Annotated in this window: 46 protein-coding genes (1 of these 46 running past the window's edge); 29 read left to right on the top strand and 17 right to left on the bottom strand. The window is 73.1% G+C overall.

The genetic code is table 11. From position 1 onward, the window contains the following. Positions 1 to 1,299, top strand: partial view of a UDP-N-acetylglucosamine 1-carboxyvinyltransferase gene (gene murA / locus ACLQ2W_RS09805; protein WP_425786152.1) — the 3' portion only. It extends 132 nt beyond the left edge of the window; 1,299 of the gene's 1,431 nt are visible here — the last part of the coding sequence; its start codon lies off the left edge, out of view; its stop codon occupies positions 1,297 to 1,299. 66 nt (positions 1,300 to 1,365) lie between these two features. Continuing rightward, positions 1,366 to 2,214, top strand: coding sequence for a 3-hydroxyacyl-CoA dehydrogenase family protein (locus tag ACLQ2W_RS09800; protein ID WP_425786151.1), 849 nt, complete (start codon positions 1,366 to 1,368; stop codon positions 2,212 to 2,214). 41 nt (positions 2,215 to 2,255) lie between these two features. Here the strand turns inward: ACLQ2W_RS09800 and ACLQ2W_RS09795 are convergent, their stop codons facing one another. The 3 genes from ACLQ2W_RS09795 to ACLQ2W_RS09785 all read right to left on the bottom strand — a co-directional run bounded on the left by ACLQ2W_RS09795 (position 2,256) and on the right by ACLQ2W_RS09785 (position 4,835). Further along, complete coding sequence (locus ACLQ2W_RS09795) at positions 2,256 to 3,065, bottom strand: alpha/beta hydrolase (RefSeq protein ID WP_425786150.1); 810 nt, start codon at positions 3,063 to 3,065, stop codon at positions 2,256 to 2,258. Positions 3,066 to 3,144: 79 nt separating this feature from the next. After that, the gene (locus tag ACLQ2W_RS09790; RefSeq protein ID WP_425786149.1) at positions 3,145 to 3,990 is read right to left on the bottom strand and encodes an ABC transporter permease; all 846 of its coding nucleotides are present in this window, start codon (positions 3,988 to 3,990) and stop codon (positions 3,145 to 3,147) included. Continuing rightward, complete coding sequence (locus tag ACLQ2W_RS09785) at positions 3,990 to 4,835, bottom strand: ABC transporter ATP-binding protein (protein ID WP_425786148.1); 846 nt, start codon at positions 4,833 to 4,835, stop codon at positions 3,990 to 3,992. The genes ACLQ2W_RS09790 and ACLQ2W_RS09785 overlap by 1 nt, the downstream gene beginning before the upstream one ends. Positions 4,836 to 4,920: 85 nt before the next feature. Here ACLQ2W_RS09785 and ACLQ2W_RS09780 point away from each other — a divergent pair, with 85 nt between their 5' ends. From ACLQ2W_RS09780 to ACLQ2W_RS09760, 5 genes are all read left to right on the top strand, one after another. Then, entirely contained in the window at positions 4,921 to 5,445 is a 525-nt protein-coding gene (locus ACLQ2W_RS09780) for a PadR family transcriptional regulator (RefSeq protein ID WP_281937576.1), read from the top strand. Next, on the top strand, positions 5,442 to 6,122 hold the full coding sequence (locus tag ACLQ2W_RS09775) for an ABC transporter ATP-binding protein (protein WP_405090978.1): 681 nt from the start codon (positions 5,442 to 5,444) through the stop codon (positions 6,120 to 6,122). Before ACLQ2W_RS09780 ends, ACLQ2W_RS09775 begins: the two co-directional genes overlap by 4 nt. Further along, a complete protein-coding gene (locus tag ACLQ2W_RS09770; protein WP_425786147.1) occupies positions 6,119 to 8,272 on the top strand; it encodes an FtsX-like permease family protein in 2,154 nt (717 codons plus the stop codon). The genes ACLQ2W_RS09775 and ACLQ2W_RS09770 overlap by 4 nt, the downstream gene beginning before the upstream one ends. A 112-nt stretch (positions 8,273 to 8,384) precedes the next feature. Then, positions 8,385 to 10,379, top strand: a complete 1,995-nt coding sequence (locus ACLQ2W_RS09765; RefSeq protein ID WP_425786146.1) for a protein meaA — start codon at positions 8,385 to 8,387, stop codon at positions 10,377 to 10,379. 119 nt (positions 10,380 to 10,498) lie between these two features. Then, complete coding sequence (locus ACLQ2W_RS09760) at positions 10,499 to 10,795, top strand: DUF1540 domain-containing protein (RefSeq protein ID WP_281937569.1); 297 nt, start codon at positions 10,499 to 10,501, stop codon at positions 10,793 to 10,795. Positions 10,796 to 10,880: 85 nt separating this feature from the next. On the opposite strand, the gene ACLQ2W_RS09755 is transcribed toward ACLQ2W_RS09760, so the two are convergent. Further along, the gene (locus ACLQ2W_RS09755) at positions 10,881 to 11,498 is read right to left on the bottom strand and encodes a DUF4126 domain-containing protein (protein ID WP_281937567.1); all 618 of its coding nucleotides are present in this window, start codon (positions 11,496 to 11,498) and stop codon (positions 10,881 to 10,883) included. A 71-nt stretch (positions 11,499 to 11,569) separates the two neighbouring features. Between ACLQ2W_RS09755 and nucS the strand changes: the two genes are divergently transcribed. Then, positions 11,570 to 12,229: an endonuclease NucS gene (gene nucS, locus ACLQ2W_RS09750; RefSeq protein WP_281937565.1), complete on the top strand. Its 660-nt coding sequence runs from the start codon at positions 11,570 to 11,572 to the stop codon at positions 12,227 to 12,229. A 50-nt stretch (positions 12,230 to 12,279) separates the two neighbouring features. On the opposite strand, the gene ACLQ2W_RS09745 is transcribed toward nucS, so the two are convergent. Then, the gene (locus ACLQ2W_RS09745; protein WP_425786145.1) at positions 12,280 to 13,782 is read right to left on the bottom strand and encodes an aldehyde dehydrogenase family protein; all 1,503 of its coding nucleotides are present in this window, start codon (positions 13,780 to 13,782) and stop codon (positions 12,280 to 12,282) included. Between the two features lie 240 nt (positions 13,783 to 14,022). Here ACLQ2W_RS09745 and ACLQ2W_RS09740 point away from each other — a divergent pair, with 240 nt between their 5' ends. The 7 genes from ACLQ2W_RS09740 (at position 14,023) to ACLQ2W_RS09710 (ending at position 20,521) form a co-directional block, all read left to right on the top strand. Further along, positions 14,023 to 14,472: an FHA domain-containing protein gene (locus ACLQ2W_RS09740; protein ID WP_425786144.1), complete on the top strand. Its 450-nt coding sequence runs from the start codon at positions 14,023 to 14,025 to the stop codon at positions 14,470 to 14,472. 181 nt (positions 14,473 to 14,653) lie between these two features. Further along, positions 14,654 to 15,718, top strand: a complete 1,065-nt coding sequence (locus ACLQ2W_RS09735; RefSeq protein WP_425786143.1) for an alpha/beta fold hydrolase — start codon at positions 14,654 to 14,656, stop codon at positions 15,716 to 15,718. Between the two features lie 136 nt (positions 15,719 to 15,854). Continuing rightward, positions 15,855 to 17,645, top strand: a complete 1,791-nt coding sequence (locus tag ACLQ2W_RS09730) for a 3-hydroxyacyl-CoA dehydrogenase family protein (RefSeq protein WP_425786142.1) — start codon at positions 15,855 to 15,857, stop codon at positions 17,643 to 17,645. A 40-nt stretch (positions 17,646 to 17,685) separates the two neighbouring features. Then, entirely contained in the window at positions 17,686 to 18,180 is a 495-nt protein-coding gene (locus tag ACLQ2W_RS09725) for a SigE family RNA polymerase sigma factor (protein ID WP_425786141.1), read from the top strand. Further along, on the top strand, positions 18,177 to 19,232 hold the full coding sequence (locus ACLQ2W_RS09720) for a hypothetical protein (RefSeq protein ID WP_425786140.1): 1,056 nt from the start codon (positions 18,177 to 18,179) through the stop codon (positions 19,230 to 19,232). Before ACLQ2W_RS09725 ends, ACLQ2W_RS09720 begins: the two co-directional genes overlap by 4 nt. A gap of 80 nt (positions 19,233 to 19,312) precedes the next feature. Further along, positions 19,313 to 19,645 carry a hypothetical protein gene (locus tag ACLQ2W_RS09715; RefSeq protein ID WP_425786472.1) on the top strand — a complete coding sequence of 111 codons (333 nt, stop codon included), beginning with the start codon at positions 19,313 to 19,315 and terminating at the stop codon, positions 19,643 to 19,645. 66 nt (positions 19,646 to 19,711) lie between these two features. Then, on the top strand, positions 19,712 to 20,521 hold the full coding sequence (locus tag ACLQ2W_RS09710; RefSeq protein ID WP_107157024.1) for an alpha/beta hydrolase: 810 nt from the start codon (positions 19,712 to 19,714) through the stop codon (positions 20,519 to 20,521). 155 nt (positions 20,522 to 20,676) lie between these two features. Here the strand turns inward: ACLQ2W_RS09710 and ACLQ2W_RS09705 are convergent, their stop codons facing one another. The 4 genes from ACLQ2W_RS09705 to mce all read right to left on the bottom strand — a co-directional run bounded on the left by ACLQ2W_RS09705 (position 20,677) and on the right by mce (position 26,530). Further along, positions 20,677 to 22,710 (bottom strand): hypothetical protein, encoded by a 2,034-nt coding sequence (locus ACLQ2W_RS09705; protein ID WP_425786139.1) that lies wholly within the window; start codon positions 22,708 to 22,710, stop codon positions 20,677 to 20,679. A 171-nt stretch (positions 22,711 to 22,881) separates the two neighbouring features. Beyond that, on the bottom strand, positions 22,882 to 24,138 hold the full coding sequence (locus ACLQ2W_RS09700; protein WP_405090966.1) for a DivIVA domain-containing protein: 1,257 nt from the start codon (positions 24,136 to 24,138) through the stop codon (positions 22,882 to 22,884). Between the two features lie 275 nt (positions 24,139 to 24,413). After that, positions 24,414 to 25,769 carry a crotonyl-CoA carboxylase/reductase gene (gene ccrA, locus ACLQ2W_RS09695; RefSeq protein ID WP_357303415.1) on the bottom strand — a complete coding sequence of 452 codons (1,356 nt, stop codon included), beginning with the start codon at positions 25,767 to 25,769 and terminating at the stop codon, positions 24,414 to 24,416. Between the two features lie 296 nt (positions 25,770 to 26,065). Further along, entirely contained in the window at positions 26,066 to 26,530 is a 465-nt protein-coding gene (gene mce / locus ACLQ2W_RS09690) for a methylmalonyl-CoA epimerase (RefSeq protein ID WP_107157028.1), read from the bottom strand. A gap of 60 nt (positions 26,531 to 26,590) precedes the next feature. Between mce and ACLQ2W_RS09685 the strand changes: the two genes are divergently transcribed. The 6 genes from ACLQ2W_RS09685 to ACLQ2W_RS09660 all read left to right on the top strand — a co-directional run bounded on the left by ACLQ2W_RS09685 (position 26,591) and on the right by ACLQ2W_RS09660 (position 33,604). Beyond that, the gene (locus tag ACLQ2W_RS09685; protein ID WP_405090965.1) at positions 26,591 to 27,790 is read left to right on the top strand and encodes an acetyl-CoA C-acetyltransferase; all 1,200 of its coding nucleotides are present in this window, start codon (positions 26,591 to 26,593) and stop codon (positions 27,788 to 27,790) included. Next, on the top strand, positions 27,787 to 28,779 hold the full coding sequence (meaB, locus tag ACLQ2W_RS09680) for a methylmalonyl Co-A mutase-associated GTPase MeaB (RefSeq protein ID WP_107157030.1): 993 nt from the start codon (positions 27,787 to 27,789) through the stop codon (positions 28,777 to 28,779). Before ACLQ2W_RS09685 ends, meaB begins: the two co-directional genes overlap by 4 nt. A gap of 175 nt (positions 28,780 to 28,954) precedes the next feature. Beyond that, entirely contained in the window at positions 28,955 to 29,368 is a 414-nt protein-coding gene (locus ACLQ2W_RS09675) for an Asp23/Gls24 family envelope stress response protein (RefSeq protein WP_425786138.1), read from the top strand. A 208-nt stretch (positions 29,369 to 29,576) separates the two neighbouring features. Then, positions 29,577 to 31,265, top strand: coding sequence for an acyl-CoA mutase large subunit family protein (locus ACLQ2W_RS09670; protein ID WP_425786137.1), 1,689 nt, complete (start codon positions 29,577 to 29,579; stop codon positions 31,263 to 31,265). Positions 31,266 to 31,400: 135 nt separating this feature from the next. Continuing rightward, positions 31,401 to 32,318, top strand: a complete 918-nt coding sequence (locus ACLQ2W_RS09665; protein ID WP_425786136.1) for a tetratricopeptide repeat protein — start codon at positions 31,401 to 31,403, stop codon at positions 32,316 to 32,318. A gap of 65 nt (positions 32,319 to 32,383) precedes the next feature. Continuing rightward, positions 32,384 to 33,604 carry an arginase family protein gene (locus ACLQ2W_RS09660; RefSeq protein ID WP_425786135.1) on the top strand — a complete coding sequence of 407 codons (1,221 nt, stop codon included), beginning with the start codon at positions 32,384 to 32,386 and terminating at the stop codon, positions 33,602 to 33,604. A 42-nt stretch (positions 33,605 to 33,646) separates the two neighbouring features. Here ACLQ2W_RS09660 and ACLQ2W_RS09655 read toward each other — a convergent pair whose 3' ends face one another. Continuing rightward, the gene (locus ACLQ2W_RS09655; protein ID WP_425786134.1) at positions 33,647 to 35,608 is read right to left on the bottom strand and encodes a penicillin-binding transpeptidase domain-containing protein; all 1,962 of its coding nucleotides are present in this window, start codon (positions 35,606 to 35,608) and stop codon (positions 33,647 to 33,649) included. Positions 35,609 to 35,895: 287 nt separating this feature from the next. On the opposite strand from ACLQ2W_RS09655, the gene ACLQ2W_RS09650 reads away from it, so the two are divergent. Beyond that, positions 35,896 to 40,956: an NAD-glutamate dehydrogenase gene (locus ACLQ2W_RS09650; protein ID WP_425786133.1), complete on the top strand. Its 5,061-nt coding sequence runs from the start codon at positions 35,896 to 35,898 to the stop codon at positions 40,954 to 40,956. 75 nt (positions 40,957 to 41,031) lie between these two features. Here ACLQ2W_RS09650 and ACLQ2W_RS09645 read toward each other — a convergent pair whose 3' ends face one another. Continuing rightward, positions 41,032 to 41,877: a class F sortase gene (locus ACLQ2W_RS09645; protein ID WP_425786471.1), complete on the bottom strand. Its 846-nt coding sequence runs from the start codon at positions 41,875 to 41,877 to the stop codon at positions 41,032 to 41,034. Positions 41,878 to 41,956: 79 nt separating this feature from the next. Then, positions 41,957 to 43,225 carry a hypothetical protein gene (locus ACLQ2W_RS09640; RefSeq protein WP_425786132.1) on the bottom strand — a complete coding sequence of 423 codons (1,269 nt, stop codon included), beginning with the start codon at positions 43,223 to 43,225 and terminating at the stop codon, positions 41,957 to 41,959. 603 nt (positions 43,226 to 43,828) lie between these two features. Between ACLQ2W_RS09640 and ACLQ2W_RS09635 the strand changes: the two genes are divergently transcribed. After that, the gene (locus ACLQ2W_RS09635; RefSeq protein WP_425786131.1) at positions 43,829 to 45,631 is read left to right on the top strand and encodes a glycoside hydrolase family 6 protein; all 1,803 of its coding nucleotides are present in this window, start codon (positions 43,829 to 43,831) and stop codon (positions 45,629 to 45,631) included. Positions 45,632 to 45,741: 110 nt separating this feature from the next. On the opposite strand, the gene ACLQ2W_RS09630 is transcribed toward ACLQ2W_RS09635, so the two are convergent. The 5 genes from ACLQ2W_RS09630 to ACLQ2W_RS09610 all read right to left on the bottom strand — a co-directional run bounded on the left by ACLQ2W_RS09630 (position 45,742) and on the right by ACLQ2W_RS09610 (position 50,189). Then, on the bottom strand, positions 45,742 to 46,125 hold the full coding sequence (locus ACLQ2W_RS09630) for a hypothetical protein (protein ID WP_425786130.1): 384 nt from the start codon (positions 46,123 to 46,125) through the stop codon (positions 45,742 to 45,744). Between the two features lie 88 nt (positions 46,126 to 46,213). Next, the gene (locus ACLQ2W_RS09625; protein WP_425786129.1) at positions 46,214 to 46,534 is read right to left on the bottom strand and encodes a hypothetical protein; all 321 of its coding nucleotides are present in this window, start codon (positions 46,532 to 46,534) and stop codon (positions 46,214 to 46,216) included. A gap of 16 nt (positions 46,535 to 46,550) precedes the next feature. Next, complete coding sequence (locus ACLQ2W_RS09620; protein ID WP_425786128.1) at positions 46,551 to 48,206, bottom strand: sodium:solute symporter family protein; 1,656 nt, start codon at positions 48,204 to 48,206, stop codon at positions 46,551 to 46,553. Positions 48,207 to 48,347: 141 nt separating this feature from the next. Further along, a complete protein-coding gene (locus tag ACLQ2W_RS09615; protein ID WP_425786127.1) occupies positions 48,348 to 49,571 on the bottom strand; it encodes a hypothetical protein in 1,224 nt (407 codons plus the stop codon). A 12-nt stretch (positions 49,572 to 49,583) separates the two neighbouring features. Then, a complete protein-coding gene (locus ACLQ2W_RS09610; RefSeq protein ID WP_425786126.1) occupies positions 49,584 to 50,189 on the bottom strand; it encodes a hypothetical protein in 606 nt (201 codons plus the stop codon). A 302-nt stretch (positions 50,190 to 50,491) separates the two neighbouring features. On the opposite strand from ACLQ2W_RS09610, the gene ACLQ2W_RS09605 reads away from it, so the two are divergent. The 6 genes from ACLQ2W_RS09605 (at position 50,492) to ACLQ2W_RS09580 (ending at position 57,309) form a co-directional block, all read left to right on the top strand. Beyond that, complete coding sequence (locus ACLQ2W_RS09605; protein WP_425786125.1) at positions 50,492 to 52,861, top strand: nitrate- and nitrite sensing domain-containing protein; 2,370 nt, start codon at positions 50,492 to 50,494, stop codon at positions 52,859 to 52,861. Further along, positions 52,861 to 53,283, top strand: a complete 423-nt coding sequence (locus tag ACLQ2W_RS09600) for a roadblock/LC7 domain-containing protein (RefSeq protein ID WP_425786124.1) — start codon at positions 52,861 to 52,863, stop codon at positions 53,281 to 53,283. The genes ACLQ2W_RS09605 and ACLQ2W_RS09600 overlap by 1 nt, the downstream gene beginning before the upstream one ends. Continuing rightward, positions 53,273 to 53,662 (top strand): DUF742 domain-containing protein, encoded by a 390-nt coding sequence (locus tag ACLQ2W_RS09595; protein ID WP_281937511.1) that lies wholly within the window; start codon positions 53,273 to 53,275, stop codon positions 53,660 to 53,662. Before ACLQ2W_RS09600 ends, ACLQ2W_RS09595 begins: the two co-directional genes overlap by 11 nt. Continuing rightward, positions 53,643 to 54,245 carry a GTP-binding protein gene (locus ACLQ2W_RS09590; protein ID WP_405090947.1) on the top strand — a complete coding sequence of 201 codons (603 nt, stop codon included), beginning with the start codon at positions 53,643 to 53,645 and terminating at the stop codon, positions 54,243 to 54,245. Before ACLQ2W_RS09595 ends, ACLQ2W_RS09590 begins: the two co-directional genes overlap by 20 nt. Positions 54,246 to 54,342: 97 nt before the next feature. Continuing rightward, positions 54,343 to 55,377, top strand: a complete 1,035-nt coding sequence (locus ACLQ2W_RS09585) for a lactonase family protein (protein WP_425786123.1) — start codon at positions 54,343 to 54,345, stop codon at positions 55,375 to 55,377. A gap of 177 nt (positions 55,378 to 55,554) precedes the next feature. Continuing rightward, positions 55,555 to 57,309 carry a VWA domain-containing protein gene (locus ACLQ2W_RS09580; protein ID WP_405090945.1) on the top strand — a complete coding sequence of 585 codons (1,755 nt, stop codon included), beginning with the start codon at positions 55,555 to 55,557 and terminating at the stop codon, positions 57,307 to 57,309. Positions 57,310 to 57,401: the final 92 nt, after the last annotated feature.

The raw sequence follows: 57,401 nt of genomic DNA, 5'->3' as shown, positions 1-57,401 counted from the left end.
CGGCTGGCCGGCACCGTGCACGTGGTGGGCGCGAAGAACTCGGCGTTGAAGCTGATGGCCGCCGCGCTGCTCGCGCCCGGCCGCAGCGTGATCACCAACGTGCCCCGGATCACCGACATCGCGATCATGGGTGAGGTGCTGCGCCGGCTCGGCTGCGGCGTACGCTTCGGCCCCGACGACCCGGTCGACCCGATGGTCGCCGGCGGCGGCAAGGAGCGGTCCCGCTCGGTCGTCATCGACGTGCCGGAGCGGCCGGGCGCGGAGGCCGACTACGACCTGGTCCGCCGGCTGCGCGCGTCGATCTGCGTGCTCGGCCCGCTGCTGGCGCGGCGCGGGCACGTCCGGGTGGCCCACCCCGGCGGCGACGCGATCGGCTCGCGCGGCCTGGACATGCACATCGCCGGGTTGGCCCGGATGGGCGCGGACATCTCCGGTGAGCACGGCTTCGTCATCGCCGAGGCGCCCGACGGGCTGCACGGCGCGGACATCGTGCTGGACTTCCCGAGCGTGGGTGCCACCGAGAACCTGGTGATGGCGGCGGTGCTGGCCCGGGGCACCACGACGATCGACAACGCGGCCCGGGAGCCGGAGATCGTCGACATCTGCACCATGCTGAACCGGATGGGCGCCCGGATCTCCGGCGCCGGTTCCTCGACGGTGCAGATCGTCGGCGTGCCCGACCTGCGCCCGGTGCGGCACGCCACGGTGGGGGACCGGATCGTGGCCGGCACCTGGGCGTTCGCCGCCGCGATGACCCGCGGCGACGTCACCGTGACCGGCCTCGACCCGGCCTACCTGGAGGTCGCGCTGGACAAGCTGGTCTCGGCCGGCGGCCTGGTGGAGACACGCGGCGACGCGTTCCGGGTCCGGATGGACGACCGGCCGGCGGCGGTGGACGTGGTCACGCTGCCCTACCCGGGCTTCGCCACCGACCTGCTGCCGATGGCGATCGGGCTGGCCGCGGTGAGCCACGGCGGCTCCCTGATCACGGAAAACATCTTCGACGGCCGGTTCATGTTCGCCAACGAGATGATGCGGCTCGGCGCGGAGATCCGCACCGACGGTCACCACGCCCTGGTCTGCGGCCGGGAGCGGCTCTCCGGCGCCCCGGTTCGGGCCACCGACATCCGGGCCGGTGCCGGCCTGATCATCGCCGGGCTGTGCGCGGACGGGCTTACCGAGGTCTCGCACGTGCACCACGTCGACCGGGGCTACCCGGACTTCGTGGCGGACCTGCGGGCGCTCGGCGTCGAGGTGGAGCGGGGCACCGCGCCGGAGGAGCCGGACCTGGCCATCTGACGGTCCTTATCCCTCGTTAAGTAGGGTTCTCCCAGACGTTGTAGGAAACGGGCGAGGGAGAAGCAGATGGCGGGTCGACTCGCGGTCGTCGGTGCCGGGCTGATGGGCTCGGGCATCGCCCAGGTGGCGGCGCAGGCGGGCTGGCAGGTGACGCTGCGCGACGTCGACGACGCGGCCACGAAGCGGGGCGTCGACGGCATCCGGAAGTCGCTGGCGAAGTTCGCCGAGAAGGGCAAGATCGAGGCGTCCGACGTCGAGGCGACGCTGGCCCGGATCACCCCGACCACCGAGCTGGAGGCGGCGGCCGACGCGGACATCGTGGTCGAGGCGGTCTTCGAGAAGATCGAGATCAAGCACGAGGTGTTCCGCGCGCTGGACAAGATCTGCAAGGCGGACGCGGTGCTGGCCACCAACACCTCGGCCATCCCGGTCACCCAGATCGCCACCGCCACGCAGCGTCCGGAGTCGGTGGTCGGCACCCACTTCTTCTCGCCGGTGCCGATGATGAAGCTCTGCGAGCTGGTCCGGGGCTACAAGACCGCCGACGCGACCATGGACACCGCCCGGTCGTTCGCCGAGGAGATCGGCAAGACCGTCGTGGTGGTCAACCGGGACATCGCCGGTTTCGTCACCACCCGGCTGGTCTGCGCGCTGGCGATGGAGGCGGTCAGGCTGGTGGAGTCCGGCGTGATCTCCGCCGAGGATCTGGACACCGCCTGCAAGCTGGGCTTCGGGCACGCCATGGGCCCGCTGGCCACGATCGACCTGACCGGCGTGGACGTGCTGCTCAACGCCACCCGCAACATCTACACCGACACGGCGGACGAGAAGTTCTTCCCGCCGGAGCTGCTCCAGCGCATGGCCACCGCCGGTGACCTGGGCCGCAAGTCCGGCCAGGGTTTCTACCCGTACTGAGTCGTGCGGACCGCCCCCGGCCCGTGACGGTCGGGGGCGGCTCACGGCCGGGGCGGGGTGAGCGCGGCGCCGAGCAGCGCGAACGCGTCCGGGATGACGGTGCCCCAGTAGCCGAAGTTGTGCCGCCCGTCGGCCCAGGACGCGCGTACCGGGCGTTCGGGCAGCACCCGGGCCAGTGCGCGGACGTCCTTCAGGAAGTTGTCCTGCCGGCCGCACCAGAGCCCGACCGGTGTGCCACGCAACCTCTCCACGCCGGTGAAGACCGCGTCGCCGCGGCTGACCGCCGGCGAGAAGGCCGCGACCATCCGCGCCCAGTCCGGGTACGTCTCGGCGAGCAGCAGCGCCCCGAAGCCCCCCATCGACCAGCCCCAGACGGCCAGCCGGCTGCTGTCGAAGCCGCGCCGGGCGCACCAGGCGGGCACCTCCTCGCGCACCATCCGCTGCGGGTCGTCGCGGCCCGAGGGGCGCCAGGAGAGTCGGCCGCCGGTGGCGCCGGCGAGCGCGAACGGCGGGGCGCCGCGGCGTACCGCGTCGGTGAGGAAACGGGCCAGCCCGAACCGGCCGTAGTCGCGCGGGGTGGCCGAGGCGCCGTGCAGGACCAGGCAGACGGGCAGGCCGCGGCCGTCGCCGTAGCCGTCCGGGACGGCGGTCCAGAAGTCCACCTCCCGGCCGCGCGCGGCGGAGGCGATGCGGATCAGCCGTTCGTCGCCGGCGGAGGCGTCCGGCACGGCGGGTCCGGGCCCGGGGCGGGGCTCGGCGAGCTGCCGGGCGGCGAGCCCGCCGACCAGCCCGACGCCGGCGATCCCGCCCCCGGCGGTGAGGAGTGCCCGCCGGCTCAACGTGCGTGCCATGCCGGCGAGTGTGCCACCTCGTGTTAGGCGGGGCCCCTTCCTATACGCCAGGCGTTAAGAAGGGGCCCCTCCTTACACCTCAGCCGTCGCGGCGGGTGGTCCAGCGGAACGTGGTCAGGCAGAGGACCAGGCCGATCACGCACCACGCGCCGAGCACCAGCGCGACCGTGCCCAGCTCGAACGAGCCGCCCGGCTCCTGGGCGCCGAAGCTGTCCGGGAGGAAGACCGAACGCAGGCCCTGGCACATCCACTTCAGCGGGAAGATCGCCGCGACCTGCTGCATCCAGGTGGGCAGGCTGGTGAAGACGAAGAACACGCCGGAGATGAACTGGAGGACCAGCGCGACCGGGGTGACCACGGCCGAGCCGCTGCGGGCGGTACGGGCCAGCGACGAGATGGCGATGCCGCAGAGCGTGCAGGCGGTGACACCGAGCACGGCGACCCAGCCGAACGTGAGCCACTTGGCGGCGGTCTGCGGCAGGTCCAGGTCGAACAACGCCACCGAGACGGCGAGCAGCAGCGCGGTCTCGGCGACACCGATCACCACCACCATGATCACCTTGCCGGCGAACCAGACCCACTTCGGCATCGGCGTGCCCCGGTAGCGCTTGAGCACGCCCCGGTCCCGCTCGATCGGGATCCAGATGCCGAGGTTCTGGAAGCTCACCGTCATCAGGCCGGTCGCGATCATGCCGGTGATGAAGTACTGCGTGTAGCTGACGCCCGGGGCGATCTCGTCGCTGAAGATCGCCGCGAAGATCAGGATCATGATGATCGGGAAGCCCATCGTGAACACGACGGACTCCCGGCTGCGCAGGAACTGGGTGATCTCCAGCCGGCCCTGGCGCAGCGCCAGCGCACCCGCGCCGGTCCGCCGGGCCGGTGCGGCGGCGACCGGGGCCGTCGGCTTCGTCGTGGTGGTCATCAGTGTCCGATCATCCGCAGGTAGACGTCTTCCAGGGTCGGCCGGGTCACGGTGAGGCCGGGCACCTCGCCGCCGAAGCGCGCGGCCAGGTCGTACACCAGCGCCGTCGGCGTCGCGGTCTGCGCCGACCCGGGCGTCCCGTCCGGGTTACGCCAGGAGACGGTCGCCAGCGACTCCTGGCGGTTGCCCAGCATGTTCGGCGGCGCGACCTCCACCACCCGGCCGGCCGCGATCACGCCGACCCGGTCGGCGAGCGCCTCGGCCTCGTCCAGGTAGTGGGTGGTGAGCACGATGGTGGTGCCGGCGGCGGCCAGGTCCCGGATCAGGTCCCAGAACTCGCGCCGGGCCTCCGGGTCGAAACCGGTGGTCGGCTCGTCGAGGAAGAGCAGCTCGGGGCGGCCGATGATGCCCAGCGCCACGTCCAGGCGGCGCTTCTGGCCGCCGGAGAGCGTGTGCGTGCGCGCCTTCGCCTTGGCGCCCAGCCCGACGCGTTCGACCACCTTGGCCGGGTCGTCGGCGTCCGGGTAGAAGCCGGAGAAGTGCCGGACCACCTCACCCACGGTCAGCTCGTCGAACTCGCCGGTCCCCTGGAGCACGATCCCGACCCGGGCGCGCCAGTCGGCGTCGGCGTGGGCCGGGTCGACCCCGAGCACCCGCACCTCGCCGGCGTCGCGGTGCCGGTAGCCCTCCAGGATCTCGACAGTGGTGGTCTTGCCCGCGCCGTTCGGGCCGAGCAGGGCGAACACCTCGCCCCGGTGGACGTCCAGGTCCACCCCGGCCACCGCGACGTTGTCGCCGTACGTCTTGCGCAGTCCCCGTACGGAGATCGCGAGCTGCTGGTCCATGACTCAAGTGTGCGTCCTGCGGCCCCCGGCCCGGTCCCGGGGTGAGCTATGTACGCGAGGTATACACTCGGTGTAGTATCGCCGCATGACCGTTCCCCTGACCCTGCTCGGCCTGCTCGAACGCGAACCGAGCCATGGCTACGACCTGAAACGCGACTACGACACGTTCTTCGGACGCGGCAAACCGCTGCCGTACGGGCAGGTCTACTCGACGCTGAGCCGGCTGGCCCGGGACGGCAAGGTGATGGTCAGCGACGTCGCCCCCGGTGCCGGGCCGGACCGCAAGCGCTACGTCATCACCGACCGGGGCGCCACCGAGGTGGAGCACTGGCTGACCGAGCCGGTGGAACCGGAACCCCACCTGCAGACCGTGCTGTTCGCCAAGGTCGTGCTCGCGCTGATGCTTGATCGTCCGGCCGAGGCGTACCTGGACACCCAGCGCGCCGCCCACCTGCACCGGATGCGCGAGCTGACCGAGGTCAAGCGGAACGGTGGGCTGGTCGACGTGATGCTCGCCGACCATGGCCTCTACCACCTGGAGGCGGACCTGCGATGGATCGAGGCGACCGGCGCCCGACTCGACGCGCTGCGGAAGGAGGTCCGGCGATGACCGTGACGATCGAGGCGCGCGACGTCACGTTCGCGTTCGGCGAGACCCCCGCCCTGCGCGGCGCGAGCCTGGCCGTGGAGGCCGGTGAGGTCGTCGCCGTGATGGGGCCCAGCGGCTCCGGCAAGTCGACGCTGCTGCACTGCCTGGCCGGCATCCTGCCGCCCGACTCCGGCGAGGTTCACTTCGACGGCAACCGGATCGACACGCTCGGCGAGGCCGACCGGAGCGCGCTGCGCCGGGACCGCTTCGGGTTCGTCTTCCAGTTCGGCCAGCTCGTCCCCGAACTGACCGCCGCGGAGAACGTCGCGTTGCCGCTGCTGCTCGGCGGGGTCCGCCGCGCGCCGGCGCTGCGGGCCGCGCACGGCTGGTTCGACCGGCTCGGGCTGGCCGGCCTGGAGCACCGCCGCTCCGGTGAGCTGTCCGGCGGGCAGGCGCAGCGGGTCGCGCTGGCCCGGGGCCTGGTCGCCCGCCCGCAGGTGCTCTTCGCCGACGAGCCCACCGGCGCGCTCGACTCGCTCACCGGCGAGGAGGTGATGGCCCTGCTCGTCGACACCGCCCGGGAACAGGGCACCACAGTCATCCTGGTCACCCACGAGCCGCGCGTCGCCGCGTACGCCGACCGCGAGGTCGTGGTGCGGGACGGGCGGATCAACGCTCCGGCGCGGGTCGGCTCGTGATCTCCCTCGCGCTCCGGCTCGCCGTCGCGGGTGGTCGGGAGGCGCTCGTCCGGCTGGTGGTCATCGCCGCCGCCGTCGCGATCGGCACCGGACTGCTGCTCACCACCGTGGCCGGCGTGCACGCCACCAACACCCAGCTCGGCCGGTACGCCGCGATGTACCCGCAGGAGACGGCGGGCGGAACCACCGATCCGCTGCTCTGGTCGACCCGGTACGACTACTTCCACGGCGCGCAGATCCTCCGCGTCGACGTCGCCGCCACCGGGCCGACCGTGCCCACCCCGGTCGGGGTGCCCCGGCCCCCCGGACCCGGCGAGTGGTACGCCTCCCCGGCGATGCGGAAACTGCTTGCCACCACCCCGGCCGACCAGCTCGCCGACCGCTACCCGGGCCGCGACGTCGGCCTCATCGGTCCGGCGGCGCTCACCTCGCCGGACGCCCTGCTCATCCTCGTCGGCGGCACCCCGGACCAGGTGGGCGCGTTGGTCGGGGTCCGGGAGGTCACCCGGGTGGCCGGCAACGAGGCGCCGCTGCCGGAGACCGCGATCGACCTCATCCTCGGCGTGGTGGCCGGCGGGCTGCTCTTCCCCGTGCTCATCTTCATCGGCACCGCGACCCGGCTCGGCGCCGCCCGCCGGGAGCAACGCTTCGCCGCGATGCGCCTGGTCGGGGCCACCCCACGACAGATCTCGGTGGTCGCGGCCGGGGAAGCCACGCTCGCCGCGGCCGTCGGTGTCGCGGTCGGCTTCGCGCTGTTCCTCGCGTTCCGCCCGCAGCTCGCCGGGATCCCGTTCACCGGCATGCCGTACTTCCCCGACGACCTCGCCCTCGGCGTGCCGGACGTCCTGCTGGTGGCGCTCGGGGTGCCGGCGGGCGCGGCGGTCGCCGCCCGGGTCGCCCTGCGCCGGGTGCGGATCTCCCCGCTCGGCGTCACCCGGCGGGTGACGCCGAGGCCGCCGCGGGCGTACCGCTTGATCCCGCTCGTGCTCGGTTTCGCCGGGCTGGGCTTCGCGTTGCTCTACCGGCCCGGCACCGCGGACGGCCAGACCGCGCTCTTCCTGCCCGCGCTGCTCCTGATCATGATCGGGCTGATCGCCGGTGGTCCCTGGTTGACCATGGTGGGGGCGCGGGCGATGGCGGCCCGGGCCAGCCGGCCGGCGGCGCTGATCGCCGCCCGTCGGCTCGCCGACAACCCGGCGGCCGGGTTCCGGGCGGTCAGCGGCGTGATGCTCGCGCTCTTCGTGACGACCGTGGCGGTCGGCATCATGGGGACGATCGCGGCCGAGCGCGGCCCGGCCCCCCGGGGTTCGCTGGAGGCCGGTCGGCTCTCCTTCTATCTGGGGGACGACGCGCCGGTGCCCACCACGCTGCTGGCCGACCTGGCCGCGGTCCCCGGCGTGCGGGACCCGGTGGTCGTCCGGCAGAACCCGGTGCGCGCCCTCGGCCACGAGTTCGGCGTCATCGCCTGCGCGGACATCCCACCCGCCTACGGGCGGTGCGCCGACGGGGTGACCGTCGCCGAGGTGGCGTCGGGCCTGATCCCCTGGCGGGCGTCCGCCTCGGCGGACCGGATCTGGCCGGCGTCCACCGTCGACCCGGCCGTCCTCCCCGGGCTGCCGGCGGACTCCGTGGCGGTCGACGCGGACGGCCCGATCGCGGTCGAGCGGGCCCGGACGGTCATCGAACGCGCGATCCCCGCCTTCGCGGTGGCCCCGAACGTGCCAGGTGACTTCGAGTCCGACTTCACCAACACGATGCGGGGCTGGCAGCGGTTGGCCGACGTGGTCGTGGTGGCCAGCCTCGTGCTCGCCGGATGCAGCCTGGCGGTCGGTGTGGCGGCCGGCCTCAGCGAACGGAAGCGGCCGTTCAGCCTGCTGCGGCTCACCGGCGCGCCGGTGCGGCTGCTGCGCCGGGTGGTGGCGCTGGAGAGCGTGGTGCCGATGCTGACCGTCGCCGCGGTCGCGGTCGGGATGGGCCTGATCGCCGCGCACCTGTTCCTACGCGCGCAGATGCACTACGACCTGCGCCTGCCCGGGGTCGGCTTCGTCGCCGTGGTGGCCGTCGGGTTGCTCGGCTGCCTGGCCGTCATCGCCGCCACGCTGCCACTGCTGGAACGCGTCACCGGCCCGCAGACCGCCCGCAGCGAGTGACCCGCCCGGTGGGTCGGCCACATGTGCGGGCCCGGCCGACCCACCGGCGCGGACATCCAACTGTGTGGTTTTGCACAGCCGATTTTACTGAACGGTAACTTAGACTCCGGCCATGGACGACGCGATGCCGGGACGCCTGCCGGAGCGGGACCGCCCGTGGGTGATGCGCACGTACGCCGGGCACTCCTCCGCCGCGGCCTCCAACGCGCTCTACCGCCGCAACCTGGCGAAGGGGCAGACCGGGCTGTCGGTCGCGTTCGACCTGCCCACCCAGACCGGCTACGACCCCGACCACGAGCTGGCCGCCGGCGAGGTGGGTCGGGTCGGCGTGCCGGTGGCCCACCTCGGCGACATGCGCACGCTCGTCGAGGGCATCCCGCTGGCCGAGATGAACACCTCGATGACCATCAACGCGCCGGCGATGTGGATGCTCGCGCTCTACGGCACGGCCGCCGTCGAGCAGGGCGCCGAGCTGCGCCGCTGCGCCGGCACCACGCAGAACGACATCATCAAGGAGTACCTCTCCCGGGGGACGTACATCTTCCCGCCGGCCGCCTCGCTGCGGCTGACCGCCGACGTCATCGCGTACACGCTGCGCGAGATGCCGCGGTGGAACCCGGTCAACATCTGCTCGTACCACCTCCAGGAGGCCGGCGCGACGCCGGTGCAGGAGGTCGGCTTCGCGCTCGCCACCGCGGTCGCCGTGCTGGACACCGTGCGCGACTCCGGCCAGGTGCCGGCCGAGCGGATGGGCGACGTGGTGCAGCGGATCTCCTTCTTCGTCAACGCCGGCGTGCGCTTCGTCGAGGAGATCGCCAAGATGCGCGCGTTCGGCGCGCTCTGGGACGAGATCACCCGCGACCGCTACGGCGTGACGGAGGCGAAGCAGCGCCGGTTCCGCTACGGCGTGCAGGTCAACTCGCTGGGCCTGACCGAGGCGCAGCCGGAGAACAACATCCAGCGCATCGTGCTGGAGATGCTCGGCGTCACGCTGTCCCGGGACGCCCGGGCCCGCGCCGTGCAGCTTCCCGCCTGGAACGAGGCGCTCGGCCTGCCCCGCCCGTGGGACCAGCAGTGGTCGCTGCGCATGCAGCAGGTGTTGGCGTACGAGTCGGACCTGCTCGAATATCCCGACCTGTTCGACGGCTCGCACGTGATGACCGCGCTCGTCGACGACATCGTCACCGGCGCCCGGGTCGAGCTGGACAAGGTGCTGGAGATGGGCGGCGTGGTGACCGCCGTGGAGTCCGGCTACCTCAAGAGCGCGCTGGTCGCCTCGCTGGCCGACCGGCGCCGGCGGATGGAGGTCGGCACCGACGTGGTGATCGGCGTCAACCGGTTCACCGAGACCGAGCCGTCCCCGCTGACCGCGGCCGGCGCCGAGGCGATCGAGCAGGTGGACCCGGCGGTCGAGGCGGCTGCCGCGGCCGGCGTACGCGAATGGCGGGCCGGCCGGGACGCGGCGGCGGTCGACGCCGCGCTGGCGCGCCTGCGCGCGGACGCCGCGACCACCGTGAACCTGATGCCGGCGACGCTGGCCTGCGTGGCCGCCGGGGTGACCACCGGGGAGTGGGCCGGCGCGCTGCGCCAGGTGTTCGGCGAGTACCGCGCGCCGACCGGGCTGACCGGCGCGGCCGGGGCCGGCGGCGACGCGAACCTCGCGGCGGTCCGGGAGCGGGTCGCCGCCACCGCGCGGGAGCTGGGCACCGGCCGGCTGCGGCTGCTGGTCGGCAAGCCGGGGCTGGACGGGCACTCCAACGGCGCGGAGCAGATCGCGGTACGCGCCCGCGACGCCGGCTTCGAGGTGATCTACCAGGGCATCCGGTTGACCGCCGGGCAGATCGTGGCCGCCGCGGTGGAGGAGGACGTCGACCTGGTCGGGCTCTCCGTGCTCTCCGGTTCGCACCTGGCCGCCGTGCCGGCGGTGCTGGACGGGCTGCGCGCGGCCGGCCGGGGCGACCTGCCGGTGGTGGTGGGCGGCATCATCCCGCCCGCCGACGCGGAGACGCTGCGGGCCGCCGGCGTGGCCCGGGTGTTCACGCCGAAGGACTTCGCGCTCACCGGCATCATCGACGAGCTGGTCACCGTCATCCGCGAGCGGATGTAAGGCGGGGCCCCCGCTTAACGCCTTTGGTAGAGGCGGGGCCCCCGCCTAACGCCGGATCCGGCCCGCCAAAGCGGTGAAAGTCCTAAAGTGGGGCAAGACACCCACGGAAGGGCGGAAAGATGACCGCGTCGATGGAGATGCCCCGGGTCCAGGAGTGCGCCGTCCGATCCTGCGCCTACAACCACACGAACGACTGCCACGCGTTCGCCATCACGATCGGCAGCAGCGACCACGCGCACTGCCACACGTTCGTGGAACTGCCGGTGCGCGGCGGCATCGACCAGCTCGTCGCGCAGGTCGGCGCCTGCTCCCGCGCCGACTGCCAGCACAACTCCGACCTGGAGTGCCACGCCCCCGCCATCACCGTCGGCCCGGACAACGACATGGCCGACTGCATGACCTACCGCAGCCGCTGAGCGACCGGCGCGCTCGGACGCGGAAGCCGGCGGCGCGCGGTCGGACGCGGAAGTCAGCGGTCGGACGCGGAGGCCGGCGGCGCGGTCAGACGCGGAAGCCGGCGGCCCGCGCCGCCGCGCGTTCCCGGCGACGGTCCTTCCGGCGGCGGAACAACCAGACCACGAAGACCACCAGGCCGACCGCGAACACCAGCACCAGCACCGGCAGCAGGATCGCCACCACCGACATGACCACGCTCGTCGCGTCCTCGGCGGTGCTGGCCACCGGTGCGCCGAAACCGGCCGTGGTGGCGTTGACGACCGGCCGGGCGGCGGCCTTGAGCAGGTGCACGCCGAGCGCGATCAGCACGCCCACCACCACCGGCACCCACTGGTGGGTGGAGAAGAACGTGTCCGGGTCGCTGACCGTGACCGTCTCCGAGCCGGACCCGGCGCCGAAGGCCAGACCGCCGGCGGTCGGCCGGACCACGGTCTGCACCATGTCGTTGACGTGGTCGACTACGGGCACCTTGTCGGCCACCGTCTCGACCGCCAGCAGGACGGCGAGGATCGCCAGCACCCAGCCGTTGCCGAGCCACTGCCAGCCGCTCGGCAGCTCGATCAGGTCGGTGTAGCGGGCCAGCAGGCCCATCAGCATCAGCGGGATGTAGGCGTTCAGGCCCGCCGAGGCGGCGAGACCGGAACCGGTGAGGACTTCGAGCACGATTTCAGAATGGCACCGGTGCGCCAGTGGCGCTCGTCGGCGTCGGTCGAGGGCTCGGCTACCCTCGTCGGGTGCGGTTGGTCATTGCGAAGTGCTCGGTGGACTATGTCGGACGGCTCTCGGCGCACCTGCCGCCGGCCACGCGGCTGCTCATGGTCAAGGCGGACGGCTCGGTGTCGATCCACGCGGACGACCGGGCCTACAAGCCGTTGAACTGGATGAGCCCGCCGTGCCGGCTGGAGGAGGCGCCCGGCGTCTGGCGGGTGGTCAACAAGGCCGGCGAGGAGCTGCGCATCACACTGGAGGAGATCTTCCAGGACACCTCGTACGCGCTGGGCGTCGACCCCGGGCTGCGCAAGGACGGCGTGGAGGCGCACCTCCAGGAGTTGCTCGCCGCCAACCCGGGCACCCTGGGCGAGGGCTACACGCTGGTCCGGCGGGAGTACATGACCGCGATCGGCCCGGTCGACCTGCTCTGTCGGGACGCCGACGCCGGCGCGGTCGCGGTCGAGGTGAAGCGGCGCGGCGAGATCGACGGGGTGGAGCAGCTCACCCGCTACCTGGAGCTGATGAACCGGGACCCGCTGCTCGCGCCGGTCACCGGCGTGTTCGCCGCGCAGGAGATCAAGCCGCAGGCCCGGGTGCTCGCCGCCGACCGCGGCATCCGCTGCGTGGTGGTCGACTACGACAAGCTGCGCGGCATCGAGCGTGACGAGCTGACGCTGTTCTGAGCCGCGACGAGCTGACGCTGTGCTGAGCCGTGACCGCCCGGCCCGGGCGGTCAGCGCTTGCGGCCGTACATCAGCTTGGCGACCTTGACCAGGCGGGCGACGTCGGCCGGGGTGCGCTCGAACGTCATGGCCGGCAGCAGCGAGCGGGCCCGACGGCGGGTGACCGCCTTGGGCCGGCCGAACTCGCGCAGCCCGTCCTCGCCGTGGATCCGGCCGAAGCCGGACTCGCCGGTGCCGCCGAACGGCAGCGTGGACATGCCGGCGAAGGTCAGCGCCGAGTTCACCGAGGCCATCCCGGAGCGCAGCCGCCGCGCCACGGCCACCGCCCGCGCCCGGCCGAAGACCGAACCCCCGAGCCCGTACGGCAGCGCGTTGGCGCGCTCGACGGCCTCGTCGACGTCGCGGACCCGGTTGACGGTCAGCGTCGGCCCGAACGTCTCCTCGCGGACGGCGGCGGAGTCCTCCGGCACGTCGACCAGCACGGTCGGGTGCACGTACGGCGGCTGGACCGCCTCCGGGCCGCCGAGCACCGCCCGGCCGCCCCGGGCGACCGCGTCGTCGATGTGCCGCCGGATCACGTCGATCTGGGCCGGCATCGTGATCGGGCCGAGGTCGGTGCCGTCGGCGCCCACGGTCAGCCGGCCAGCCTTCGCCACCACCTTGTCGACGAACGCGTCGAAGACCTGGTCGACCGCGTAGACCCGCTCGATGCCGATGCAGGTCTGGCCGGCGTTGGTCAGCCCGCCCCAGACGGCCGCCTCGGCGGCGGCGTCCAGGTCGGCGTCCGAGTCGACGATCATGGCGTCCTTGCCGCCGGCCTCCAGCAGCACCGGGGTGAGCGTCTCGGCGCAGGCCGCCATGACCTTCTTCGCGGTGGCCGTCGAGCCGGTGAAGGCCACCTTCGCCACGCCGGAACGGCACAGCGCCGCGCCGACGTCGCCGAGCCCGTGCACCGCCTGGAACACCGGCTGCTCCGGCACCACCTCGGCGAACCGGTCGACCAGCCACTGGCCCACCGCCGGGGTGTACTCGCTCGGCTTGAACACCACCGCGTTGCCGGCGGCCAGCGCGTACGCCGCCGAGCCGATCGGGGTGAAGACCGGGTAGTTCCACGGACCGATCACGCCGACCACGCCGTACGGCTGGTATTCCAGGTGGCCGGTGAACTCGGCGAGGATCAGCCGGGAGCGGACCCGGCGGGGGCCGAGCACGCGCGGGGCGTTACGGGCCGCCCAGTCGACGTGCTCCAGCGCGGTGAGGATCTCCACCACGGCGTCGCCGACCGGCTTGCCGCCCTCGGTGTGCATCAGGTCGGCCAGCTCCTCGATGCGCCGGGCGAGCACGCCGCGCCAGCGCTGGAGCCGGTCCCGCCGGCCGGTGAAGCCGAGCCCGGCCCACCACTCGGCGGCCGGGCGGGCCCGGTCGACGGCGGCGCGCACGTCCGCCTCGGTGGCCACCGGGAGCCGCCCGGCCTCCGCGCCGGTCGCCGGGCTGGTCGACACCAGTCGACCGGCCTCGATGAGCGGGATTCCGGGGAGATGCACTGCGGTCATGGCCGAAGTCTAGACCCGAATATTACTCATGGGTAGGTGGCGGAGGCCCGCTACGCTGCCCGGACCGATGCCCGTCACATCGACACACGTGATGTCCGAACGCGCCCGGTGCGGCCACCCGAACGGCGAACGGGAGGTGACCGGCCGGGGTCGCGCGGGTGACCGCGCGGGGGTGGGAGCCACTACGGTGAGGTGGCAGGCTGACGCCGCGGGGCGATGTGGGGTGGAGGTCGACTGTCCATGGAGGAGCATCCGGAGTTGATGCCGTTGCTGACGGTGTCGGGCGGAGCGATGCGCGGGCTCAGTTTCCGGGTCGGCCGGGGCGTGCAGGTGATCGGCCGCGCGCCGACCGCCGACGTCGTGCTCGCCGACCCGCACCTGAGCCGACGGCACGCCACCATCCAGGCCACCGTGGAGGGGGTGCTGCTCACCGACCTCGGCTCGACCAACGGCACCTGGCTCAACGACACCCGGATCACCGGCAGCGTGCCGATCTCCGACGGGGACGTGGTCCGGCTCGGCCGCACCGACCTGCGCCTCTACGATCCCGGCGTGGCCCGGACCGACCCGGTCGGGATGACCTTCGGGACGCCTCCCCGCCGCGACCAGCGGCCCACGCTGCCGCTGCCGGTCCCGGCGCCCCGGCAGTCGATCGAGTCCCGCGAGGCGCAACCCGCCGACGCCCACTGACCGCCCGCCCGCCCGCACTCACGCACGCACGCGCGGGTTCGCCGTGCGCGCGAATTCACGGAAAGTGTGGCTGTCGCGGCCGGAACAGCCGCACTTTCCGGGAAACAGGGCGCGCGGATGGGGCGGCGGTGTGTGGGGCGGGCACATGGCTTCCGGGCGGGCGGTGTGCCAGCATGCGCTGATGCGGAGCGCGCGGCACACGGTCCAGGCCAACGGCATCACCCAGGCGGTCCGGGTGGCCGGGTCCCCGGACGGCGTGCCGGTGCTGCTGGTGCACGGCAACGTCTCGTCGTCGGCGTTCTGGGAGCCGCTGCTGCCGGAACTGCCGGCGACGCTCCGGGTGGTCGCGCCCGACCTGCGCGGCTACGGCGAGACCGACACCGCGCCGGTCGACGCCACCCGCGGCGTCGGTGACTTCGCCGACGACGTGGCCGCCCTGCTCGACGCCCCCGGGCTGTTCGCACCCGGCGCCCGGCCGGTGGTGGTCGGGCACTCGCTCGGCGGCGGCGTGGCGATGCGGCTGCTCGTCGACCGGCCGGAACGGGTGGCCGGGCTGCTGCTGGCGGCGCCGGTGTCCCCGTACGGCTTCGGGGGCACCCGGGACCTCGACGGCGCCCCCACCACGCCCGACTTCGCCGGCACCGGCGCGGGCGGCGCGAACCCCGACTTCGTGGCCCGGCTCGCCGCCGGTGACCGGGGCGCCGACGGCCCCACCAGCCCGCGCAACGTGCTGCGCGCCGCGTACGTGGCCGACCCGGCGTCGCTCGGCGACCACGAGGACCTGCTGCTGGAGAGCATGCTGACCACCGCCACCGGGGACGACAACTATCCCGGCACCGCGGCCGCCTCGGACCACTGGCCGGGGACCGCCGCCGGGCGGCGCGGCGTGCTCAACGCGTTGGCCCCGACCCACTTCCGGCTCGCCGACGAGCTGGTCGCCGTGCCGGTCAAGCCGCCGGTGACCTGGGTACGCGGCGACGCCGACGTGATCGTCTCGGACACCTCGCTGTTCGACCTGGCGTACCTCGGTCAGCTCGGGATCGTGCCCGGCTGGCCCGGCGCCGAGGGGTGCCCGCCGCAGCCGATGGTCGGGCAGACCCGCGCGGTGCTGGACCGGTACGCGGCGGCCGGCGGGTCGTACCGGGAGGTGGCGCTGCCCGGCTGCGGGCACAGCCCGCACCTGGAACGGCCCGCCGAGTTCGTCGCCGAGCTGCTGGCGCTCGCCGGGGTGACCGCGCCCGGGTGACCGCGCCCGCGTGAGACGTGGTGCGTGAAATATCCCACCGCGTCTCGACAACACAGCGTCACGTGGCAGACTCCGGCGCATAACCTTAGCGGCCGTTCATGTCGGCAACGGCGGAGGCAACCGAGGGAGGCCGGTCGTGGCGCGCGAGTTCACCCGGGTGGGCGTGGTGGGTCTGGGCACCATGGGTGCCGGCATCGTCGAGGTGTTCGCCCGCAACGGCGTCGACGTGACCGCGGTGGAGATCTCCGACGCCGCGCTGGAACGCGGCCGGGTCACGCTCACCGGTTCCACCGACCGCGCGGTGGCCAAGGGCAAGCTCGCCGAGGCCGACCGGGACGCGCTGCTGGCGCGGGTGGACTTCCGGGTCGGGCTGGGCGCGCTGCACGACGTGGACCTGGTGATCGAGGCGGTGCCCGAGCACCTGGACCTCAAGCAGCGGATCTTCGCCGAGCTGGACCGGGTCTGCAAGCCCGACGCCATCCTGGCCACCAACACCTCGTCGCTGAGCGTCACCGAGATCTCGGTCGCCACCACCCGGCCGAACCAGGTCATCGGCATCCACTTCTTCAACCCCGCCCCGGTGATGAAGCTGGTCGAGGTGGTTCGCACGGTGGTCACCTCCGCCGAGGTGGTGGCCGACGTGGAGGCGCTCTGCGCCCGCCTCGGCAAGGTCGACGTGACGATCAGCGACCGGGCCGGCTTCATCGCGAACGCGCTGCTCTTCGGCTACCTGAACCACGCGGTCGGCATGTTCGAGGCGCGCTACGCCACCCGCGAGGACATCGACGCGGCCATGAAGCTCGGCTGCGGCCTGCCGATGGGCCCGCTGGCGCTGATGGACCTGATCGGCCTGGACACCGCGTACGAGATCCTGGACACGATGTACCGGCGCGGCGGCCGGGACCGCCGGCACGCCCCGGCCCCGCTGCTCAAGCAGATGGTCACCGCCGGGCTGCTCGGCCGGAAGTCCGGCCGCGGCTTCTACACCTACGAGCGGCCGGGCTCGCCCAAGGTCGTACCCGACGAGCACACCCCGGTGGCCGCGGAGGCCGCGCTCGCCGACGGCGCGCGCGTGGTCGCGAAGGTCGGCGTGGTCGGCTCCGGGACCATGGCCACCGGCATCATCGAGGTCTTCGCCAAGGCCGGCTACGAGGTCATCTCGGTGACCCGGGGCGCGGAGAAGTCCGCCAAGGTCTGCGAGGCGGTCAAGACCTCGCTCAACAAGGGTGTCGTCCGGGGCAAGCTCGCCGAGACCGACCGGGACGCCGCGCTGGGCCGGATCACCTGGTCCGCCACGCTGGAGCACCTCGCCGACGTCGACCTGGTGGTCGAGGCCGTGGTCGAGGAGCTGAGCGTCAAGAAGGCGCTGTTCGCCAGCCTGGACGAGATCTGCAAGCCGGGCGTGGTGCTCGCCACCACCACCTCGTCGCTGCCGGTGATCGACGTGGCGATGGCCACCCAGCGCCCGGCCGACGTGATCGGCCTGCACTTCTTCAACCCGGCGCCGATCATGCCGCTGGTGGAGATCGTGCGGACCATCCGCACCTCCGCCGAGACGTCGGCCACCGCCCGCGCGGTCTGCGCCACGCTCGGCAAGACCGGCGTGGTCTGTGGCGACCGGTCCGGTTTCATCGTCAACGCGCTGCTCTTCCCGTACCTGAACGACGCGGTGAAGATGCTGGAGGCCAGCTACTCCACCGCCGACGACATCGACCACGCGATGAAGCTCGGCTGCGGGTACCCGATGGGCCCGTTCGAGCTGCTCGACGTGGTCGGCCTGGACGTCTCGCTGGCCATCCAGCGGGAGCTGTACCTCGAACTGCGCGAGCCCGGCTTCGCGCCGGCGCCGCTGCTGGAGCACCTGGTCACCGCCGGCTACCTGGGCCGCAAGAGCGGTCGCGGGTTCCGCGACCACACCAACCGCTGACCGCGTCAACGGCCCGCGCCGGTGACGGCGTCATGAGGGTGTGACCTTCGAGGAGTACGTCGGCAGCCGGGGCCCGGCCCTGTTGCGCCTGGCCCGGCTGCTGACCGGCGACGCGCACCGCGCCGAGGACCTGACCCAGGACGTGCTGGCCCGCGCGTACGTGCACTGGCGGCGGATCGCCCGCGTCGACCGGCCCGACGTGTACGTACGCCGGATGCTCGTCAACGCCAACCACTCCTGGTGGCGGCGGCGGTCCAACCGCGAGCTGGCGATGGACACATTCGCCGAGCGGCCCGAGCGGGGCGACCTCGACGGCGAGGCGGCCGACCGGGACGAGATGTGGCGGCTGATCCGCGCCCTGCCCGACCGCCAGCGCGCCGTGCTCGTGCTGCGCTACTACGAGGACCTGGACGACGCGACGATCGCCCAGATCCTCGACTGCTCCCCGGTCACCGTCCGCACCCACGCGATGCGGGCGCTCGCCCACCTCCGGGAGCGCTGCGGCGTCCCGACGACCAAGGGGAGCCGGCCGTGACCGACCTCGACCAGCGGATCGCGTCGGCGCTGCGGGAGCACGCCGACGGGGACGTCGACGCCGACCGCCTGCTGCGCGGTTCCCGCACGCTCGGCCGGCGCCGGCAGGCCCGCCGCCGGATCACCGCCGGCACCGCGCTCACCCTGGTCGGCGTGCTCGGCCTCGTCGGGGTGGTGCGGGCGGACGTGGGCGGGCTGGCCGAGCGCCTGCCCTGGGCGGCCACGACGCCGGCGACGCCCCCGCCCCCGGTGCCGCCGCCGGCCGACGGGGTGCCGGGGGCGGCCACCGACCCGGCCCGGGTCGGCACCGATCCGGGGGTGCTGCACTTCGGCGTCGACCCGACCCAGGTCCGTTACCTGAACTGGGAGGTCCTCGGCCAGGTCGAGTCGGTCCAGGTGGACACCGGGCACGGGCCGCCGGTCACGGTGCAGGTGGCGCGTTCCCGGCAGGAACTCGATATCCGCGAGATCGAGGGGTTTTCGGCGCAGGTGAGCCGGGAACGGCTCAGGTTCGACGGTGGGCGCTGGTCCAGGGTCGGCACGGACGGTCGCACGCCCGTCGCCTGGATCCAGTCCTGGCAGCCCGCACCGGGAGTCTTCGCCCGCGCGGCCACCAGCAGCGGGGACCTCCCGGCGCTGGCCCGAGCGGTGAACGCCCTCCGGTGGGACCAGGCACGCCGGTGCGCCGCGCCGGTACGGATCGACGCGCTTCCGGAGGGATCGATGGTCGACTCGTGCCGCGCCGACGTCTCCTCGTACCCGAAGTTGGTCACCGCCCAGTTCTCGGTGAAGCGGAACGGCGCGACGATGACCGTCTGGTATCGCTACGCGGTGGGCGCCGGCACCAGCACCAAGGCCAACCGGTCGTACGCCGGCCGGCCGGCGTACGTGGTGCCCGGTGGATGGACGCTCGACCTGGTCGGCGTCCCGAAGGTGGAGCTGAAGGCCACCGTCGGGGCGGCGGCGCCCGGATTCACCGAGGCGGAGGCGGGGATGCTGCTTGCCGACGCGCGACTGGCAAAGGACCCGTCCGACCTGACGACGTGGCCCTGACCGTGCGAGATCCTGGTACGGAGCCGCCCCGGGATGGGCGGGGCCGTACCAGGATCGCCCGGATGCGGGCCGTACGCTTGGTGACCGTGAGCCCCCGTCGCAATCGGCCCCGCCGGGACGAGACCACCGGTCTGGACGCCGACCGAGCCCGCCACGGCGTGCCGACCGTGCAGCAGTGGCGCGACGGCGACTGGCAGGTGCGGGGGATCAGCGGCGGCGCGTCCGCCAAGACGTACCGTTGTCCCGGGTGTGACCAGGAGATCCGTCCGGGCGTGGCGCACCTGGTGGCCTGGCCGGCCGACGACCGGGGTGACCTGACCGACCGCCGGCACTGGCACAGCGGCTGCTGGCGGGCCCGGGACCGGCGCGGCCCCAACCTCCAGCGCGGCCGGGGCGCCCCCCGGCACGGCTGAGCGATCTGGATCACCCGGTTCCCGCCCCGGCGGGCGGCGGGGCCGGCGGCGCGGGACACTGGCACGGTGAGCACTCCGATTCGCGCGTCGTCGATCCTGCCCGGCCGCCGGGAGGACATCGAGCTGCACACCGCCGACGGGCTGACACTCGTCGGCGAGCTGGCCCGGCCGGTGGAGCGCGAGCCGGTCGGCACGCTGGTGTGCCTGCACCCGCTGCCCACCCACGGCGGGATGATGGACAGCCACGTGTTGCGCAAGGCCGCCTGGCGGCTGCCCGCGCTGGCCGACCTGGCCGTGCTGCGGTTCAACACCCGGGGCACCAGCAGCGTCCGCGGCACCAGCGAGGGGGCGTTCGACAACGCCGTCAGCGAGCGGTTCGACGTGGCCGCCGCGATCGAGTACGCCGAGTTCCACGAGCTGCCGAACATCTGGCTGGTCGGCTGGTCGTTCGGCACCGACCTGGCGCTGAAGTACGGCTGCGACCCGGCTGTCGCCGGCGCGATCCTGCTCTCCCCGCCGCTGCGCTTCTCCGCCCCGGAGGATCTCGCGGTCTGGGCCGAGTCGGGCCGGCCGCTGACCGCCCTGGTGCCGGAGTTCGACGACTACCTGCGCCCGGACGAGGCCCGGCAGCGGTTCGCCGCCGTGCCGCAGGCCGAGGTGGTCGGCGTGGACGGCGCCAAGCACCTCTGGGTCGGCGACGCCGAGAAGGCGCTCGACGAGATCGTCCGGCGGGTCGCCCCGGGCGTGCCGGTGCCGCTGCCGACGAGCTGGGACGGCCCGATGGAGACCGGCGACGTCAGCGCGTACGCGGACCGGACGGTGGCCGCGTTCGCCGACACCCCGGTCCCCGGCCCCGCCCAGCGAAGCGCCGAGTAGCGCTCACCGAGCGTCCTGGCATCCCCAGCACCCCCTCACGGACCTCACGGACCTGACGGACCTGACGGTCGATCATGAAGTTGACCGCCCCGGAGAGCGCTCCCCGCGCCGTCAACTTCATGATCGACGGGGTCGGTCGGCGCTCTCTGGGTGGGTCAGTCCTTGTCGACGGTGACGGCGCTGGGCTTGGCGCTGCGCTCGTCGGTGGTGGGCTTGGTCGGGCGCTTGCCGTTCTCGCCGGTGCTGGTGATCTTCGTGGGGGTGGCGCCCCGGCCACCCTCGCCCGGCACGGCGGCCACGGTGGGCTCCCCGTCGACACCCGCGCCGGCGGCCGAGTCCATCGTGGTCACCGGTTCCGCGATCGGCTTCGCCGGCCCGGCCTCCGCCGGCTCGCCGGCCGACCGGGTCCCGCCCTGCTCCGGCCCGGCGCCGTTGGCCGACACCGTGGCGGTGCCCTTCGCCGGGCCACGACCCGCCGGGGCGCCGCCACCCACGGGTACGCCGTCCCCCGCCGGCCGGCCGCCGGTGGCGGCGGTGGCCAGCTCCGCCGGGTCGACCGGGGTGGCCGAGATGCCGGCCGAGTCGGCGTCCCGACGCAGCTCGGTGAGCCGGCGCTCCAGGTCGTCGGACTCCTGCCGGGACTTCCACGTCGCGGTGCGCAGGTCGGCCAGCTCCTGCTGCGCCGTGGCGATCTCCAGCATCACGTGGGCGAGCTGCTGTCGGCCGGCGGCCACCTCCTGCTGGGTGGCGGCGAGGTGCTGCTGGGTGGTGGCCAGGTGCTGCTGGGTGGTGGCCGCGTACTCCTCGAACTGGCGACGCGAGGCCGCCACGTGCTCGTCGGCCCGGCGGCGCTGCTCGGTGGCGTCCGCCTCGGCCCGGCGCAGCAGCTCGGCGGCCTCCAGCTCGGCCTGCTGCCGCATGGTGAGCGCGTCTTCCTCGGCGGCCTGCCGGATGCTCGCGGCGTTGCGCTCGATCTCGTCGCGCCGGGCAGCGTACGCCTGCTCCAGCTCCTCGTGCCGGCTGGTGTGCTGCTTGTCGAGCTCGTCGCGGCGCTTGGCGAACTCCTGCTCGGCGGTGGCGCGGCGCTGGGCCAGCTCCTTCTCCGCCTTCTCGCGCTGGCCGGCGACCTCCTTCTCCACCCCGGCCCGCCACGCGCCCAGCTCCTGCTGGGTCTGCGCGCGGGACTGCTGCACGTACGCCTCGGTCTCGGTGCGCATCCGCTGCACGTACGCCTCGACCTCGGCGCGGTTGCGCTTGCCGGCCTCGGTGGCCTCGGTGGTGAGCCGGCTGGCCTCGGTGCGGGCCCGGCCGCGGGTGGCCTTGGCGGCCTCCTCCGCGTCGTCGACGATCTTCTTGGCCTCGGCGAGCGCCTTGGCGTGGGTGGCCCGGCCCGCCTCGGCGGCGGCGTCGGTGAGCCGCTTGGCCTCCTGCTGGCCCTTGACGTGCACCTCCTTGGCCGCCTCGCGGAGCTGGTTGGCCTCCTGCTGCGCCTTGGCCAGCACCTCCTTGGCCGCCTCGCGCAGCCGGGCCGCCTCCTGCTGGGCGCGGGCGTGGATCTCCTTGGCGGTGTCCCGTAGCTGGGTGGCCTCCTGCTGCGCCTTGGCCAGCGCGTCCTGGGCGGTCCGGCGCAGCTTCTCGGCCTCGTCCTGGGCGGCCGTACGCAGCTTGGCGGACTCGTCCCTGGCGGCCTTCAGCGTCGCCTCGGCCTCGGCCTTGCGGGTCGCGGTGTGCCGCTCCTCCTCGGCGCGGCGGGCGGCGAGCGCGATCTCGAAGTCCTTGAGCGCCTGCGCGGCCTGCTCCCGGGCCTCCTCGACGATGTGCTCGGCGGCGGCCCGACGGGCCTCGATCTCCTCGTTGGCGGCGGCGAGGATGTCGTCGGCCTGCTCCTCGGCCATGGTGAGGATCTGCTCGACCCGGGGACCGAGGTGCCGGAACGAGGCGCGGTCCACCACACCGACCTGCTTGCGCACCTGGGCGAGATCGCGCTGGAGCACCTCGACCTGGCCGGCGAGCTTGTGGATCTGGGTGTACGCCTGTTCCCGCTCGGTGGTCAGCGCCGCGATCTCGTGTTCCGCGCGGGCGACGTAGCGGTCGACCTGTCGTTTCTCGTATCCCCGCAGCGCGGACTCGAAGCTGGGCTCCGTGGTCACGTCCCCGCCGAGCGCGAACAGTTCCTCGCCGTGCGACATGCCCCCATCCTCACACGCCTCCGCCTCCGCGGGGGCGATACGGACGCCCCTTCTGGGACCTACTTCACCCTCGTGGCGAAACGGGCCGGGGAAAGCATGACGGCGCGGGGTGGCACCGGTTACCCGGTGTCACCCCGCGCCGTGGCTCATGCCCCGTCAGCGGGTGGTGGCTCAGCCGGCCGACTCGGCCGTGACCTTCTGCCCGGAGGTGTCGGCCTTCGGCGTCTCGGCCGCCTTGTTGCCGCCCGCCGGCACGCCCGGCACGATGCCGGCCAGGCCGGAGAGCATCTGCCCGAGCTGGGAGGTGACCGCGTCCTTCTGGCGGGTCAGGTCCTCGACCTCGCGGCGGGCCGCCTGCGTGGTCAGCTCCGCCTCGGTGCGCGCCTCGTTGAGCACCCGCTGCGCCTCGGCCCGCGCCTCGTTGAGCGTCTTGTCGGCCAGCGCCTTGGCCTTGTCGACCGTGTCGTTGGCGGTGCGCTCGGACTCGACCCGGCGCGACTCGGCCCGCTGCTCGATCTCCTTGGCCCGCTCCTGGGCGGCCCGGGCCCGCTGCTCGGCCTCGTTGACCATCTTCTGGGTCTGCGTGACCTGGGCGGCGTGCCGCGCCGACTCCTCGCGCTCGGACTTTTCGCGCCGCTCGGCGAGCTGGAGCTCCAGGGCCTGGAGGTCCTTGTCGCGCTTGTCGCGCGCGTCGGTGAGCAGCTTGGTCGCCTCGGCCCGCTTCTCCTCGGCCTCCCGGGCGGCCTTGGCCCGCTGCTGGGTGATCTCCCGCTCGGCGGTGGCGCGCAGCGTGGCGACCTCCCGCTCGACCGTCGACTTCAGCTCGGCCACCTCGTGCGCGGTGACCGTACGCAGCTGCTTGGTCTCCCGGTCGGCGTCGGAGCGCAGCGTGTCCGCCTCCCGGCGGGCCTGCACGCGGACCTCGGCGGCCTCCCGCTCGGCGGCGGTGCGGACGGTGCCGGCCTCCCGCTCGGCGGTGGCCTTCATGGCGGCGGCCTCGGCGCGCGCCTTGTCGGTGATCTCGCGCGCCTCCAGCCGGGCGGCGGAGAGGATGCCCTCCGACTCGCGCTTGGCCTCGTTGCGGTGGTCGTTGGCCTGCTCCTCGGCCAGCCGCAGGATCTGCTCGACGCGGGTGCCCAGGCCGGAGAGGGTCGGCCGGCTGTTCTCCTCGAGCTGCTTGTTGGTCTCGGTGAGCTTCTGCTCGAGCGCACCCTGGCGCTGCTCGGCCTGCCGGAGCCGACGCTGGGCGTCGTTCATCCGCTGCTCGGCCTCGGCGCGGGCCTGCTCGGACTGGCTGAGTGCGGCGCTCAGCCGGCCGATGAAGTCGTCGACCTGGTTGGTGTTGTATCCGCGCAGGCCAACAGTGAAATCGGGCTGTGAGTTCGCGTTATCGAAGAACGCAAGAGGGGAGGACTGCTGCTGGGGCATTGGGACATACTCGCAGACCCCCCAGGGTGGTTCGCAAGAGTGGTCGGCAGCTTTCGCGTCCTCTTTACATGGTCAACTTCTGCCGGCCGGGGGACCGGACCAATCGGCGATCTTGGCAGGTCCCGGGCCGGACGGCGGCGCCGGACGGTCGGCGGGAAAGGGCCGCGGACGGGTGCCCGCGGCCCTTTGTGTTCACGACTGTCTTCATGACTGTCCGGGCGACAGTCGAATGGCGTCCCGCTCCGCCGGAAAGGCAATCCGTCGACGCCGTACGGTCAGTGCCCGCGGAACCGGTTGATCGCGCTTTCGTGCCGGGAGCGCAGCTCGGTGTCCCGGACGCCGAGCCCGTCGGTGGGCGCCAGGCAGCGCACGCCGACCTTGCCCTGGTGCGCGTTGCGGTGCACCTCGTACGCGGCCTGACCGGTCTGCTCCAGCGGGTACGTCCTCGACACCGTCGGATGCACCTTGCCGAGCGCGACGAGCCGGTTGGCCTGCCACGCCTCGTGGTAGTTGGCGAAGTGGCTGCCGACGATGCGCTTGAGGTGCATCCACAGGTAGCGGTTGTCGTACTGGTGCAGGAACCCGCTGGTGGAGGCGCAGGTGACGATCGTGCCGCCCTTCTTGGCGACGTAGACGCTGGCGCCGAACGTCTCCCGACCCGGGTGCTCGAAGACGATGTCCGGGTCCTCGCCACCGGTCAGCTCGCGGATCCGCTCGCCGAAGCGCCGCCACTCGTCCTGGTCCTGCGTGTGCTCGTCGGACCAGAACCGGAAGCCCTCGGCGGTGCGGTCGATGACCAGCTCGGCGCCCATCCGCCGGCACAGCTCGGCCTTCTCCGGCGAGGAGACCACGCAGACCGGGATCGCGCCGCCGCCCAGCGCCATCTGGGTCGCGTAGCCGCCCAGGCCGCCGGAGGCGCCCCAGATCAGCACCACGTCGCCCTGCTTCATGTTCGCGCCGTGGTGCGAGACGAGCTGCCGGTACGCGGTGGAGTTGACCAGCCCGGGGCTGGCCGCCTCCTCCCAGCTCAGGTGGCGCGGCTTCGGCATCAGCTGGTTGGCCTTGACCACGCACAGCTCGGCCAGGCCGCCGAAGTTGGTCTCGAAGCCCCAGATCCGCTGCTGCGGGTCGAGCATGGTGTCGTCGTGGCCGGCGGCGTCCTCCAGCTCGACCGACAGGCAGTGCGCGACCACCTCGTCGCCGGTCTTCCACCGGGTCACGCCGGGGCCGGTCCGCAGCACCACGCCGGCCGCGTCCGAGCCGACCACGTGGTACGGCAGGTCGTGGCGGCGGGTCAGCTCGGAGAGCCGGCCGTAACGCTGGAGGAACTTGAAGGTGGGCAGCGGCTCGAAGATGCTGGTCCACACCGTGTTGTAGTTGATCGCGCTGGCCATGACCGCGACCAGCGCCTCGCCCGGCCCCAGCTCGGGGGTGGGCACCTCCTGGACGTGCAGCGCCTTGCGCGGGTCCTTGTCCCGGGTGGCCATGCCCTCGAACATCCGGGTGTCCTCGGCCCGCACCACCACGCCCCGGTAGCTCTCCGGCACCGGCAGGCCGGCCAGGCCGGCGAGGTCCCGTTCCGGCCGCGCCGAGCCCTCCGTCGCCATGATCGCTTCAAGGATGTCCTGCACGGTGACCTCCCGTTCGTCAGCACCCGCACCGGGGCAGGGGTGCTGCCATCGTCGGCGCCGGTGCGACGGGACCGCCATGTCGGCAATCGACACATCCGGCACCGGTCGCGCTCCTGTGGGCCGGGACGTTACTGAACGGTAGCTTGGGTCGGAAGGGCTGTGTGAAAAACTGCATCGGCCGATGCGTGGAGATGTCCGTGGGAACGCGCAACCGCGCATGGCCGCGCGTCTTCCCACTTGTTAGGAAGGGGCCCTTGTTAACAGACGTCTGTTAACAAGGGCCCCTTCCTAACACCTCAGGCGGGTTGGACCAGTTCGATCAGCACGCCGCCGGCGTCCTTCGGGTGCACGAAGTTCACCCGGGAGTCCGACGTGCCGCGCCGGGGCGCCTCGTACAGCAGCCGGACGCCGCGCTCGCGCAGCGCCGCGCAGGCCACGTCGATGTCCGCCACCGTGTACGCGACCTGCTGGATGCCCGGCCCGCGCTTGTCCAGGAACTTGCCGATGGTGGTGTCCGGGGAGAGCGGGGCGAGCAGCTGCACCATGCCGCCGGAGGCGTCCGGCCCGACCGCCAGCATCGCCTCGCGTACGCCCTGCTCGTCGTTGGTCTCGGTGTGCACGCAGCGCATCCCGAAGGTGCGCTGGTAGAAGTCGATCGCGGCGTCCAGGTCCGCGACCGCGATCCCGACGTGGTCGATGCGGCGCAGGCCGATGTCTGTGACAAACTCGGCAGCGGGCTCGACGGGGGAGTTCTCAGCCATGGCGCTAGTCTGACCGAACAATCGTTAAGGCGTACAGGTCGGCACCCCTCGGAGGCAGGCATGGCTTCGGTGATCGTCAGCGGCGCGCGAACCCCGATGGGGCGCCTGCTGGGCAACCTCAAGGACCTCCCCGCGACCGCACTCGGTGGCATCGCGATCAAGGCCGCGCTGGAGCGCGCCGGCGTGGCACCGGACCAGGTGCAGTACGTGATCATGGGGCAGGTGCTCCAGGCCGGCGCCGGGCAGATCCCGGCCCGCCAGGCCGCCGTCGAGGCCGGCATCCCGATGTCCACCCCGGCGCTGACCATCAACAAGGTGTGCCTCTCCGGGCTGGACGCCATCGCGCTGGCCGACCAGCTCATCCGGGCCGGCGAGTTCGACATCGTGGTGGCCGGTGGCATGGAGTCGATGACCAACGCCCCGCACCTGCTGCTCGGGCAGCGCTCCGGCTACAAGTACGGCGACGTCACGGTCAAGGACCACATGGCGCTCGACGGTCTCACCGACGCCTGGGACTGCTGCTCGATGGGCGAGTCCACCGAGCGGCACGGCGCGAAGCACGGCATCACCCGCCAGGAGCAGGACGCCTTCGCCGCCGCCAGCCACCAGCGCGCCGCCGCCGCCCAGAAGAACGGCCACTTCGCCGAGGAGATCACCCCGGTGATCATTCCGCAGCGCAAGGGCGACCCGCTGGTGGTCAGCGAGGACGAGGGCATCCGGCCGGACACCACCGCCGAGTCGCTGGGCCGGCTGCGTCCCGCCTTCGCCAAGGACGGCACCATCACCGCCGGCAGTTCCTCGCCGATCTCCGACGGCGCCGCCGCGGTGGTCGTGATGAGCAAGGCCAAGGCCACCGAGCTGGGCCTCACCTGGCTGGCCGAGATCGGCGCGCACGGCAACGTGGCCGGGCCGGACAACTCCCTGCACTCGCAGCCGTCCAACGCCATCAACCACGCGCTGCGCAAGGGCGGCCTGAGCCTGGACGACCTCGACCTCATCGAGATCAACGAGGCGTTCGCCGCGGTCGGCATCCAGTCCACCCGTGACCTCGGGATCAGCGCGGACAAGGTCAACGTCAACGGCGGCGCGATCGCGCTGGGCCACCCGATCGGCATGTCCGGCGCCCGGCTGGTGCTCACGCTGGCGCTGGAGCTGAAGCGGCGCGGTGGCGGCACCGGCGCGGCGGCGCTCTGCGGCGGTGGCGGCCAGGGCGACGCGCTGATCATCCACGTGCCGACGGGCGGCGAGTCGCACGCGTGAGTGACGTGACCAACCCGGCCACCCCTCCGGTGCGCCGCAGCCGCGACGTACCTCTGCTGGTCGAGCGGGCCCGCGCCGGCGACGCCCGTGCGGTGGCCCGGCTGATCACCCTGGTCGAGTCCGGCGACGAGGTGCTGCCGCAGGTCGCGGCGGCCCTCGCGCCGTACGCCGGGCACGCCCAGGTGGTCGGGCTGACCGGTTCGCCGGGCGTGGGCAAGTCGACCACCACGAACGAGCTGGTACGCGCGCTGCGGGCGCGCGGTCACCGGGTCGGCGTGCTGGCCATCGACCCGTCCAGCCCGTTCACCGGCGGGGCGATCCTCGGCGACCGGGTCCGGATGCAGGATCACGCCACCGATCCCGGCGTCTACATCCGTTCCATGTCCAGCCGGGGTCATCTCGGCGGGCTCTCCGCCGCGACGCCCCAGGCGGTGCGCGTGCTGGAGGGCGCCGGCTGCGACGTGGTGCTGGTGGAGACCGTCGGGGTGGGGCAGGCCGAGGTGGAGGTGGCCTCGCTTGCCGACACCACGCTGGTGCTGCTCGCGCCGGGCATGGGTGACGCGATCCAGGCGGTCAAGGCCGGCATCCTGGAGATCGCCGACGTGTTCGTGGTGAACAAGGCCGACCGGGACGGCGCGGACGCCACGGTCCGCGACATCCAGGGCATGATCGCGCTGGGCGAGCGTGGACCGGGGGAGTGGCGTCCGCAGGTGGTGCGCGCGATCGCGGCCCGCGCCGAGGGCATCGACGACATCGCCGCCGCGATCGACAAGCACCGCGACTGGCTGGAGCGCCACGACGAGCTGCGCCGTCGCCGGGAGGCGCGGGCCGCCGCCGAGATCGAGGCGATCGCGCTGGGCGCGCTCCGCGCCCGGATCGGCTCACTGCGCGACGGTACGCAGCTCCCCGCGCTCGCCGCGAAGGTCGCCCAGGGCGCCCTGGACCCCTACGCCGCCGCCGACGACCTCCTCACCCAACTAGCCACCTGACCCCCTCCCCCCCGACCCCTCGTCGATCTTGCGGTTGCTGCCCCGGCAAAGGCGACAAAAGGGGCATTCGCCGGGCACAAAGTCCACGATCGACGGTGGTGTCGGGCGGGGGCGTGGCCGGGGCCGCGTGGCTTGTACGCTCCCGGGGTCGGTTGGAGCGAGGGTGGGGGAGAGCGTGGAGCACGAGGCTACGCAGGAGCTGTCGATCACGCCGGCGGCGACGGCAGGCGGGACGACGCACGTCTCCGACGAGGTGGTGGAGAAGATCGCGGTGGCCGCCGCGAAGTCCGTGCCCGGGGTGGCCGAACTGGGCGGCGACATGGCCCGGTTCTTCAACGCCGTGCTGGACCGGGTCGGCCTGGACCAGGTCGGTGACGCCCGGCGCGGCTGCTCGGCCCATGTCACCGACGGCGCGGCCGTGGTCAACCTGGTCATCGTGATCGACGGCGGTCACCCGGTGCCGCAGGTCACCGACGGTGTGCGGGCCGCGGTCACGTCCGCGGTCGAGGCGTACGGGCTGCGCGTCGACGAGATCAACATTCGGGTGGACGACGTCGCGATCGGGGACGCCGGCGCCGCTGTGCGCTGACGGTGAGTGGGGCTCGCGGCGGGGCGCAGTGCGAGCGGTGGGTGGAACGGCAGGAACGTCAAACGGGCGCGGTGACAGCCATACCGTTCCACCCGCGCGACCAGCACACCCGACTCCCGGGTTACCGGCCGATACGCCGGTCCTTAGCGATCGTTCAGGCATTCGTTCTACACTCGGTCTTCACGAGGACCGAGGAGGAGCTCCGCGCATGGACGCTGACGAGATCGCCGCCGGCCGGGCCCGCTGGCAGGCCCGCTACGACGCCGCCCGCAAGCGCGACGCGGACTTCACCACGCTCTCCGGCCTGCCGGTCGACCCGGTGTACGGCCCGCCGGAGGGGACCGCCTACCCGGGCTTCGAGCGGATCGGCTGGCCGGGCGAGTTCCCGTACACCCGGGGGTTGCACCCGACCGGCTACCGCGGACGGGCCTGGACCATCCGGCAGTTCGCCGGCTTCGGCAACGCCGAGCAGACCAACGAGCGCTACAAGATGATCCTCGGCGCGGGCGGTGGCGGGCTCTCCGTCGCGTTCGACATGCCGACGCTGATGGGCCGCGACTCGGACGACCCGCAGTCGCTCGGCGAGGTCGGCCACTGCGGCGTGGCCATCGACTCGGCCGCCGACATGGAGGTGCTCTTCGACGGCATCGACCTGGCCGGCGTCACCACCTCGATGACCATCTCCGGGCCGGCCGTGCCGGTGTTCTGCATGTACCTGGTCGCCGCCGAGCGCCAGGGCGCCGATGTGTCCACGCTGGACGGCACGCTCCAGACGGACATCTTCAAGGAGTACATCGCGCAGAAGGAGTGGCTCTTCGACCCCGAGCCGCACCTGCGCCTGATCGGCGACCTGATGGAGTACTGCGCGGCGGAGATCCCCCGCTACAAGCCGCTCTCGGTCTCCGGCTACCACATCCGCGAGGCCGGCTCGACCGCCGCGCAGGAGCTGGCGTACACGTTGGCCGACGGGTTCGGCTACGTCGAGCTGGGCCTGTCGCGCGGGCTGGACGTCAACGTGTTCGCCCCCGGGCTGAGCTTCTTCTTCGACTCCCACCTGGACTTCTTCGAGGAGATCGCCAAGTTCCGCGCCGCCCGCCGGATCTGGGCCCGCTGGCTGCGCGACGTGTACGGCGCGACCAGCGAGAAGGCGATGTGGCTGCGGTTCCACACGCAGACCGCCGGGGTGTCGCTGACCGCCCAGCAGCCGGTCAACAACGTGGTACGTACCGCGGTGGAGGCGCTGGCGGCGGTGCTCGGCGGCACCAACTCGCTGCACACCAACGCGCTGGACGAGACGCTGGCCCTGCCCACCGACGAGTCGGCCGAGATCGCCCTGCGGACGCAGCAGGTGCTGATGGAGGAGATCGGCGTGACAAACGTGGCCGACCCGCTCGGCGGCGCCTGGTACGTCGAGGCGCTCACCGACCGGATCGAGGCCGAGGCGGAGGAGATCTTCGCCCGGATCCGGCAGCTCGGCGGCGACGGACCGCACCAGATCGGGCCGATGACCTCCGGCATCCTGCGTGGCATCGAGGACGGCTGGTTCACCGGGCACATCGCCGAGTCGGCGTTCGTCTACCAGCAGGCGCTGGAGAAGGGCGACAAGAAGATCGTCGGCGTCAACTGCCACACCGGCACGGTCGCCAAGGAACTGGAGATCCTCCGCATCTCGCACGAGGTGGAGCTGGAGCAGCGTCGGGTGCTGGCCGAGCGCAAGTCGGCCCGTGACGACGCCGCGGTCACCGCCGCCGTACGCCGGATGGTGGAGGTCAGCCGGACCGGCGGGAACATGATCCCGGCGATGCTGGACGCGGTCCGCGCCGAGGCCACCCTGGGCGAGATCTGCGACGCGTTGCGCGGCGAGTGGGGCGTCTACCGCGAGCCCGCCCGCTTCTAGGCGAGAGGAAGGGCCTTCCTGACGCGGCGTCTGTCAGGAAGGCCCTTCTTGCGCACTCTGAGCAGGGGTGAGAGTCGCAACGTCGCCGTTGCGGGTGAGCGGAGTTCCGTGCGGTACGTGCGAGACTAGACAACCATGAGCGACCCACGGATCACCTCGTCGATCTTCACCCGCGGCGCGGTCGACCTCAGCGCGCTGCGCACCCCCGCACCGGCCGACACCTCTCCCGCCACACCGTCCCAGGGCGGCCCGCCCGCCGGGCTGCCGGGCAGCCCCGCCGGCTCGGCCGCCGTGATCGACGTGACCGAGGCGAACATCCAGTCCGAGGTGCTCGAACGCTCGCTCGCCACACCGGTCGTGGTCTTCTTCGGCGCCGCCGGGTACCCGGAGAGCGACCAGTTCGCACCGGTGCTGGAGCGGCTGGCCGCCGAGGGCGCCGGCGCGTGGCTCCTGGCCCGGGTCGACGTGCAGCAGCAGCCCCGGCTCGCGCAGATGTTCCAACTCCAGACGTTGCCGACCACCTACGCGATCGTCGGCGGGCGGCCGGTCGACGCCTTCCCGGGCGTGGTGCCCGAGGCGCAGCTACGGCAGTGGATCCAGGCCGTGCTCAAGGCCGCCGGCGTCGAGGCGGTCGAGCCGGAGGACCCGCGGCTCGACGCCGCCGACGACGCGCTGATGAGCGGTGACCTGGACGCCGCCGAGGCGGCGTACCGGAAGATCCTGGCCGAGTCCCCGACGGACGCGGCGGCGGAGGCGGGCCTGGCGCAGGTCGGACTGGCCCGCCGGGTGGCCGGCGCGGACCCGCAGGGGGCGCTCGACGCCGCCGCGGCGGCCCCCGACGACGTGGACGCCCAACTGCTGGCCGCCGACATCGAGGTGCTCAGCGGCCTGGCCGACCAGGCCTACCAGCGACTGGTCGGCCTGGTTCGCCGCACCGCCGGTGAGGAGCGGGACCGGGTCCGCCAGCACCTGATCGGCCTGTTCACCATCGCCGGCCCGGACGACCCCGCCGTGGCTTCCGCCCGACGCGCCCTGGCCAGCGCCCTGTTCTGAATTCGTCGCACGCCCGCGCGGGCCGGCGCGCCGCCGGCCCGCCCGACCATCGAGGACGGGAGCTCATGATGCGCCGGATCGCCGTCCTCGACGCGCCGACGAACCTCGGGCTGCGCCCGCCGACGGTCAGCTCCGTGCCCGGCTGCGGCAAGGCGCCCGGCGCGCTGCGCGACCACGGGCTGCTCGCCCGGCTGCGGGCCCGCGACGCCGGCTGTCTCACCCCGCCCCGGTACGACCCGGGCGACTGGCGGCCCGGCGACGGCGTCTGCCACGCGCCGGAGATCTCGACCTACTCGGTGGCGCTGGCCGACCGGATCGGCGCGATCATCGACCGGGGCGAGTTCCCGCTGGTGCTCGGCGGGGACTGCTCGGTGCTGCTCGGCTCGGCGCTGGCCATGCACCGGCTCGGCGAGGCGGTCGGCGGGCGGATCGGGCTGGTCTTCGTGGACGGCCACTCCGACTTTCGGCACCCTGGCAACGCCTCCTACGTCGGCGCGGCGGCGGGGGAGGACCTCGCCCTGGTCACCGGGCGGGGGCAGCCCGACCTGGCCGCCATCGAGGGGCGACGCCCCTACTTCCGGGACATCGACGTGGTGGTGCTCGGCATCCGGGCGCAGGACGAGTACCGCCTCGACCTCCAGGCCGCCGGCATCACCACCCGACCGGTGCCGGCGCTGCGCGCCGAGGGCGCGGCCCGCACCGCCCAGTGGGCGCACGAGCAGCTCGTCGACTGTGCCGGCTACTGGGTGCACATCGACGTGGACGTGCTCGACCCGGCCGTGATGCCCGCCGTCGACGCGCCCGACCCGGGCGGCATCGCCTTCGCCGAGCTGGAGATCCTGCTCGCCGGGCTGGTGGACACGCCGCACTGCCTCGGCGTCGAGTTGACCGTCTTCGACCCCGACTACGACCCGGACGGGGCGTACGCGGCGGAGATCGTGAACACGGTGGTGGCCGGGCTCGCCCCGGTCGTCGCCCCGGACGCGGTGCCGCCCCGGCTGCTGCCGGCCGGCCCGGCGGCCCCGACACCCCGGGCGGGTGACGGCCGGGCGCCGCGCCCGGTGACGACGGTGCCCGTACCCGCCGTCGCGACGGACCCGATCGGCCCGCCGGCTGTCGTGGACGGGGATGACGACGGTGCCGACGACACGGCGGCGTGGCTGCCTGAGCCGGGCGAGAAGGACTCCGGGCCGGCCGTCGGCCCCGGGCTGCTCCGCCGCGTCGCGGTGCCCGGGATGGACGGCGGACCGGTCGGGGAGGCGCCGGCCACCGGGGAACCCGCCTGAGCGACGCCGGACCGCGCGGACCCGGTCAGCGGGTGGGGCCGGTCAGCGGGCCAGGCCGCGCAGGAACCGCTCGGCGATCGGCACCGCGCTGGCCGTGCTGGAGCCGCCCTGCTCGACGAAGACGGCGAAGGCCACGTCGCCCTGCCAGCCCACGAACCAGGCGTGCGTGTGCGCCGGGTTGTTGTCGTACTCCGCGGTGCCGGTCTTGCCGTGCACCGGCTCGCCGGGCACCTTGGCCAGGGCGGTGGCGGTGCCGGCGGTGACCACGCCGCGCATCAGGGTCTTCAGCGCGGCCACCGACTCCGGCTTGAGCGCCGGCCCGGCCGGGGCGGGCTTGCCCGGCGCCGGGTCGAGCAGCAGCTTGGGCTGCTCGAAGCGGCCCCGCGCCACGGCCGCGGTGGCGCCGGCCATCGCCAGCGGGCTGACCAGCGTGGTGCCCTGGCCGATCGCGGCGGCGGCCTGCTCGGTGCGCTCCCCGTTCGCGGAGATCTTGCCGGTGAACACGTCCGCGCCCAGGTCCCACCCGGCCTCCAGCCCGAGCGTGCGGCCGGCCTGGGCGAGCCCGTCCGGGCCGAGCTGCGGGGCCAGCGCGGTGAAGGCGGTGTTGCAGGACTTCGCGAAGTCGGTGGCGAACGGCACCGCGCCGAGCGCGAAGTTGTCCGAGTTCTTGAAGATGCGCCCGTCGACCTCGGCGGTCTTCGGGCAGTTCACCGTGGTCTGCGGGGTCACCGCGCCGCGGTCGAGCAGGCCCAGCGCGCTGACCATCTTGAACGTGGAGCCGGGCGGCACCTGGGCGGTGAACGCGAGGTTCTCGCCGGCCGCGCCGGGGCCGTTCGCGGTGGCCAGCACCGCGCCGTCGCTGATCCGCACCGCGACCAGCGCGGAGCGGCGGGTCTGGCCCCGCAGCGCGGCGTCGGCGGCGTTCTGGGTGGCCACGTCCAGCGTGGTCCGCACCGGCTGGCCGGGCTTCGGGTCGCTGCGGAACACCTCGGTGCCGGTGGGCTCGGTGGCGCCCTCGGCGGCGGGCCGCTCGGTGATCACGGTCACGCCGGGCACGCCACGCAGCCGCTCGTCGTACCGGCCCTGGAGGCCGTCGTGGCCGACCAGGTCGCCGCGGGCGTACCGGTCGGGGTGGGCCTGGAGATCGTCGGCCTGGGCCTGGTCGACGGAGCCGAGCAGCGCCCGGGCGAACTCCCGGGTCGGGGCCAGCATGAGCTGGTCGGTGGGGAACCGGGTGCCGGGCAGGTCGTAGATGCGGGACTTGACCTGCCGGTACGCCTCGTCGCGCAGCGTCACCACCTCGACGAGCGCGTCCCGGTCGACCTCCTTGAGCCGCTTCGGCAGGTCGCTGAGGTCGACCGGCGGGCTGAGCGCGGGCCGGATCGCCTTGAACGCGGCGTCGAGCTTGCGCACCAGGCCGGGCACGTCCTTCACCTCGCCGGGCGCGACCTGGACCCGGACCACCGGACGGGGCGCCACGACGGGCTTGCCGGCGGCGTCCAGCACCGCGGCCCGCTCCGCGGGCTCCCGGCGCAAGGCGAGGTGGTCGCCCTCGGTCAGCTTCTCGTGCACCACGGCCGGCTCCCAGATCACCTGCCACTGGTCGCCGCTGCCCTTGAGGCGCACCGGGTTCTCGTACGCCCAGCGGGCGCCGCCCGGCAGCGCCCAGGTCAGCCGGACCCGGGCGGTGGCGATGTCGCCGGCGGTGGTGACCTCGCCGGTGCGTTCCAGCGTCGGCGGCGTCGCGGCCAGGTCACCGGAGAGCGCCTTCAACTGCTTGGTCACCTCGGCCGCCGGCACCCGCGCGCCGGTCGGCGCGAGGAAGCCGACCGGTTGCAGGTCACCCGAGCGCCAGCCGCTCAGGAAGGCGTCGACGGTGCTCCCCGGCCCGTCCTCGCCGGAGCACCCGGTCACCGCGCCGGCGGCCAGCAGCGCGGCGACCAGCGCCGCGATCGGCCGGCGGCGGGATTGGCGACGGGGGTGGACGGGGTACGACAGGGGCATGAAGCGGTCCCTCCGGTGTGAAGCTGACCTGCACGCTAGTACGCCACGCGGCTCCCCACCGTCCCGCCACCGCCCGCGGCGGGTTCAGAAGTGGCATGTGGCAGTGTGATGAACATCGCCAGCCGGGTAATCCGCGACCGGCCGACCACGGACCCGCAACAGGTGAAAGGGCACAGTCCCGATCCGGACGTCCGGCCAGTGGTCCGCCGACGGAGGGGCACAACGGCAGGGCCTAGGCTGGGCGGCAGAGTGACCCACAACGCGGTGGGTCGAGGGGAGTGGCACCGATGGACCGGCGTCCGGCGATCAAACCGGGACCCGATCTCCAGGCTGACACCAGCCGGGACGATGACAGCTTCGATTCGGCGACCGACGGGGACGGTTTCGGCCGTCTCGACACAGGAGTGACCGGCCTGACCGGTTCCAGCATCGACACCCTCTACGACCTGGGCCTGCCCGCGCAGGCACTGGCCGACGACGTGGAGGACGCCGAGCTGGACGAGCCGGTGCCCAACGCGGAGCGGCTGGTCGCCCAGGCGGTCGCGCTGGCCGGCGACGACCACGACGCGGCCACGCTGGTGGACCGGTTCTGGCGGTTCGCGCCGGACGAGGAGCTGATCGGCTTCACCGCCGAGGAGATGCTGGAGGCGGCCCGGGCCCACCGGGACCTGGCCCAGCAGCGGGTGCCGGGCGAGCTGAAACTGCGCATCCACGAGCCGGACGCCGAGCAGCACCACACGGTCGTCGAGATCGTCACCGACGACATGCCGTTCCTGGTCGACTCGGTCACCGCGCTGCTGAACTCCCGCCACCTCGACGTGCACCTGCTGGTGCACCCGCTGGTGGTGGTTCGGCGGGAGCCGCTGGGCCGGCTCACCGAGGTCTCCGCGGACGTGGAGCCGGACGACGCGATCGCCGGTGACCTGGTCGAGAGCTGGATGCGGATCGAGATCGACCCGGTCCGCGACCCGGCCGAGCGGGAGGCGGTGCGCCGCGAGCTCCAGCGGGTGCTCACCGACGTGCGCGAGGCCGTCGAGGACTGGCCCAAGATGCGGCAGCGGGCGTTGGCGCTCGCCGACGAGCTGGCCGCCGCGCGGACGTCGGACAGCCGCCCGCCGGTGCCGGAGAAGGACATCACGGACTCGGTGGAGCTGCTGCGCTGGCTGGCGCACGACCACTTCACGTTCCTCGGCTACCGGGAGTACCGCCTGGTCGACGCGGACGGGGCGGCCGGCGGGCAGGCGCTGGAGGCGGTCCTCGGCACCGGGCTGGGCATCCTGCGGTCCGACTCGCCGGAGGCCCGGTCGCTGAACTCGATGACCCCGGAGGCGCACGAGCGGGTGCTGGAGAAGCGCCTGCTCATCATCACCAAGGCCAACTCCCGGGCCACCGTGCACCGCTCGGCCTACCTCGACTACATCGGCTTCAAGATCTTCAACGAGGCCGGCGAGGTGGTCGGGGAGCGGCGCTTCCTGGGCCTGTTCTCCACCGCCGCGTACCGGACCAGCGTGCAGGAGCTGCCGGTGGTCCGCCGCAAGGTCGCCGAGGTGCTGGACCGCTCCGGCCTGAGCCTGCGCAGCCACTCCGGCAAGGACCTGCTCCAGATCCTGGAGACCTACCCGCGCGACGAGCTGTTCCAGATCAAGACCGACGACCTCTACCACGCGGTGATCGGCGTGCTGCGAATGGCCGGCCGCCGGCAGCTCCGCGTCTTCCTGCGCCGGGACGCGTACGGGCGGTTCATCTCCTGCCTGATCTACCTGCCCCGGGACCGGTTCACCACGCAGAACCGGCTGCGCATGCAGGACATCCTGCTGCGCGAGCTGAACGGCGTCGGCGTCGACTACACCACCCGGGTCACCGAGTCGATGCTGGCCCGGGTGCACTTCATCGTCCGCACCGACCCGAACAGCCCGCCCGGCGAGATCGACGCCGACCTGCTCGCCGAGGAGCTGGCCGACGCCACCCGGCTCTGGGACGACGACTACCGGCTGGTGCTGGAGCGCAAGCTCGGCGACGAGCAGGCCAAGCACCTGTTCAGCCGGTACGCCGACGCGTTCCCGGAGGGCTACAAGGACGGGCACACGCCGTACGAGGCGATGAAGGACCTGGCCAAGCTGGAGCTGCTGGAGGAGCCCGGCCAGCTCGAGATGCACCTGTTCCGCAAGCAGTTGGCGCCGCGGGCCTACTCGGGCCGGGCGAACGACGGCGACGAGTCGCTGGACGTGCGGTTCAAGGTCTACCGGTACGGCGAGCCGATGATGCTCTCCGCCGTGCTGCCGGTGCTGCACTCGCTCGGCGTGAAGGTGGTCGACGAGCACCCGTACGAGGTGGAGCGCGTCGACGGCCGGATCTGGCTCTACGACTTCGGGCTGGAGCTGCCGGAACGGCACCAGGACCTGGCCGAGGTGCGCCCGCACGTGGAGAACGCGTTCGCCGCCGCCTGGCGGGGCGAGGCCGAGGTGGACGGCTTCAACGAGCTGGTGCTGCGCACCGGGCTCACCTGGCGGCAGGTGGTCGTGCTGCGCGCGTACGCGAAGTACCTGCGGCAGGCCGGCACGGTGTTCTCCCAGGAGTACATGGAACAGACGTTCATCGCGTACCCGAGCATCGCCGGGCTGCTGGTGCAGCTCTTCGAGATCCGGTTCGCGCCCAGCCCCATCACGATGGACGAGCGGCGCCAGCGCGGCGCCGAGCTGGTCGACGCGATCGGCGAGGCGCTGGACGAGGTGGCCAGCCTCGACCAGGACCGCATCCTGCGGGCCTTCCTGACGTTGATCCAGGCCACGCTGCGTACCAGCTTCTACCAGAAGCCGGTGGGCGGGCGGCCCAAGCCGTACGTGGCGTTCAAGCTGGACCCGCAGGCCATCCCGGACCTGCCGGCGCCGCGGCCGAAGTTCGAGATCTTCGTCTACTCGCCCCGGTTCGAGGGCGTGCACCTGCGGTTCGGGCCGGTGGCCCGGGGCGGCCTGCGCTGGTCCGACCGGCGCGAGGACTTCCGCACCGAGGTGCTGGGCCTGGTCAAGGCGCAGATGGTGAAGAACGCGGTGATCGTGCCGGTGGGCGCCAAGGGCGGCTTCGTGCTCAAGCAGAAGCCGGGCGACCGGGACGAGGCGGTGGTCTGCTACAAGGAGTTCATCTCCGCGCTGCTCGACGTCACGGACAACATCGTCAGCGGCGAGATCGTGCCGCCCGAGGACGTGGTCCGGCACGACGCCGACGACCCCTACCTGGTGGTGGCGGCGGACAAGGGCACCGCGACGTTCTCCGACATCGCCAACGAGATCTCCACCGCGCACCGCTTCTGGCTCGGTGACGCGTTCGCCTCCGGCGGCTCGGCCGGCTACGACCACAAGAAGATGGGCATCACCGCCCGGGGCGCCTGGGAGTCGGTGAAGCGGCACTTCCGGGAGCTGGGGCACGACACCCAGACCCAGGACTTCACAGTGGTCGGCGTCGGCGACATGTCCGGCGACGTGTTCGGCAACGGGATGCTGCTCTCCGAGCACATCCGGCTGGTGGCCGCGTTCGACCACCGGCACATCTTCCTGGACCCGGACCCGGACGCGGCCACCTCGTTCGCCGAGCGCAAGCGGCTGTTCGACCTGCCCCGGTCGTCCTGGGAGGACTACGACCCGGAGCTGATCTCGGAAGGCGGCGGCATCTTCCCGCGTACCGCGAAGTCGGTGCCGCTCACGCCGCAGGTCCGCGCGGTGCTCGGCCTCGACGACGACGTCACGCAGCTCAGCCCGCAGGAGCTGATGAAGGCGATCGTCACCGCGCCGGTGGACCTGTTCTGGAACGGCGGCATCGGCACCTACGTGAAGGCGTCGACGCAGACCAACGCCGAGGTCGGGGACAAGTCCAACGACGCCATCCGGGTGGACGGCAAGAGCCTGCGCTGCCGGGTGGTCGGCGAGGGCGGCAACCTGGGCTTCACCCAGCAGGGCCGGATCGAGTACGCCGCCGGCGGTGGACGCATCTACACCGACTTCATCGACAACGCGGCCGGGGTGGACTGCTCCGACCACGAGGTGAACATCAAGATCCTGCTGAACACCGCGGTCGCCGACGGGGAGCTGGACCGGCCGGAGCGGGACGAGTTGCTGGCCCAGATGACCGACGAGGTCGCCGAGCTGGTGCTGCGGGACAACTACGACCAGGCGCGGGCGCTCAACAACGCCCAGACCCAGGCCGCCTCGCTGCTCCCGGTGCACCGCCGGATGATCAACGAGCTGGAGCGGTCCGGCGCGCTGGACCGGGCGCTGGAGGCGCTGCCGTCGGACGAGGAGCTGGCGGTCCGCACCGAGACCGGGCTGACCCCGCCGGAGTTCGCGGTGCTGCTCGCGTACGTGAAGATCGTGCTGGAGCGGGAGATCGTCAGCGAGGGGCTGGCGGACGAGGAGTGGACGACCGACGTCCTGGTCAACTACTTCCCGACCCCGCTGCGGCAGCGCTTCGCCGACCGGATGGGCCGGCACCGGCTGCGCCGGGACATCGTCACCACGGTGCTGGTCAACGAGGCGATCAACCGGGGCGGCATCTCGTTCGTGTTCCGGGTGGTCGAGGAGACGGCCGCCTCGGCGGCGGACGTGCTGCGCGCGTACGTGGTGGTCCGTGAGGTGTTCGGGCTGGGCGAGCTGTGGAACGCGGTCGAGGCGCTGGACAACAAGGTCTCGCCCGAGTTGCAGACCGCCGTCTACCTGGACACCCGACGGCTGCTCGACCGCGCGGTGCGTTGGCTGGTCACCAACCGGCGCTCGCCGATCGACGTGCCGGCGGAGATCACCCGGCTGCGGGACGGCGTGGCCCAGCTCATGCCGGACCTGGAGCACCTGTTCTGGGGCACCGAGCGGGAGGCGATCGCGGCGCACATCGAGACGCTCGTCGGCAAGGGGCTGCCGCGTGAGCTGGCCGTGCAGGCGACCCGCCTGATGTACAGCTTCGGCCTGCTCGACATCGTCGAGACGGCGAAGACGACCGGGCGGGAGGTGAGCGAGGTGGCCTCGGTCTACTTCGTGCTCTCCGACCGGTTCCGGGTGGACGCGCTGCTGTCGAAGATCTCCCTGCTGCCGCGGGAGGACCGCTGGCAGACGCTGGCCCGGATGGCGCTGCGCTACGACCTGTACGCCGCGCTGGCCGCGCTCACCGCGGAGGTGCTCAGCTCCACCTCGGACAGCCAGCCGCCGGTGGAGCGGGTGCAGGAGTGGGAGCAGGCGAACGCGACCTCGATCCACCGGGCGCACCGGGCGATGGGGGAGTTCGACGAGTCCCGCGCCGACCTGTCCGCCCTGTCCGTCCTGCTGCGCCAGATCCGTACCCTGGTCCGCACCTCGGCAGCGGCCTGACGCGCCACGTCACTGATGCACGGAAAGAGTGCCCATCGCGCTTCGGATGGGCACTCTTTCCGTGTCTGAGGTGGATCAGCGGGTCATCCGGGCGTAGACCACGATGTTGTTCAGGTAGCTGCCGGCGGTCCGGTCGAACACCCCGCCGCAGGTGACCACGCGCAGGCCGGGCACGGTGGACGGGCCGTAGACCTGCTCCGCCGGGAAGGCGGTCTTCGGGTACGACCGGACCTCCTCCACGGTGAACGTGACGGTCGAGCCGTCCTGCCGGGACACGGCGATGGTGTCGCCCGGCACCAGCGCGCCCAGGTTGAAGAAGACCGCCGGGCCGAGCTTGGCGGAGTCGACGTGCCCGACGATCACGGCGTTGCCGACCTCGCCGGGGCTGGCGCCGGGGGAGTACCAGCCCGCCTTCATCGCCTGGTCCAGCGGGGGCACCTGGACCGTTCCGTCCGGGTTGGTGCCGAGCGTCATGACCTCGGCGCGGACCCCGATCCGGGGGATCACGACGGTGGTGGGCGCGGAGCGGGGCAGTGCGGCCGGGGCACCCGTGGGCCCGGTCGGTGCGGCGCCGGGGGCCACCGGCACGCTCCCGAGCGGTGTGCCCGGCGCGGTCCCGGTCCCCGCCGGTGTGCCCGGCCCGGTCCCCGCCGGCGTTCCTGGCGCGGTGCCGGGCGGGGTCGCCGGTGCGGCGCCGGGTGGCGTGCCCGGCGCGGTGCCGGGCGGCGTGGCCGGATCGGCGTAGGTGGTCGACGGGCCGTCCCAGGGCGCGCCGCCGTCGGCGTCCGGATCGGTGTCGGAGGCGGTGGGCGGGTCGGTGGCATCCGTCGTGCCGGCCGGTCCGGCCTGCGCGATCGGCTGCGGCGGGGTGGGCGGCGGGACGGTGCGGACGGATGCGCCGATCAGGCCGGAGCCCACCATGGCGAGCAGGACGACGACGGCCGCGCCGACGGCGCGCCACGGTTTCCCGTGACGGCCGCCGGCCCGGTTCGTCGTCCGGTCAGACCAGGCCACCGGCCCGCCGCCGACGCATCAGCACCAGTCCGCCGAGTGCGGCGGCACCGATCATGCCGGCGCCTCCGGTGGCGAGACCACGGTCCAGGCCGGTGGTGGCCATGCCGCCGTCACCGCCGTCGACCCCGCCCCGGGGGAGGACCACCAGTTCGCCCTCGCCGCAGGAGCCGTTCAGCTCGTAGCGGCCCGGGTGGACGTCCTCGGAGACGCGGGCCTCGCCGTAGTAGACGAAGTCCTTCCCGTGTTCCCAGCCGGCCTCGTCCTCGCCGTGGCCGTACCCCTTGTCGTCCTGCCAGTCGCCGTGTTGCTCGTCCTTGGCGTCCCTGCCCTGCTCGTCCTTGCCGGCCTCCGGCGGGGCACCGTGCTCGTCCTTGCCGTCCTTGCCGTGCTCGTCCTTGCCCTGTTCGTCCTTGCCCTGTTCGTCCTTGCCCTGTTCGTCCTTGCCGTGCTCGTCCTTGCCGTGCTCGTCCTTGTTGGCCTCGGGCGGGGCACCGTGTCCGTCCTTGCCGTCGGTGCCGTGCTCGTCCCGGGTCCAGTCGGCAGCCGTCCAGCCCGGCTCGGCGTCCTGGCCGTACTCCTCGTGGCCCTGCGGTCCCAGATCCCCGGCGTCGGCGGCCATGCCGGCATCCATACCGCCCGGCTTCGGCGCGTCGGCCGGCGGCTCCGGCATGCCCGCCTCGCCGGGACCGTGCCCGTCCGTGCCCTTCTCGTCCTTGCCCTCGGGACCCTTGCCCTCGGGACCCTTGCCCTGTTCGTTCTTGCCCTGCTCTTCCTTGCCGTGCTCGTCCTTGCCGTCCTTGGCGTCCTTGCCGTGCTCGTCCTTGTTGGCCTCGGGCGGGGCACCGTGCCCGTCCTTGCCATCGGGACCCTGGTCCGCGTCCTCGGCCCAGTCGCCGCCCTTGTCGGCCCAGTCGCCGCCCTTGTCGGCCCAGTCGCCGCCCTTGTCGGCCCAGTCGCCGCCCTTGTCGGACCAGTCACCGCCCTTGTCGGACCAGTCGCCGTGCTCCCCCTCCCGGGCCGGGTGGAGGTCGACCTTGCCGGTCACCTTCGACCAGACGTAGGCGTGCTCCTGGGGCTCCGGGCAGATCTGGAGCAGTTCCACGGTGTCACCGGCCTTGACCACGTGCGGCTTGGCGATCACCTTGCCCTCGTCGTCGTGCCCGCCTGCGTAGGCCATTCCCGGGGTGAACACGAGAAGGCCCGCGCCGCCGAGAGCGGCACCCGCGACGATCTTCCCGAGCATCTTGTCAGCCATACCAGCGTCACTCCATCCCTGTTCGTCCTGAGCCCGACGTCAGTCGAGCTACGGCCGACGTTAGACCTTTTCGCGACCTATCCGGGGAAAGTTTCGTTTTTCGGGCTTTGTCGATGATGTGGCATTTCGCGTAGCGCCGACCATCCCCGAGCCCTCTGCGCCCTCTGCGCCTCCCGACCGGGTCCCCGGCACCCCGTCCGGGCGGCCGACCGCCGGTGATCATGGAGTTGGCGGTCGGGGGAGCGCTTCCGTCTGCCGTCAACCTCATGATCGACGGGGGTGGGGTGGTGGGGGGTGGGGGTAGGGTCGGGGTGCGTATCGAGGCATTGCCATGGAAGCGCTCCCATGCAAGAATCGCTGCACGCGGTTCGGGGAGCCACACCGCGAGCGCAGACGTCGAGGGCAACCGGTCTCACCGGACGACGTCCGGCTCCTTCGACCGGTCCTGCGGACCGGTCGGCACCACCACCACCTCACGCCCGTCCGGGTCGGGCGTCCCCCGAAACAACCCGTGGCGCGCACGGTCGTTCCCGCAGGGCCGACCACCGCCGCCATTCCGCCGGGCCGTACGCGGATCCGGTCTCGCCCAAGGAGATCAGTGGTATGAATCTGTGGAGAAGGCTGTCCGGCCGGAGCCGGACGCTCGCGCTCACCGGCGCCGGCGTCCTCGTGGCCGGCGGGCTGGTGACCCTCCCGGTCACCGCGGCGCAGGCCGCGACGCAGTGCAGCGTGGACTACACCACCAACGACTGGGCCGGTGGCTTCACCGCGAACGTGGTCATCAAGAACCTCGGTGACCCGGTCAGCTCGTGGAACCTCGGCTTCACGTTCGGCAACAGCAGCCAGCGCGTACAGCAGGGCTGGTCGGCGAAGTGGACCCAGAGCGGCCAGAACGTCACCGCCCAGAACGAGTCCTACAACGGCTCGCTGGGCACCGGTGCCAGCACCAGCATCGGGTTCAACGGCGCCTGGAGCGGCAGCAACCCGAAGCCGACGCAGTTCACGCTCAACGGCACGGTCTGCAACGGCGGCACGCCGCCCACCAGCACGCCGCCGACGAGCACCCCGCCGACGAGCACGCCGCCCACCAGCACCCCGCCGACGACCCCGCCCCCCACCACCCCGCCGCCCACCACCCCGCCGCCGGGGCAGAAGGTGGACAACCCGTACGCCGGGGTCAAGGGGTACGTGAACCCGGAGTGGAAGGCCAAGGCCGAGTCGGTGGCCGGTGGCAACCGGGTGTCGAACAACCCGACCGCGGTCTGGCTGGACCGGATCGCCGCCATCAACGGCACCACGGGCAGCAGCTCCAACGGCTCGATGGGCGTTCGTGACCACCTGGACGCCGCGCTCGCCCAGGGCGCCGGCTACATCCAGTTCGTCATCTACAACCTGCCCGGCCGGGACTGTGCCGCGCTGGCCTCGAACGGCGAGCTGGGCCCGGACGAGTTGCCCCGCTACAAGACCGAGTACATCGACCCGATCGCCGCGATCCAGGCCGACGCGAAGTACAAGAACCTGCGCATCGTCAACATCATCGAGATCGACTCGCTGCCCAACCTGGTGACCAACACCTCGGGCCAGCCGGGCGGCACCGCGATGTGCGACACGGTCAAGGCCAACGGCGCCTACGTCAACGGCGTCGGCTACGCGCTGGCGAAGCTCGGTGCGATCGGCAACGTCTACAACTACATCGACGCCGCGCACCACGGCTGGATCGGCTGGGACAGCAACTTCGGCCCGACCGCCGACCAGCTCAAGGCCGCCGCTGTGGCGTCCGGCAGCACCGTGAAGAACGTGCAGGGGTTCATCGTCAACACGGCGAACTACTCCGCGCTCAAGGAGCCGTACGTCAAGATCACCGACTCGGTGAACGGCCAGACCGTGCGGCAGGCCAAGTGGATCGACTGGAACTTCTACGTCGACGAGCTCTCGTTCGCCCAGGCGTTCCGGCAGAAGCTGGTCTCGATCGGCTTCGACAGCAACATCGGCATGCTGATCGACACCTCCCGCAACGGTTGGGGCGGTTCGGCGCGGCCGACCGGTCCTGGCCCGCTGACCAGCGTTGACGCCTACGTCAACGGGGGTCGGGTCGACCGCCGCATCCACGCCGGCAACTGGTGCAACCAGGCCGGTGCCGGCCTCGGCGAGCGGCCGAAGGCCAACCCGGAGCCGGGCATCGACGCCTACGTCTGGGTGAAGCCCCCGGGTGAGTCGGACGGCTCCAGCAAGGCGATCCCGAACGACGAGGGCAAGGGCTTCGACCGGATGTGCGACCCGACGTACACCGGCAACGCCCGCAACGGGAACAGCCTGTCCGGCGCCCTGCCGGACGCGCCGATCTCCGGCGCCTGGTTCGCGGCCCAGTTCGCGCAGCTCATGCAGAACGCCTACCCGGCGCTGTAGAGCCCCGCGGCCGGACCACCCGCCGCGGCGGGAGTGAGGCACCGCCGCGCGGGTTTCCCCGGGCCCCTGGTCGACGCCCACGTCGACCAGGGGCCCCCGGCCGTTCCCGGTCAGGGCACCGTCTTCTCGATCGCCGCGCGGCCCAGCTCGGCCAGGTCACGACGGGCCCGTTCGACGTTCTCCGGGGTCACGTCCTGGCCACGGGCCCGCACCAGGTCCTCCGGCTCCCAGGGCTGCTCGGCGCCGGTACGGATGTTGTCCCCGCCCGCGCCGGTGCCGGTGCCGGTCGCCCCGGTGCCGGCCGCGTACGGGTCGCCGAGGATGTCCGGCGAGCCGGTGTCGGCCACCGCGCCGTCCGGCTCGGCGAACGCGGGATTGTCCGGATCGGTGCCGCCGCCGCGGAGCTGCGGCACCGTGCTGTCGTCGTCCACCGCGGCGGCCATCTCGGGGGTCTCCTCCAGCGGTCGCTCGCCACCGGGGTCACGATCGGTCATGCTGCTGCCTCCTGTCCCCATCCGCGCCTGGCGTACCCGGTGCGACGCCGGGCATGCCGGCGGGGCCGGGGCGGGGATCCGGTGCGGCTCAGGACCCGTCGGAGCGCGTCGACGGGGCCTCGGTCGGGCGCAGCCGCTGCCAGAGCAGCATGAGCAGCCCGAAGACCAGCATCACCGCGCCGGCCCACAGGTTGATCCGCAGGCCCTGCGCCTTGTCGATCTCGGCCGACGAGTCGAAGAGGCCCATCAGCCCGACGATCAGCCCGTACGCGACGAACAGCCCACCGATGACCCGGCGGATGTCGAACAGCCGGGCCGCGGCGGAGTGTTCCTCCCGGGCGTCCTCGGTCTCGTCGACAAGCGGGTCGTGGGCCTCGCCGTCCTGGTAGCGGTCCGCGTTGTCTGCCATGGCGTGGGTCCCTTCCTCAGAAGACCGGGATGTAGAAGAGGGCGGCGAGTACCACGGCGACGACGCCGAGCAGCACCGGGGAGCGGTACCAGGCCGCGTCGCCGGCCAGCGAGTCGTCGGCGAGAGTGGTGTCGCTGAGGCCGTACACCAGGCCGGTCAGCTCGTCGCTCGTCTTCGGCCGGGTCAGCGGCGTGATGATCGCGGCCACCACGGCGACGGTGACGAAGGCCAGGCCGGCGCCCCAGAAGCTCTCCTCCAGGTCCGAGTTGAAGCTGATCACGCCGGTCTTGTAGAGCACGTACGTCGCGACCGCCACCACGGTGCCGGACAGCAGCGACCAGAAGCCGGCCAGCGCGCTCATCCGCCGCCAGAACATGCCGATGATGAACGTGCCGAACAGCGGCGCGTTGAAGACCGAGAACAGCGCCTGGATGTAGTTCATGATGTTGCTGAAGCCGGCCGCGATGAACGCGGTGCCGATGCCCACCACCACCGCGATCACGGTGGCGATCCGGCCCACCTTCACGTAGTACTCGTCCGGGCGGTCCCGCCGGAAGTACGCCTGCCAGATGTCGTACGTGAAGACGGTGTTGAACCCGCTGACGTTGGCCGCCATGCCGGCCATGAACGACGCCACCAGGCCGGTGACTGCGATGCCGAGCACGCCGTTGGGGAGCAGGTCGCGCATGAGCAGCGGGATGGCGTTGTTGTAGACCAGGTCGCCCTGGTCGGCGCCCAGTCCCTTGACCGTGATCAGGGCGATCAGGCCGGGAATCACGGTGACCAGCGGGATGAGCAGCTTCGGGTACGCCCCGATGATCGGCGTACGCCGGGCGGCGCTCATGTTCCGCGCCGACAGGGCGCGCTGCACCTCGGCGAAGTTGGTGGTCCAGTAGCCGAAGGAGAGCACGAAGCCGAGGCCGAAGACGATGCCCAACCAGTGCGCGCCGAGCGGGTTGTCGGTGCTGCCGGTGCCCTGCCAGGCGTGCAGACCGGCCTCGCCGAGCTTGGACTCGCGTACCGCGCCCATCAGGCCGCTCACGCCGCCGACCTTGACCAGACCGATCACCGTGATCGGCACCAGACCGGCGATGATCACGAAGAACTGGAGCACCTCGTTGTAGATCGCGCCGGAGAGCCCGCCGACGGTGATGTACGCCAGCACGATCGCCGCGCCGACCACGATCGCGATCCAGAGCGGCCAGCCCAGCAGCGCCTGCATGATCAACGCCAGCGCGTAGAGGTTGACGCCGGCGATCAGCACCTGGGCGACCGCGAAGCTGATCGCGTTGAGCAGGTGGGTGGGGCGGTTGAAGCGCAGCCGCAGGTACTCCGGCACGCTGCGGACCTTCGAGCCGTAGTAGAACGGCATCATCACGATGCCGAGGAAGACCATCGCCGGCACCGCGCCGATCCAGTAGTAGTGCACCGTCATGATGCCGTACTGGGCGCCGTTGGCGGCCATGCCGATGATCTCCAGCGCGCCCAGGTTCGCCGAGACGAACGCCAGACCGGTGACCCAGGCGGGCAACGAGCGCCCGGACAGGAAGAAATCGACGCTGGTCTTGATGGCGCGACGGGCGGCGAAGCCGACCCCCAGCACCGTGACGAAGTAGAGCGCCAGGATCAGGTAGTCCAGGGCGTTCATGTTCAACCGTAGGCCGCTGCCCATGCCTGTTGCTCCCCTCGTGTGGGTGCGTGCTGCGGCGGCAGGTACCCCGATCGCGACGTTTCATGCCTACTGTTCGATCCGCCGTGCGCGACGGAGCCCCGACCGGGTGACCGGCCGGGGCTCCGTCGCGAGTGCGGGGCGTCAGCGGCCCAGGACGCGGTCCAGGAAGTCGCGGTAGCCGCGCACCGCCACCCGGAGCTGCTCGGTGTCCCCGGACTCCTGCCAGGTGCCGAGCCGGGTGCGCTGCTCCCGCAGCGCCGTGGACAGCGCCTCGATCGCCTCCTCGACGAGCGACTCCGCCTCGCCGACCGCGGCCTTCGGGTCGTCCACGAAACGCAGCTGGACGTCGCGCCAGCGGTCCCGGAAGCCCTGCGCCGCGTCCGGGTCGAACAGCGTGGCCGCGTCCGCCGGCACGGCGCCGGACGTGGCCCGGCCCGCCCCGGCCACCGCCGCGTCCGCCGCGTCGCCGGTCGGCGTCACGCCCGCCGCGTCGCTGGCTGCCACCGCGCCCACCTCGCCGCCGGTCACGGTCGCGCCCGCCGCGCCGCCGGCCGCCGTCGTGCCGCCGGTCGCCGTGCCCGCCGCGATGGCGGCGTCCCGGTCGACGGTGTCGTGGTGCCGGCCGGAACCGTGGGCGTCGGCGCCCGCCGCGACCGGCACGGCGTCCGGGTCGACCAGCCCCGGCTCGGGGCTGCCGTAGCCGACCGCACCGGCGGCCACCGCGTCGTCGGAGTCCCGGTCGGCGGCCACCCGGTCGTGGCGCCGGTCCGCGTCGGCGGTCACCGTGTCGTCGTCCCGGTCGGTGACGTCCGCGTCCCGGTCCGCGTCGGCGTGCCCGGCCGCCCAACGGTCCCGGTCGTGCAGCCGGTCCCCGGCGGTCGGGTCGGCCCGCTCGTCGTCCAGCGGGTCGGTGCGGCCCGGCGCGCCGTCGCCCGGCGCGGCGGTGTCCTCACCACGCGCGTCCCGCTCGTCCTGCGGACGACCGCCGGCCAGCGCCGAGGCGGCCACCGCGTCGCCCACCGTGGCCGCGCCGAACGCCGTCGGCAGCGGCGCCGGCTCGTGGAAGGCGGGCCGCTCGTCGTCCCGCGTCCCCTCGGCGTCGTCCGACCGGTCCGCCGCGTCGCGCAACTCGTCGGCGTCGTACGCCCGGGTCTCGTCGGGCCGGGCGTCCGGCCCGTCGGTCACGGCCGGGTCGTCGAACGTGCCCCGGTCGTCAAGCGCGTCCTCCGGAAGCTCGGCCCGGTCGGCGCGGTCGGTCCCCGACCGGTCGGCGTGGGCGCGGTCGTCCGGCGGCGGGACCGGCACCGGCGCGGATCGTACGGTCTCCGGGTGCTCCGGCGTGACCTGCTGCTCTTCGTGGCGCATGGCGGCGGCTCCTCAGCGGCTCGTGGCGTCGTGCTCGGGGTCGGGATCGGGATCGGGATGGCGCTGCTCCGGCGACCGCTGGCCGACCGGGTCCGCGCCGAGCAGGTCGGCGAAGAGGGCCCGGTAGTGCACCAGCGCCTGGCGGAGATCCTCGGTGCCGGCCTCGCCGCGTTCGTTGCGCTGCCGGATCTCGTGGGCGTCGCGGTAGTGGGTGAGCGTGCGGGCGTGCTCGACGGAGAGATGGGCGATCTGGTCGGAGAAGTCCCCGGTGGGGTATCCGCGCTCCGCGATCAGGTGACTGACCAGCTCGTCGGCGTCGCCGACGGTTTCGGCCGGCGAGTCCACGAAACGCACCTGGAGGTCCTCCCAGGCGGCGGCGTAACGGGCCCGGGACTCCGGGGTGAGCGGCGTCAGCTCCAGCTCGGCGTGCCGACGCTCGCGCTCCCGCAGCTCCCGCTCGGCGGCGCCGCGGCTGTCCTGCTCGGCGACGACCCGGTCGTACTCCGGGCCGAAGCGCTGCCGCAGCGCCCGTCGGCGGTTCGCGACCACGGCGAACGCGACCAACGCGGCGACCACGGCGACGACGATGACTATGACGACTACCTGCGTGGGCGACATGGCTCCTCCTTCGCCAGCTGGTATTCCCTCCTCCGGGTGATCGCCAATCCCGTTCCGGGGCACTTTCCCGGGTCGGGTGCCCGGCGCGGGGTCCGTGGCCGCCGGTCCGGCCATGCGACGGGGGTCCGACGGGGCCCGCCAAGACCATCTCGGACCGTAGTGAGCGGCGAGACGGCCGGTAGTGCATCCGTCGGGGATTACGTATCCTGCCCAAGGCGTCCGGGCCGGGGCCCGGCGTCGTGGCCGTCGACCCGACGGCCACTGCCGGCGCCACCCAGCGAACCTTCCCGGGCGAGGTCTGATTGAACACCCGCGACTGGCCGATCCGCGCCAAGCTGACCGCGCTGGTCATCGGCCCGGTGACCGGGCTGCTGGCACTGTGGATCTTCGCCACCACGCTCGCCTTCGGGCCCGCGCTCGACCTGCTCGCCACCCGCACCCTGCTGTACGACCTGGGCCGGCCGGGCGAGAACGTGGTGGCCGAGTTGCAGCGGGAACGGCGGCTCTCCGTGGTCCAGCTCGCCGGGGACGGCGTCCTGCCGGAGCTGGCCGCGCAACGCGACCGCACCGACCGGGCCGTCGCCGAGCTGCGCCGCCGGATCGACGGCGAGGCGTTGCGCGACGCGGCCGACGACCAGCTCGACGCGCGCCTCGACCAACTGGGCTCGGCGCTGGAGGCGCTCCCCGCGGGACGGGTCTTCATCGACGACCGGAAGGTCGACCGGGCCGGCGCGGTCGGGCTCTACAGCGGGATGATCGGGTCGGCGTTCCAGGCGTTCTCCGCCATGGCGATGCTGCCCGACGTGCGGCTCAACCGGGAGGCGTCGGCGCTCACCGCGCTGGGCCGCTCCCGTGAGCTGCTCGGTCAGGCCGACGCGCTGCTGGCCGGCGCCGTCACCGCCGGCCGGTACGCCGACGGTGAGCACGAGCAACTGGTGCGCACCGTGGAGAACCAGCGGTTCCTGGCCGAGAACGCGGTCGCCGACCTGCCGCCCGACGAGCGGGCCGGCTACCAACGACTCACCGAGGGCGTCGCGTTCCTCCGGCTGCGCGCGCTCCAGGACGCGCTGATCCGCGCCGACGACCTCCCCGCCGGCTTCGACGTCCGGGCCTGGGAGGCCGGCCACGCGGAGGTCTGGCAGGGCCTGCGGGACTTCGAGCTGCGCGGCGCGGACAGCCTCGCCGAACGGTCGGTGCCGATCGCGGTGCGCATCCTGGTCCAGCTCGCCGCCGCCGGCGTGCTCGGCCTGATCGCCATCGTGGTCTGCGTGCTGGTGGCGCTGCGGGTCGGCCGGTCGCTGGCGCGCCGGCTGACCGGCGTCCGCACCGCCGCGACCGAGGTGGCCGAGCAGCGGCTGCCCGACGTGGTCGCCCGGCTGCGCCGGGGCGAGGAGGTCGACGTCGACCGCGAGGCCCCGGAGCTGGACCACGGCGGGGACGAGATCGGCCAGGTGGCGCGCGCCTTCAACGAGGTACGCCGGACCGCCGTCCGGGCCGCGGCCGACGAGGTCACGCTGCGCCGCGGCTTCAACGAGGTCATCCTCAACCTCGCCCGGCGCAGCCAGGGCCTGGTGCACCGGCAGTTGGCGCTGCTGGACCGGCTGGAACGGCGCACCGAGGACCCGGACGAGCTGGCCGGGCTGTTCCAGGTCGACCACCTCGCCACCCGGCTCCGCCGGCACGCCGAGGACCTGGTCATCCTGGCCGGGGCCGCGCCCGGCCGGGGTTGGCGTCGGCCGGTCGCCGCGGTGGACGTGATGCGCGGGGCGATCTCCGAGGTCGAGGCGTACGACCGGGTCGACGTGGGCGAGGTGCAGCCGGCCGGGGTGCTCGGCCGGGCCGTCGGCGACGTGATCCACCTGCTCGCCGAGCTGATCGAGAACGCGACCGCGTTCTCCCCGCCGGGCACCCGGGTGGACGTCACCGGCCGGACCGTGCCGGGCGGCTACACCATCGAGATCACCGATCGAGGGCTCGGCATGTCACCGCCGGCCATGGCCACCGCCAACCGCAAGCTGGCCGCCCCGCCCGAGTTCGACCCGACCGACAGCGCCCGGCTGGGCCTGTTCGTGGTGGCCCGGTTGGCCGCGCGGCACGGCGTCCGGGTGGAGCTGCGGCGGGGCCGGCCGGCCGGGACGATCGCGGCGGTCCTCGTCCCGTCGGATCTGATCACCGACGAGCCACCGGTCGGCCCGGACGCCACCGCCGGCCCGGAGCGGCGCCGGATGGCGAAGGTGAGCCGGCTGACCACGGTGCCCCGCGGGCGGCCCACCCGACCGGGCCGGGAGCGTCCCGAGTCCACCGTCATCCCGTTGCCGGCCGCCCGGGCCTCGACCGTGGAACCGCCCGCCGACGGCGACGGCCTGCCCCGGCGGGTGCGCCGGCGCGGCCCGGCGCGACCCCGCGCGGTGGTCACCGACACCCCGGCGAGCCGCCCGCCGGAGGAGGCCCGCCGCACCATGTCCGCGTTGCAGGCCGGCACCGCGCGCGGACGCCGGGACGGCACGCGCGCCACCGGCAACCCGACGGTCGCGCGGATCCGGGGCGCCGTTCCCGACCCGCCCACCGACGTGCCGGCGGACCCCGGTACGCCGGCCACCGCGCCGGAGCCGGCCCCGGAGCCCTCCCCGCCGGCGTCGGACCAACGAACCGCGACTGAGAGGGACGCCTAGTGGTGCACACGACGCGGCAGAACGCCGATCTCGACTGGCTGCTCGACGACCTGGTGGAGCGGGTGCCGGCCGCCAGCCGGGCGGTGGTGCTCTCGGCGGACGGGCTGCTGCTCGGCGCCTCCACCGACCAGGACCGCACCGACGCGGAGCACCTCTGCGCGCTGGCCTCCGGCTTCTCCGGGCTGGCCAAGGGGGCCACCCGGCACCTGGGCGGCGGCGCGGTCCGGCAGACGGTGGTGGAGATGGAGTCGGCGTACCTGTTCGTCACGGCCGCCGGGCAGGGCGCCTGCCTGGCCGTGGCCAGCGACGCGGACGCCGACATCGGCCTGGTGGCGTACGAGATGGCGATGCTGGTGATCCGCGTCGGGGAGAACCTGGCCGCGCCGGCCCGGGTCCCGGGGGAGCCCTCCGATGCGAGCTGAGTGGCCCGGCCCGCAGCACGAGTGGCTCGACGCCGACGCCGGCCCGGTGGTCCGTCCGTACACGCTCACCGGCGGCCGGGTGCGCCCGCCGGTCGACGGGTTCGACCTGCTGGCGTTCGTGCTGACCACGTCCGCGGCCGAGCCGGCCGGGGTGCCCGGTCTCCAGCCGGAGCACCGCCGCCTGGTCGAGCTGGCCCGGCGGCCGAAGGCCGTGGCCGACCTCGCCGCCGACCTGGACCTCGCCGTGGGCGTGGTCCGGGTGCTGCTCGGCGACCTCCTCGCCCATGGGTTCGTCGCGGTGCACCGGCCACCGGCCACCGCGTACCTGCCCGACGACAACATCCTCAAGGCGGTGGTCAATGGACTCCGTGCGCTTTGACCCGGATTCGGCCGCGTCGCGGGTGCCGCTGGCCCTGAAGATCCTCATCGCGGGTGGCTTCGGCGCCGGCAAGACGACGCTGGTGAGCGCGTTGAGCGAGGTCCGCCCGTTGCAGACCGAGGAGGTGCTGACCGGGGCCGGTCTGGGCACCGACGACGTCTCCGGGGTGGAGCAGAAGTCGACCACCACGGTGGCGATGGACTTCGGCCGGATCACCATCAACGACGACCTCCAGGTCTACCTGTTCGGCACCCCGGGCCAGGACCGCTTCTGGTTCCTCTGGGACGAGTTGGCGTTCGGCGCGCTGGGCGCGGTGGTGCTGGCCGACACCCGCCGGCTGGCCGACTGCTTCCCCTCGATCGACTACTTCGAGCAGCGGGGCATCCCGTTCGTGGTGGGGGTCAACTGTTTCGACGGCTCCCGGCGGTTCGGCCTGGAGGCGGTCCGCGACGCGTTGGACCTCGACCCGGACGTTCCGCTGGTGCTCTGCGACGCCCGGGACCGGCAGTCCGGCAAGCTGGTGTTGATCACACTGGTCGAGCACGTGGCCCGGCAGCGCGGCGAGCCGGTCCCGGTGGGCTGAGCCCGCCCGCCGGTCGGGGCGGCGTTCGACGACTGACCGGGCGACCGCCCGGGAAGCCTGGTTGGATCGCAGCAGGACCGACGGAAGGTGGGAAGCGGTGGCGGGGCAGCACGAGGTCGTCCACATCGGGGGCTACACGGCGGAGTCGGACGGGCGGGCCGAGGGGATCGTCGCGGCCCGGCGTGACCCGACGACCGGGGCGCTGACCCCGCTCGGCACCGTGGCGGTCACCCCGTCGCCGTCGTTCCTGGCCCGGCACCCCGGGCAGCCGGTGCTGTACGCCGTCAACGAGCTTCCCGAGGGCGGGCTGAGCGCCTTCCGGGTGGCCCCGGACGGCGGGCTCACCGCGCTGGGCGTACGCCCGACCGGCGGGGCCGAGCCGTGCCACCTCGCGATCGCGCCGGACGGGCGGCACGTGTTCGTGGCGAACTACGGCGGCGGCAGCCTGGCGGTGTTCCCGCTGGACGCCGACGGCGTGCCGGGGGAGCGCACCGACCTGGTGCGGCACGAGGGGCACGGCGCCGATCCGGAGCGGCAGAAGGCGGCGCACTGCCACATGGTCTCGCCCGACCCGGCCGGCGGGCCGCTGCTCGCCGTCGACCTGGGCACCGACTCGGTCTACCGGTACGACCTCGACGCCGCCTCGGGGCGGCTGGTGCCCCGGGGCCCGCGGCTGCGGACGCCGGCCGGCACCGGGCCGCGGCATCTGGCCCGGCATCCGGACGGGCGGCGCTGCTGGCTGGTCGGTGAGCTGGACGCCACGGTCACCGGGTACGACCTGACGCCGGACGGGCTGCGCCAGCGGGTCCGGGTCGACGCCAGCGGCCGGACCGGGCACGTGCAGCCGGCCGGGGTGGCGGTCGGGCCGGACGGCAACTTCCTCTACGTCAGCAACCGCGGCGTCGGCACGGTGGCGGTCTTCGCGCTGGCGGGCGAGACGCCGGAGCTGGTGGCCGAGGTCGACGCCGGCGGTGGCTGGCCCCGGCACTTCGCGCTGGCCGGATCGCACCTGTACGTCGCCGACGAGCGGGCCGACCTGGTGCGGGTCTTCCGGGTGGACCCGGGCAGCGGGGTGCCGGAGCCGGTCGGGGAGCCGGTGCCGATGGCGAGTCCGACCTGCGTTCTGGTGTGACGGAGCAGTCACGCAGCGCGCGATCCGCAGTGGACGGTGGCTGCCTCGGTCACTGATTCCTAACTCAGTGTGCCGATTTAGTGATCAACTGTTTCTCCTGCGTAACTTTCGTCCGAACGGTTGTGGCAGTAACCCCACGAGATACGCAAGATGGTCACCGTGTCTGGCCGCCATCGCATGCGTCACAACCTCCGAGGAGCAGGCGCCGCCGCAGCGGCGACCGCGCTCGTCGCTGTCGTAGCCGGTTCCTGGTTCGGTTACCAGCAGCTGGCCGGCCCGAACTGCTCGGGCCGGATCGAGCTGTCGGTGTCGGCGGCCCCGGAGATCGCCCCGGCGGTGCAGGGGGCCGCCGACGAGTGGGTGGCCAACGGCGCGGCGGTCGGCGGCACCTGCATCGCGGTGACCGTCGCCTCGGCCGAGCCGGTCGACGTGGCCGCCGCCGTGGCGGGCAAGCACGGCGCCACGCTGGCCGGCGTCGGGCAGGCCAGCGGCACCGCGGTCACCCCCGACGTCTGGGTGCCCGACTCCTCGACCTGGCTGGTCCGGCTCAAGGCCGGCGGCGCGAGCGCCTTCGCCCCGGCCAACGGCGCCTCGATCGCGCGCAGCCCGGTGGTGGTCGCGCTGCCCGAGCCGGTGGCCACCCGGATCGGCTGGCCGGACAAGGAGTTCCGCTGGTCCGAGCTGCTCCAGCAGGTGACCGCCAGCAAGCCGCTACGGGCCGGGATCGTCGAGCCGACCCAGGACGCGGCCGGTCTGTCCGGCCTGCTCTCGCTGACCGCGGCGGCCAGCTCCACCGGTGAGGCCGGCTCTCCGAAGGCGCAGGAGGCGATGGTCGGGGCGCTGCGCGCGCTGGCCACCAACCGCTCCTCGCTGCGGCAGGACCTGCTCGCGCGGTTCCCGCGTTCGTCCGACCCGACGGCCATCGCCAACGGGCTGGGCGCGGCGGCGCTGTCCGAGGAGGACGTGATCGCCTACAACAACACGAAGCCGCCGATCAAGCTCGCCGCGCTCTACCTCGACCCGCCGCCGATCCCGCTGGACTTCCCGTTCGCGGTGCTGCCCGGCATCGAGCCGAGCAAGGCGTCGGCCGCCCGGGTGCTCTTCGAGGCGCTGCGCTCCGCCGACTTCAAGGACCGGCTCGCCGCGCAGGCGCTGCGCGCGCCGGACGGCAACTGGGGTCGGGGCTTCCAGGCCCCGACGGGCGCCCCGAGCCCGTCCAACGGTGGGGAGAAGCAGGTCCCGCCGTCCGGTCAGGGCGGCGCGGCCGACCTGGACCCGGTCGCCATCTCGACGGCCACCACCACCTGGTCGGTGGCCACCCAGTCCGGTCGGATGCTCTGTGTCGTCGACGTCTCCGGTTCGATGAAGAAGCCGGTGGCCACCGCCAACGGCGCCAGCCGGGAGCAGGTCACGGTGGCCGCCGCCGGTCAGGGGCTGGGGCTCTTCGACGACTCCTGGTCGATCGGCCTGTGGACCTTCTCCACCAACCTGAAGGGTTCGCAGGACTGGAACGAGCTGGTCGGCATCCGGCCGCTGTCCGGCAACCGGGGCGAGTTGCAGCGCGGGTTGGCCTCCATCCGGCCCTCCAGCGGCGACACCGGCCTGTACGACACCATGCTCGCGGCGTACAAGAAGGTCCAGCAGGACTGGGAGCCCGGCAAGGTCAACTCGATCGTGCTCTTCACCGACGGCAAGAACGAGGACGACAACGGCATCTCGCAGAAGGCGCTGCTGGATCAGCTCAAGAAGCTCCGGGACGACGAGCAGCCGGTCCAGGTGATCATCATCGGCATCGGCAACGAGGTGAACCGGGCCGAGCTGAAGTCCATCACGGACGTCACCGGCGGCGGCGCGTTCGTGACCACCGACCCGAGCAAGATCGGCGAAATCTTCCTCCAGGCGATCGCGTTGCGGCCACCCGCGCCGCGCTGATCCCGCACTCAGCGATAATCTTCCGCCGTGCCGGCGATCCGGTGCGGCGGAAGGCTTCCCGGGTCAAGACCTGGGAAGTGAACTGACGGTAA

Origin of the sequence: Micromonospora sp. DT227, assembly GCF_049841835.1 — a bacterium.
In the GTDB taxonomy this organism is placed as follows: Bacteria; Actinomycetota; Actinomycetes; order Mycobacteriales; family Micromonosporaceae; genus Micromonospora.
This window is presented reverse-complemented; position numbering and strand designations above follow the sequence as displayed.

Excerpts from the sequence above, each read along its gene's own strand:
- ACLQ2W_RS09590 (WP_405090947.1), top strand. The coding sequence starts at position 53,643 with ATGGACTCCGTGCGCTTTGACCCGGATTCGGCCGCGTCGCGGGTGCCG.
- ACLQ2W_RS09700 (WP_405090966.1), bottom strand. The coding sequence starts at position 24,138 with ATGCCCCAGCAGCAGTCCTCCCCTCTTGCGTTCTTCGATAACGCGAAC.
- ACLQ2W_RS09620 (WP_425786128.1), bottom strand. The coding sequence starts at position 48,206 with ATGGGCAGCGGCCTACGGTTGAACATGAACGCCCTGGACTACCTGATC.
- mce (WP_107157028.1), bottom strand. The coding sequence starts at position 26,530 with ATGGCTGAGAACTCCCCCGTCGAGCCCGCTGCCGAGTTTGTCACAGAC.
- ACLQ2W_RS09760 (WP_281937569.1), top strand. The coding sequence starts at position 10,499 with ATGACCGCGTCGATGGAGATGCCCCGGGTCCAGGAGTGCGCCGTCCGA.
- ACLQ2W_RS09800 (WP_425786151.1), top strand. The coding sequence starts at position 1,366 with ATGGCGGGTCGACTCGCGGTCGTCGGTGCCGGGCTGATGGGCTCGGGC.
- ACLQ2W_RS09595 (WP_281937511.1), top strand. The coding sequence starts at position 53,273 with ATGCGAGCTGAGTGGCCCGGCCCGCAGCACGAGTGGCTCGACGCCGAC.
- ACLQ2W_RS09645 (WP_425786471.1), bottom strand. The coding sequence starts at position 41,877 with ATGGTGGGCTCCGGCCTGATCGGCGCATCCGTCCGCACCGTCCCGCCG.
- ACLQ2W_RS09610 (WP_425786126.1), bottom strand. The coding sequence starts at position 50,189 with ATGTCGCCCACGCAGGTAGTCGTCATAGTCATCGTCGTCGCCGTGGTC.
- ACLQ2W_RS09785 (WP_425786148.1), bottom strand. The coding sequence starts at position 4,835 with ATGGACCAGCAGCTCGCGATCTCCGTACGGGGACTGCGCAAGACGTAC.
- ACLQ2W_RS09685 (WP_405090965.1), top strand. The coding sequence starts at position 26,591 with ATGGCTTCGGTGATCGTCAGCGGCGCGCGAACCCCGATGGGGCGCCTG.
- ACLQ2W_RS09655 (WP_425786134.1), bottom strand. The coding sequence starts at position 35,608 with ATGCCCCTGTCGTACCCCGTCCACCCCCGTCGCCAATCCCGCCGCCGG.
- ACLQ2W_RS09745 (WP_425786145.1), bottom strand. The coding sequence starts at position 13,782 with ATGACCGCAGTGCATCTCCCCGGAATCCCGCTCATCGAGGCCGGTCGA.
- ACLQ2W_RS09625 (WP_425786129.1), bottom strand. The coding sequence starts at position 46,534 with ATGGCAGACAACGCGGACCGCTACCAGGACGGCGAGGCCCACGACCCG.
- ACLQ2W_RS09775 (WP_405090978.1), top strand. The coding sequence starts at position 5,442 with ATGACCGTGACGATCGAGGCGCGCGACGTCACGTTCGCGTTCGGCGAG.
- ACLQ2W_RS09615 (WP_425786127.1), bottom strand. The coding sequence starts at position 49,571 with ATGCGCCACGAAGAGCAGCAGGTCACGCCGGAGCACCCGGAGACCGTA.
- ACLQ2W_RS09790 (WP_425786149.1), bottom strand. The coding sequence starts at position 3,990 with ATGACCACCACGACGAAGCCGACGGCCCCGGTCGCCGCCGCACCGGCC.
- ACLQ2W_RS09795 (WP_425786150.1), bottom strand. The coding sequence starts at position 3,065 with ATGGCACGCACGTTGAGCCGGCGGGCACTCCTCACCGCCGGGGGCGGG.
- ACLQ2W_RS09740 (WP_425786144.1), top strand. The coding sequence starts at position 14,023 with ATGGAGGAGCATCCGGAGTTGATGCCGTTGCTGACGGTGTCGGGCGGA.
- ACLQ2W_RS09650 (WP_425786133.1), top strand. The coding sequence starts at position 35,896 with ATGGACCGGCGTCCGGCGATCAAACCGGGACCCGATCTCCAGGCTGAC.
- ACLQ2W_RS09660 (WP_425786135.1), top strand. The coding sequence starts at position 32,384 with ATGATGCGCCGGATCGCCGTCCTCGACGCGCCGACGAACCTCGGGCTG.
- ACLQ2W_RS09705 (WP_425786139.1), bottom strand. The coding sequence starts at position 22,710 with ATGTCGCACGGCGAGGAACTGTTCGCGCTCGGCGGGGACGTGACCACG.
- ACLQ2W_RS09635 (WP_425786131.1), top strand. The coding sequence starts at position 43,829 with ATGAATCTGTGGAGAAGGCTGTCCGGCCGGAGCCGGACGCTCGCGCTC.
- ACLQ2W_RS09640 (WP_425786132.1), bottom strand. The coding sequence starts at position 43,225 with ATGGCTGACAAGATGCTCGGGAAGATCGTCGCGGGTGCCGCTCTCGGC.
- ACLQ2W_RS09670 (WP_425786137.1), top strand. The coding sequence starts at position 29,577 with ATGGACGCTGACGAGATCGCCGCCGGCCGGGCCCGCTGGCAGGCCCGC.
- ACLQ2W_RS09780 (WP_281937576.1), top strand. The coding sequence starts at position 4,921 with ATGACCGTTCCCCTGACCCTGCTCGGCCTGCTCGAACGCGAACCGAGC.
- ACLQ2W_RS09735 (WP_425786143.1), top strand. The coding sequence starts at position 14,654 with ATGCGGAGCGCGCGGCACACGGTCCAGGCCAACGGCATCACCCAGGCG.
- ACLQ2W_RS09765 (WP_425786146.1), top strand. The coding sequence starts at position 8,385 with ATGGACGACGCGATGCCGGGACGCCTGCCGGAGCGGGACCGCCCGTGG.
- ACLQ2W_RS09665 (WP_425786136.1), top strand. The coding sequence starts at position 31,401 with ATGAGCGACCCACGGATCACCTCGTCGATCTTCACCCGCGGCGCGGTC.
- ACLQ2W_RS09580 (WP_405090945.1), top strand. The coding sequence starts at position 55,555 with ATGCGTCACAACCTCCGAGGAGCAGGCGCCGCCGCAGCGGCGACCGCG.
- ACLQ2W_RS09630 (WP_425786130.1), bottom strand. The coding sequence starts at position 46,125 with ATGACCGATCGTGACCCCGGTGGCGAGCGACCGCTGGAGGAGACCCCC.